The organism is Actinoplanes sp. NPDC051859, from assembly GCF_044452725.1.
Classification (GTDB): domain Bacteria; phylum Actinomycetota; class Actinomycetes; order Mycobacteriales; family Micromonosporaceae; genus Actinoplanes.
This window is the reverse complement of sequence record NZ_JBITBX010000008.1, coordinates 169,129-226,799: the sequence shown is the minus strand read 5'-3', so window position 1 is coordinate 226,799 and position 57,671 is coordinate 169,129. Positions and strand designations below refer to the sequence as shown.

47 protein-coding genes (2 of these 47 only partly in view) are annotated in these 57,671 nt (G+C 71.6%); 20 read left to right on the top strand and 27 right to left on the bottom strand.

Annotated features, from left to right (window positions below; genetic code table 11):
• The 3 genes in view from ACIA1L_RS21805 to ACIA1L_RS21795 are tightly spaced (at most 45 nt apart) and all read left to right on the top strand, a layout consistent with a single transcriptional unit that may run on beyond the window.
• Positions 1-3,238, top strand: partial view of a hypothetical protein gene (locus ACIA1L_RS21805; protein ID WP_396074688.1) — the 3' portion only. The gene continues 29 nt to the left of window position 1, outside the view; 3,238 of the gene's 3,267 nt are visible here — the last part of the coding sequence; its start codon lies off the left edge, out of view; it ends in the stop codon at positions 3,236-3,238.
• Positions 3,239-3,283: 45 nt separating this feature from the next.
• Complete coding sequence (locus ACIA1L_RS21800; protein WP_396074687.1) at positions 3,284-3,625, top strand: hypothetical protein; 342 nt, start codon at positions 3,284-3,286, stop codon at positions 3,623-3,625.
• Positions 3,622-4,860 carry a caspase domain-containing protein gene (locus tag ACIA1L_RS21795; protein ID WP_396074686.1) on the top strand — a complete coding sequence of 413 codons (1,239 nt, stop codon included), beginning with the start codon at positions 3,622-3,624 and terminating at the stop codon, positions 4,858-4,860. The genes ACIA1L_RS21800 and ACIA1L_RS21795 overlap by 4 nt, the downstream gene beginning before the upstream one ends.
• 7 nt (positions 4,861-4,867) lie before the next feature.
• Here ACIA1L_RS21795 and ACIA1L_RS21790 read toward each other — a convergent pair whose 3' ends face one another.
• The 6 genes from ACIA1L_RS21790 to ACIA1L_RS21765 all read right to left on the bottom strand — a co-directional run bounded on the left by ACIA1L_RS21790 (position 4,868) and on the right by ACIA1L_RS21765 (position 10,703).
• Complete coding sequence (locus ACIA1L_RS21790) at positions 4,868-5,275, bottom strand: DUF6188 family protein (protein WP_396074685.1); 408 nt, start codon at positions 5,273-5,275, stop codon at positions 4,868-4,870.
• 117 nt (positions 5,276-5,392) lie between these two features.
• A complete protein-coding gene (locus ACIA1L_RS21785; RefSeq protein WP_396074684.1) occupies positions 5,393-7,183 on the bottom strand; it encodes a GMC family oxidoreductase N-terminal domain-containing protein in 1,791 nt (596 codons plus the stop codon).
• Positions 7,176-8,597: a hypothetical protein gene (locus ACIA1L_RS21780; protein WP_396074683.1), complete on the bottom strand. Its 1,422-nt coding sequence runs from the start codon at positions 8,595-8,597 to the stop codon at positions 7,176-7,178. The genes ACIA1L_RS21785 and ACIA1L_RS21780 overlap by 8 nt, the downstream gene beginning before the upstream one ends.
• Complete coding sequence (locus ACIA1L_RS21775; protein ID WP_396074682.1) at positions 8,536-9,300, bottom strand: FadR/GntR family transcriptional regulator; 765 nt, start codon at positions 9,298-9,300, stop codon at positions 8,536-8,538. Before ACIA1L_RS21775 ends, ACIA1L_RS21780 begins: the two co-directional genes overlap by 62 nt.
• Before the next feature lie 42 nt (positions 9,301-9,342).
• Positions 9,343-10,182, bottom strand: coding sequence for a DUF4253 domain-containing protein (locus tag ACIA1L_RS21770; RefSeq protein WP_396074681.1), 840 nt, complete (start codon positions 10,180-10,182; stop codon positions 9,343-9,345).
• 50 nt (positions 10,183-10,232) lie between these two features.
• Complete coding sequence (locus ACIA1L_RS21765; protein WP_396074680.1) at positions 10,233-10,703, bottom strand: SRPBCC family protein; 471 nt, start codon at positions 10,701-10,703, stop codon at positions 10,233-10,235.
• Between the two features lie 63 nt (positions 10,704-10,766).
• On the opposite strand from ACIA1L_RS21765, the gene ACIA1L_RS21760 reads away from it, so the two are divergent.
• Entirely contained in the window at positions 10,767-11,630 is an 864-nt protein-coding gene (locus tag ACIA1L_RS21760) for an alpha/beta fold hydrolase (protein WP_396074679.1), read from the top strand.
• Here ACIA1L_RS21760 and ACIA1L_RS21755 read toward each other — a convergent pair.
• Together ACIA1L_RS21755 and ACIA1L_RS21750 are read right to left on the bottom strand one after the other, a co-directional pair.
• Entirely contained in the window at positions 11,616-13,178 is a 1,563-nt protein-coding gene (locus tag ACIA1L_RS21755; protein WP_396074678.1) for a diguanylate cyclase, read from the bottom strand. The two genes, ACIA1L_RS21760 and ACIA1L_RS21755, sit on opposite strands and share 15 nt — an antisense overlap.
• An 88-nt stretch (positions 13,179-13,266) precedes the next feature.
• The gene (locus tag ACIA1L_RS21750) at positions 13,267-13,584 is read right to left on the bottom strand and encodes a hypothetical protein (protein ID WP_396074677.1); all 318 of its coding nucleotides are present in this window, start codon (positions 13,582-13,584) and stop codon (positions 13,267-13,269) included.
• Positions 13,585-13,737: 153 nt separating this feature from the next.
• Here ACIA1L_RS21750 and ACIA1L_RS21745 point away from each other — a divergent pair, with 153 nt between their 5' ends.
• A complete protein-coding gene (locus ACIA1L_RS21745) occupies positions 13,738-16,077 on the top strand; it encodes a putative bifunctional diguanylate cyclase/phosphodiesterase (protein ID WP_396074676.1) in 2,340 nt (779 codons plus the stop codon).
• Here the strand turns inward: ACIA1L_RS21745 and ACIA1L_RS21740 are convergent.
• Genes ACIA1L_RS21740 through ACIA1L_RS21730 form a run of 3 tightly spaced genes read right to left on the bottom strand, consistent with a single transcriptional unit; the run spans position 16,067 to position 19,935 of the window.
• On the bottom strand, positions 16,067-17,158 hold the full coding sequence (locus tag ACIA1L_RS21740; RefSeq protein WP_396074675.1) for a nucleotide disphospho-sugar-binding domain-containing protein: 1,092 nt from the start codon (positions 17,156-17,158) through the stop codon (positions 16,067-16,069). The genes ACIA1L_RS21745 and ACIA1L_RS21740 overlap by 11 nt on opposite strands.
• 30 nt (positions 17,159-17,188) lie before the next feature.
• Positions 17,189-17,533, bottom strand: coding sequence for an STAS domain-containing protein (locus ACIA1L_RS21735; protein ID WP_396074674.1), 345 nt, complete (start codon positions 17,531-17,533; stop codon positions 17,189-17,191).
• Between the two features lie 38 nt (positions 17,534-17,571).
• On the bottom strand, positions 17,572-19,935 hold the full coding sequence (locus ACIA1L_RS21730; protein ID WP_396074673.1) for a PAS domain S-box protein: 2,364 nt from the start codon (positions 19,933-19,935) through the stop codon (positions 17,572-17,574).
• A 121-nt stretch (positions 19,936-20,056) separates the two neighbouring features.
• Between ACIA1L_RS21730 and ACIA1L_RS21725 the strand changes: the two genes are divergently transcribed.
• Entirely contained in the window at positions 20,057-20,839 is a 783-nt protein-coding gene (locus ACIA1L_RS21725) for an SAM-dependent methyltransferase (RefSeq protein WP_396074672.1), read from the top strand.
• 42 nt (positions 20,840-20,881) lie between these two features.
• Here the strand turns inward: ACIA1L_RS21725 and ACIA1L_RS21720 are convergent, their stop codons facing one another.
• The 3 genes from ACIA1L_RS21720 to ACIA1L_RS21710 are packed head-to-tail and all read right to left on the bottom strand — an operon-like array spanning position 20,882 to position 25,367.
• Entirely contained in the window at positions 20,882-22,600 is a 1,719-nt protein-coding gene (locus ACIA1L_RS21720; RefSeq protein ID WP_396074671.1) for an acyl-CoA dehydrogenase family protein, read from the bottom strand.
• A gap of 19 nt (positions 22,601-22,619) precedes the next feature.
• Positions 22,620-23,168, bottom strand: coding sequence for a PadR family transcriptional regulator (locus ACIA1L_RS21715; RefSeq protein WP_396074670.1), 549 nt, complete (start codon positions 23,166-23,168; stop codon positions 22,620-22,622).
• A 42-nt stretch (positions 23,169-23,210) separates the two neighbouring features.
• Complete coding sequence (locus ACIA1L_RS21710; protein WP_396074669.1) at positions 23,211-25,367, bottom strand: LamG domain-containing protein; 2,157 nt, start codon at positions 25,365-25,367, stop codon at positions 23,211-23,213.
• A 100-nt stretch (positions 25,368-25,467) separates the two neighbouring features.
• Between ACIA1L_RS21710 and ACIA1L_RS21705 the strand changes: the two genes are divergently transcribed.
• From ACIA1L_RS21705 to ACIA1L_RS21680, 6 genes are all read left to right on the top strand, one after another.
• Positions 25,468-26,067, top strand: a complete 600-nt coding sequence (locus ACIA1L_RS21705) for a hypothetical protein (protein ID WP_396074668.1) — start codon at positions 25,468-25,470, stop codon at positions 26,065-26,067.
• Between the two features lie 8 nt (positions 26,068-26,075).
• Complete coding sequence (locus ACIA1L_RS21700; RefSeq protein WP_396074666.1) at positions 26,076-26,750, top strand: signal peptidase I; 675 nt, start codon at positions 26,076-26,078, stop codon at positions 26,748-26,750.
• Complete coding sequence (locus tag ACIA1L_RS21695) at positions 26,728-27,270, top strand: hypothetical protein (protein ID WP_396074665.1); 543 nt, start codon at positions 26,728-26,730, stop codon at positions 27,268-27,270. The genes ACIA1L_RS21700 and ACIA1L_RS21695 overlap by 23 nt, the downstream gene beginning before the upstream one ends.
• Positions 27,267-28,232, top strand: coding sequence for a hypothetical protein (locus tag ACIA1L_RS21690; protein ID WP_396074664.1), 966 nt, complete (start codon positions 27,267-27,269; stop codon positions 28,230-28,232). The genes ACIA1L_RS21695 and ACIA1L_RS21690 overlap by 4 nt, the downstream gene beginning before the upstream one ends.
• Positions 28,229-29,794, top strand: a complete 1,566-nt coding sequence (locus ACIA1L_RS21685) for a GGDEF domain-containing protein (protein ID WP_396074663.1) — start codon at positions 28,229-28,231, stop codon at positions 29,792-29,794. Before ACIA1L_RS21690 ends, ACIA1L_RS21685 begins: the two co-directional genes overlap by 4 nt.
• Before the next feature lie 138 nt (positions 29,795-29,932).
• Positions 29,933-32,077: a LamG domain-containing protein gene (locus ACIA1L_RS21680; RefSeq protein WP_396074662.1), complete on the top strand. Its 2,145-nt coding sequence runs from the start codon at positions 29,933-29,935 to the stop codon at positions 32,075-32,077.
• Positions 32,078-32,241: 164 nt separating this feature from the next.
• On the opposite strand, the gene ACIA1L_RS21675 is transcribed toward ACIA1L_RS21680, so the two are convergent.
• Both ACIA1L_RS21675 and ACIA1L_RS21670 read right to left on the bottom strand, forming a co-directional pair.
• Positions 32,242-33,315, bottom strand: a complete 1,074-nt coding sequence (locus ACIA1L_RS21675; RefSeq protein WP_396074661.1) for an EAL domain-containing protein — start codon at positions 33,313-33,315, stop codon at positions 32,242-32,244.
• A 39-nt stretch (positions 33,316-33,354) separates the two neighbouring features.
• Positions 33,355-33,534, bottom strand: coding sequence for a DUF1059 domain-containing protein (locus ACIA1L_RS21670; RefSeq protein ID WP_396074660.1), 180 nt, complete (start codon positions 33,532-33,534; stop codon positions 33,355-33,357).
• 115 nt (positions 33,535-33,649) lie between these two features.
• Between ACIA1L_RS21670 and ACIA1L_RS21665 the strand changes: the two genes are divergently transcribed.
• Positions 33,650-34,774: an AI-2E family transporter gene (locus ACIA1L_RS21665; protein WP_396074659.1), complete on the top strand. Its 1,125-nt coding sequence runs from the start codon at positions 33,650-33,652 to the stop codon at positions 34,772-34,774.
• Positions 34,771-35,778, top strand: coding sequence for a serine hydrolase domain-containing protein (locus tag ACIA1L_RS21660; RefSeq protein WP_396074658.1), 1,008 nt, complete (start codon positions 34,771-34,773; stop codon positions 35,776-35,778). Before ACIA1L_RS21665 ends, ACIA1L_RS21660 begins: the two co-directional genes overlap by 4 nt.
• On the opposite strand, the gene ACIA1L_RS21655 is transcribed toward ACIA1L_RS21660, so the two are convergent.
• The 5 genes from ACIA1L_RS21655 to ACIA1L_RS21635 are packed head-to-tail and all read right to left on the bottom strand — an operon-like array spanning position 35,775 to position 41,217.
• On the bottom strand, positions 35,775-36,386 hold the full coding sequence (locus ACIA1L_RS21655; protein WP_396074657.1) for a hypothetical protein: 612 nt from the start codon (positions 36,384-36,386) through the stop codon (positions 35,775-35,777). The two genes, ACIA1L_RS21660 and ACIA1L_RS21655, sit on opposite strands and share 4 nt — an antisense overlap.
• 23 nt (positions 36,387-36,409) lie before the next feature.
• Positions 36,410-38,509, bottom strand: a complete 2,100-nt coding sequence (locus ACIA1L_RS21650; protein WP_396074656.1) for an ATP-binding protein — start codon at positions 38,507-38,509, stop codon at positions 36,410-36,412.
• A complete protein-coding gene (locus ACIA1L_RS21645; RefSeq protein ID WP_396074655.1) occupies positions 38,506-38,880 on the bottom strand; it encodes a response regulator transcription factor in 375 nt (124 codons plus the stop codon). The genes ACIA1L_RS21650 and ACIA1L_RS21645 overlap by 4 nt, the downstream gene beginning before the upstream one ends.
• A 58-nt stretch (positions 38,881-38,938) precedes the next feature.
• The gene (locus ACIA1L_RS21640; RefSeq protein ID WP_396074654.1) at positions 38,939-40,348 is read right to left on the bottom strand and encodes a YdiU family protein; all 1,410 of its coding nucleotides are present in this window, start codon (positions 40,346-40,348) and stop codon (positions 38,939-38,941) included.
• Positions 40,345-41,217, bottom strand: coding sequence for an alpha/beta fold hydrolase (locus ACIA1L_RS21635; protein ID WP_396074653.1), 873 nt, complete (start codon positions 41,215-41,217; stop codon positions 40,345-40,347). The genes ACIA1L_RS21640 and ACIA1L_RS21635 overlap by 4 nt, the downstream gene beginning before the upstream one ends.
• 31 nt (positions 41,218-41,248) lie before the next feature.
• On the opposite strand from ACIA1L_RS21635, the gene ACIA1L_RS21630 reads away from it, so the two are divergent.
• Positions 41,249-41,971, top strand: coding sequence for a TetR/AcrR family transcriptional regulator C-terminal domain-containing protein (locus ACIA1L_RS21630; RefSeq protein ID WP_396074652.1), 723 nt, complete (start codon positions 41,249-41,251; stop codon positions 41,969-41,971).
• A gap of 10 nt (positions 41,972-41,981) precedes the next feature.
• Here ACIA1L_RS21630 and ACIA1L_RS21625 read toward each other — a convergent pair whose 3' ends face one another.
• The 3 genes from ACIA1L_RS21625 to ACIA1L_RS21615 form a co-directional block, all read right to left on the bottom strand.
• Positions 41,982-42,545: a GGDEF domain-containing protein gene (locus ACIA1L_RS21625; RefSeq protein WP_396074796.1), complete on the bottom strand. Its 564-nt coding sequence runs from the start codon at positions 42,543-42,545 to the stop codon at positions 41,982-41,984.
• Between the two features lie 522 nt (positions 42,546-43,067).
• Positions 43,068-43,763, bottom strand: coding sequence for a PP2C family protein-serine/threonine phosphatase (locus tag ACIA1L_RS21620; protein ID WP_396074651.1), 696 nt, complete (start codon positions 43,761-43,763; stop codon positions 43,068-43,070).
• The gene (locus ACIA1L_RS21615; protein WP_396074795.1) at positions 43,760-44,341 is read right to left on the bottom strand and encodes a UTRA domain-containing protein; all 582 of its coding nucleotides are present in this window, start codon (positions 44,339-44,341) and stop codon (positions 43,760-43,762) included. The genes ACIA1L_RS21620 and ACIA1L_RS21615 overlap by 4 nt, the downstream gene beginning before the upstream one ends.
• 277 nt (positions 44,342-44,618) lie before the next feature.
• Between ACIA1L_RS21615 and rph the strand changes: the two genes are divergently transcribed.
• From rph to ACIA1L_RS21600, 3 genes are all read left to right on the top strand, one after another.
• Positions 44,619-47,207, top strand: coding sequence for a rifamycin-inactivating phosphotransferase (rph, locus tag ACIA1L_RS21610; protein ID WP_396074650.1), 2,589 nt, complete (start codon positions 44,619-44,621; stop codon positions 47,205-47,207).
• 54 nt (positions 47,208-47,261) lie between these two features.
• Positions 47,262-48,752 (top strand): NAD(P)/FAD-dependent oxidoreductase, encoded by a 1,491-nt coding sequence (locus ACIA1L_RS21605; RefSeq protein ID WP_396074649.1) that lies wholly within the window; start codon positions 47,262-47,264, stop codon positions 48,750-48,752.
• A gap of 97 nt (positions 48,753-48,849) precedes the next feature.
• Complete coding sequence (locus ACIA1L_RS21600) at positions 48,850-49,692, top strand: maleylpyruvate isomerase N-terminal domain-containing protein (protein ID WP_396074648.1); 843 nt, start codon at positions 48,850-48,852, stop codon at positions 49,690-49,692.
• A gap of 136 nt (positions 49,693-49,828) precedes the next feature.
• Here the strand turns inward: ACIA1L_RS21600 and ACIA1L_RS21595 are convergent, their stop codons facing one another.
• On the bottom strand, positions 49,829-50,452 hold the full coding sequence (locus ACIA1L_RS21595) for a DM13 domain-containing protein (RefSeq protein ID WP_396074647.1): 624 nt from the start codon (positions 50,450-50,452) through the stop codon (positions 49,829-49,831).
• A gap of 66 nt (positions 50,453-50,518) precedes the next feature.
• Positions 50,519-51,982 carry a diguanylate cyclase domain-containing protein gene (locus ACIA1L_RS21590; protein WP_396074646.1) on the bottom strand — a complete coding sequence of 488 codons (1,464 nt, stop codon included), beginning with the start codon at positions 51,980-51,982 and terminating at the stop codon, positions 50,519-50,521.
• A gap of 166 nt (positions 51,983-52,148) precedes the next feature.
• On the opposite strand from ACIA1L_RS21590, the gene ACIA1L_RS21585 reads away from it, so the two are divergent.
• Positions 52,149-53,264, top strand: coding sequence for a hypothetical protein (locus ACIA1L_RS21585; RefSeq protein WP_396074645.1), 1,116 nt, complete (start codon positions 52,149-52,151; stop codon positions 53,262-53,264).
• A 19-nt stretch (positions 53,265-53,283) separates the two neighbouring features.
• Here the strand turns inward: ACIA1L_RS21585 and ACIA1L_RS21580 are convergent, their stop codons facing one another.
• Positions 53,284-56,145, bottom strand: a complete 2,862-nt coding sequence (locus ACIA1L_RS21580) for a helix-turn-helix transcriptional regulator (protein WP_396074644.1) — start codon at positions 56,143-56,145, stop codon at positions 53,284-53,286.
• Between the two features lie 200 nt (positions 56,146-56,345).
• Here ACIA1L_RS21580 and ACIA1L_RS21575 point away from each other — a divergent pair, with 200 nt between their 5' ends.
• Positions 56,346-57,671 carry the 5' portion of an RICIN domain-containing protein gene (locus tag ACIA1L_RS21575; RefSeq protein WP_396074643.1) on the top strand. Its footprint extends 339 nt past the window's final position, so only the first 1,326 of its 1,665 coding nucleotides appear in the window; the start codon lies at positions 56,346-56,348; its stop codon lies beyond the right edge, outside the window.

Genomic DNA, 57,671 nt, shown 5'->3' with positions numbered 1-57,671 from the left:
CCTGCTGAATGCGCTGGAACCGCTGCCGTACCCGGGGCGGATGCGCCACCTCGCCAAATGGGCCCGGACCGCCCCTGACCGCGCACAGGTGTGTGCCGATCTTCGTGAGCAAGGCCCCTATGAGCGCCATCTAGCCCTTGCCGCCGCGACGGTCGTCCGGGACGCCGAAGGGATCGCCGCGGCGAGGGGCGACGAGCTGCCGTTGATCCGGGCAGCGGCCCTGCGGGCGAACATCACGGTCGACGGGCACGGCGACTGGCCGGCAACGGAACGGCGCCTGCTCTACAAGACGCTGCGGGCCCGGCGGATGCCGGAGCTCGCAGACGGACTGATCGCCGAGGTGCGGGAACGGTTCGGTGACGAGGAGGCCGGGGCGCTGCTCCCCGCCTGCAGCGCCGCCACCGTACGCGCGCTGCTGCCGGACCTTCAGCATGTGGTGCCGCTGGCCCGGCTGGTGCGATGGCATCAGGAGCCGCTGCTGGAGCGGGTACGCGATCAGTTGACCGCCGCCCCCGCCGAGCGCCGGGACCGGATCTGGGTCAGGTCCGCCGACGCGGTGCTGCAATGCGATCCGGAGCAGGTGCTGGATCTGCTCGAACGGTTCGCGCCCGAGGCGTCGCTGCCCGGCTCGCTGCGGGCGTACGGAAGGCTTGATCCGAGCCGGGTCGCCCGGCTGCTTGTCGCACCCGGCCGTGCGGCGTGGTTGCAGCGGATCGTGGTGCCGCGGGCGGTGTTGCGCCGTCTGCGGGCGCTGCCGATCGAAGAGTTGGTGCCGTTGGCGCGGCGCTTCCGGGAGCGCCCTCGGGCGCTTGCGGCGCTGCTCGACGCGGTCGCTCCGGCGCGGCGCGGAGAACTGTACGACGCGGCGGGGGTGGCGGCGCAGGTTCCGGCGGCACGGGTCATGGAGGTGTTGCCGGCCGCGGTGCGGATCCGGGAGGCGCGGCGGGTGCTGGCATCGGCCAGGGTCCAGGAGCGGGAAGCCGAGGTGCGGGTCTGGAGCGCGCACCTCGACTGGGCGGAAGCTTCCGCGGCGCTGGAGGGTGCGCTGCGGTCGGGGGATGCGGGGGAGCGGGCCCACGGATTCACGCTGCTGGTCGCCGCGGCCCGGCGGTCCCGGGATCCGGAGACGGTGGCCGCGATGATGGGCCGGCTCGACCGGCTGGGCAATGAGCAGGACCCTGTGCGGTCCGCGGCCCTCATTGCCCTGGCCCGGGTGGCGCGCCTGCTGACCGGCGACACGGCGGCACAGCTCACCAAGCTGACCACCGACGCGGTCGAGGCCCGGGACTGTTCCGCCGCCACCACGAATGCGTTGAGCTCGCTCGCTGCCGACGTCCTGCAGCATCACGTGGACGAGCCGCGGCTGCGGGAGTGGGCGTTGCTGACGATCGACCGGGTGAGCTCGGACGCGTTGGTGCCGGTGCTGCGCCGGTTCGACCTGGTGCTGCGGCGCGGGCAGGAGATGATGGTTTTCGACCGGCTGCGCGGCTGGGTCGAGGCGGCGATCGCGCGCGGGCGGTACGGGCCTCTGTTCGCGCTGACGCATGCGCTGGGCAAGCGGGCCTGGGGGCTGCCGGCGTTGCAGGAGTTGCTGCGCCGCGCGTTCGGGCCGGACACGCTGGCGTCGGTGGCGAGTACGGCGATCGGGCTGTGGCTTGCGGACCCGCGGACCCGGGCGGACCGCGTCGAAACGGTACTCGACACCGAGCCGACCGCGGTGACTATCCACCGGGTGTGGGAGACGATTTGTGGCGTGCGGACCGACCTGCTCGACCGGGCACTGGACCAGCCGCGCGGCCGGTCGTGGACCGGGCGGCTGAAGGGTGGCGGCCGATTCCTGGAGAGCGGCAAGCGGTGGGTGCCGGGCTGGGCGGTGCATACCGAGCGCTGGCTGCCCCGTCAGCAGCGGCGGTTCGTGGAGCTGCAGGAGCTGGTGATCGCCGATCCGCAGCAGACGGTGTGGCAGCGGGCGGCGGCGATCCGGGCCGCGGCTGTCATTCCGGGCCTCGGTGGGGAGCTGGTGCGGCGCTACCTCGGCGCATCCGAGGTGACGATCGCCGAGGCGGCTCTCGGTGCGCTGGTGTGGACCGATCGGCCGGATGCGGCGCTGCCGGTGCTGCTCCGGGAGGCGGGCACCGACCGCGCCCGGGTTGCCCTGTACTCCGCCGGACGGGCTGCCCGCTACACACCGCCGTCCGGCTTGGTGGCCCCGCTGGGTGCCGTGCTGACCGGCGCTATCGGCAGGGTGAAGGTCACGAGCCGCAAGGAGGCGGCGCGACTGCTGGCCTACTACGGGCCGCCGGAGTCGATGGAGATGCTGCTCCGGGCGTACACGGATCCGGAAGCTCACCGCGATGTGCGGGCGGCGATCGTCTCCGCGGCCCGGCAGCGGTTGGAAGCCGCAGCAAGCTGGACCATTCTGCGGACCGCGGCTGACGGCAGCCGCGAGGAGCGGCGGGCCGTTCTTGCCGCCGACCCGGAAACGATCTCCGAGCGGCACCGGCCACGCTATGGCGAGTTCGTAGTGAGTGCCTGCCAGGTGGCCGACCGGGAGGTGGCGAGGGCGGCTTTCGGCCGGCTGGGTGAGTGGTCGCCGTGGCTGGTCGGGGTGGCCGACTTGGTCGTCGGCCGTCTCGCCGAGCTCGACGAGTCCATGGTGGATGCCGAGGTCGCCGCTTTGCTGCGAGCCGGCAGCGACCAGGCGTTCGGCGCTGCCGTGCGCCTGCTCCTGGCGCACGACGCCGCCGACGATCGTCCGGGTGATCCGATCACCGATCGCCCGGCCCGCCGCCGCATCGCCCTGCTTGCCGCCGGCGCGGCCCTGCTGTCCGCGCACAGACCCGCCGCCGACGACAGGGGCACGCTGATCGAGGCGGCTCGGCACCTCGCCGGTCACGCTTCCTTTGCGGGTACGGGCACAGCATTGCTGGTCGATCTGGGCAGACTGGACAACCTCCCGGAGATCGCCGACCTGTGCGCCGAACGGCCAGTCCTGGCATTGCACACCGCCGGGCTTGTCGGCACCCGCCTGCACGCCCTCGGCGAGGAACCCGATCCGGCGATGGTCGAAGGCCTGGCCGCGCGCGGGGATCTTGCCGGCGGGCTGTTCGCGCTGTCCCTGGTCAGTTTCGGCGCCAGCCTCGGCTGGAAGCCACCGTGGCGGGATCTGCTGCTCGAACTGCGCCGGCACGCGGATCCGGAGGTTCGCGCCGAGGCGTACGCGATCGACATGGCCTGACCGGCCGCCGGCCGGCATCGATCGACGTCGCCTAATGTGGACGGCATGATCCGGGTTCGTTTCGCGGTCGCCGATGGCGTGGCCGGCAATGCTCTCTACAGCTGGCTGCGGGCCGACTCCGCGCTCCTGCGGACGGCCGACGTGGACACCGGCCCGGCGGCGCCAGGGTCGATGGGCGCCCTGGAGGTCGTCGAGGTCGTCGTCGGCCAGCTCGCGGCGCTCGGCAGCCTGGCTGTGTCGGTTGCCGCCTGGCTCGACAGCCGACGGGAACCGCCCGCGGTGACCATCACCCGGGCCGACGGGGCGACCCTGACGATCGGGTCCGGGGTGGAGGTCGACGCGGCGGTCATCGAGGAGTTCCTGAGCGGGGACGGCGGGCCGGAGTGACCGCACGGGCGGTCTTGATCGGGGTCTCGGATTACCGGCGGATGCCCGCCCTGCTGTCGGTCGCGGCGAATCTGGCCGACCTCCGTGGCCTGCTCGTGGATCCCGAGGTCGGCGGCCTCGCCCCGGCGGACTGCGTCGTGGTCGCCGACCCGGAGTCCAGCTCGGACCTACTCGGCCCGGTGCACGAGGCTGCCCGCGAGGCCACCGACCTGCTCATCGTCTACTTCGCCGGGCACGGTCTGCTGGACGACGCCGGCGAGCTGTACCTGGCCCTGCCGGACGGCGCCCGCGACCGCCTGCCCTTCGCGGTGCGCTTCGGCGACCTGCGCCGCGAGGTGGTGAGCACTGCCCGCAAGGCTCGCGCCAAGGTGGTGGTGCTCGACTGCTGCTACAGCGGCCGCGCCATGACCGGCTTCATGGGTGGCAGCGGCCGGATCGCCGACCAGGCCGAGGTCGAGGGCGCCTTCCTGATGACGGCGACCGCGGAGACCGTCGCGGCCCTCGCGCCCCGCGACGCGCGGCACACGGCCTTCACCGGTGCGCTGATCGAGACCCTGCGCGACGGCGTGCCGGGCGGCCCGGCGCTGCTCGACCTGGACACCGTGTTCGACGCGGTCGAGCAGCGGTTACGGGCCCGGGCCCGCCCCATTCCCCAGCGGCGCAGCCGCAACGCCGGGCACCGCGTCACCATCGCCCGCAACCGGGCGGCGGACCAACCGGCTCCGGATCCGGTGCCACCCCGACGCGACTGGTGGCCGCTCACCCTGGCCGGGCTCGCGGTCCTGACCGCCGTCGTGGCGCTGATCATGCTGCCGCGGGACGACAAGAAGGCCCCAGTCGGGCTCGCACCTTCGTCGTCGCGTCCCGCGGTGACGGTTGCACCCTCCAGCCTTCCCGCCGCCCCGTCCGTGGCACCCCGAGACATCGAGGAGCTGACCGTCAACCTGTACGGGCGAGGCAAGACCCGGGGCGGCCTGTTCGAGATCCGGGTGACCGAGGTCGGTCAGACCATCCGGTACTTCGTGATCACCCCCGAGCAGACCTGCCGCGTCGACAGTGCCGACGTCGGCGACTCGATGGTCATGACGCGCCGCTCCGGCCAGTGGGCCTGGATCACCGTCGTGGACCTCGGCGACTCGATCGGCACCGGCGCCGACTTCACGATCCCGGTGGACTTCCGCGTCGAACAGGGCAAAGGCCCCGCCCCGACCGGCGACACCAACTGCCGCCCCTGATGCGACCCTAGCGCCGCCGACGCGGGGTGGCGGCTCGCCAGAATGCCAGTTCGCCGGGGGCGAGGCAGGCCACGAGTACGCCGTCCGGGTCGGCGACCGCCCACGACTCCGCGGCGGGGTCGACGTCCACGGACAGCTCGGATCCGCTGGCGAAGCGCAGGTGGAGTTCGCCGCCGTCACGGGTCCAGGCCGTCCGGACCACGTCGCCCAGCAGTGCCGCGAGGGCGTCCGGCGGGTCTTCGCCCGGCTGGACATCGACCCGGGTGCCCGGACCGCTGACGTGGACCGGAGTTTCGACCACGACCTGGCGGCCGCCGGAGAGACCCAGCACGATGGTGTGGTCGAGCCGGACGTATTCCACCCGCAGCCCGATCAACGCATCGAGCGGTGCCTCGGCGACCAGGACTGACACCATGGGGGACCTCGATCGGCTCGTCGGTTGACTGACGGGAGGACCGTAGGTCGCCGTGCCATAAGAGAGCCTTAACAGCGGCGTAGGAATGCGTGATCCAGCGCCGCTGTCGTCCGCTCGCTACCCCGACGCGGCGGCGGTGCGGGCGACGGCGAGGGCGACGGCCATGATGCTGAGCTGGGGGTTGACCCGGGGGCAGCTGGGCAGGACCGAGGCGTCAGCCACCCAGACTCCCCGGACGCCGCGCAGCCGCCCGGCCGCGTCGACGGGAGCCCGCTGCGGGTCGGCCCCCATCCGGGCACTGCCGGTGGGATGGAACGCGGCCAGGTGCAGATCCCGCGAATCGGCGGTGCTCACGGCGTCGCGCAGCTCGTCCATGGTTTTCGCGTACGGGCGGCGCGGCAGGCCGGTCAGAACTTCCTCGGCGCCGGCCGCGAACAGGAGCCGCCCGATGGACAGCAGGGCGGAGCGGAGCCGGTCGGCGTCGTCCGGGGCCAGCCGGTAACGGACGAAACGCGCGCCGACCCGGCCGGACGGCTGGTCGGCGATCATCGCGCCGACCGTGGCGAGATGGTCGGCGCCCGCGATTTCGTCGCGCAGCGCTCGACCGATGCCGGGCAGGACGAACGACATGAGCCCGGGCGGCCCGGAGGTCGCTTCGATCAGCACACCTTCGTCGTGCCACTGCTCGACGCCCACGCTCTGCAGGACGGCGGGCAGGGTGGTGACCGGGTCGGCAAAGCGCCCCGCCATGCTGACAGCGGGGTGGACGGCGAGTCCCCGGCCGAGTCCGGGGTGGCCGCCCAGCCGCGAGCGGGCCAGCAGGCGGGGGGTTTCGATCGCACCCGCGGCCAGCACGATCAGCGGCGCGGCGATCAGGTGGCGGCCGAACCGTACGCCGACAGCCCTGCCCCGGGCGGTGACGATCCGATCGGCCCGGGCTCCCGTCACCACGACCGCGCCGGCCGAGCACGCCTGCGGCAGGGCGTTCAGGTGTACGCCGTTCTTGGCGTTGCGGGGGCATCCCACAACGCACTGGCAGGACCCCGTGCAGCCCGGCGCGTTGCGGCGCAGCGGCGCGGCCCGCCACCCGAGTGCCTCCGCGCCGGCCAGCGCGAGCAGTCCGTTGCGTCCGAGGACGTTCACCGGTGGGGGAGCCACCCGCAGAGTGCGTTCGACCTCGTCCAGCAGCGGACCGAACTCCAGCGGATCGGCCAGCGCTATGCCGTGTACGTCCCGCCACTGCCGCAGGACCCGCTCCGGGGTGCGGTAGCAGGTGCCCGAGTTGACCAGCGTGGTGCCACCCACTCCACGGCCCTGCGGCAGCAGCACCGGCGGCGAGCCGAGGGCCACCGTGGCACCGCCGTCGCGGTACAGGTCCACGAAGCGTTCCGCGGGCGGCCGGTGCCGGAACTCCGCCGCGGTGAACCGGCGGCCTTCTTCGAGCACCACGACCGTCAGCCCGGCCCGGGCCAGCTCCCGTGCGGCCAGCGCGCCGCCCGCACCGGAGCCCACCACCACCGCGTCGGCCCGCGTACGGCCCGGCCAGTCGGCAGCGGCGACGCAGGTCAGGTGGGGCTCGGGTGCGGCGCCGCCGTCGTTCGGGGCCGGCGCGTCCGCCGCGGCCAGCATCAGCGGCACTTTCAGCGCCTCCATGAGGGCTCGTCCGCGGGGGCGGCCCGTCACGGCGATCAGGAACGCCTCTCGGACGGCCGGGTCGAGCCGGGTCAGCGGGCGGCCGGCGACCACCCGGGCGACCAGATCGAGGCCCACCCCGGCGGCGTCGAGTCCGAGCCGTACCGGCCCCGGGAAAGCGCGGGACAGGTGGGACAACTCGGTTGCGACGCGTCGGCCCTCGTCCGGGCCGGTCCCGAGCACGGCTGCGGCCACGCCGGACAGGCGTTCAGTCACGCTCGCCCACCTCTGCGTGAGCGGTGCCGGTCAGTTCCCAGCGGCGCAGCTCGCGCCAGCCGCCGGGGATTCGGCGCTGCAGTCGGATCACCGCGTCGGACACCTCGCAGTTGTGGCACACCGCGGGGGAGCCGTCCGGGTCGGCGTACGGAACAGCGAGGGTTTGCTCTGGGGGCATGGTCACGGCGATCACGATGCGGTGGTCGCCGCTGCGGCCGACCACCGACCAGCTCGGACGTCCGAGGCGGGCCTGGAAGCTGCGTGCCGCCACGAGGGGGTCTCCGGTCGGCAGCTCGACTCCGCCGATTCGGAGGCGGACGAAGGGCAGCGGTGCCAGCCGGTTCAAGCCGGGGCGGGTGGAGACGGCTGCCACCACCTCGCAGACGTCGCCACCGCCCAGGTCGGCGTGCAGCCAGGCCCAGCGCCGGGCATTGCCGTGGCCGTAGATGTGGGCGGTGGCGCCGGGCGCGTCGCTCAGCGTCAACTCTCGGTCTCCGATGTGGATGGTTCCGGTGAAGCGACCCGTGGGGAGGGGAACGATCTGGGCCGCCGGCAACAGTTCCCGGTGCCAGGCCCAGCGGGGGAAGGTGAAGAGCGGTGCCGCACTGCCGGTCGCGCGTAGGGACCAGCGGAGATCGCCGGCGGTGCCCGTCAGCTCGTCGGCGGTGGCGGTGATTTCGGCTGCGGCGTACCCATCGACCCTCGGAATGACCGGCCACGGAGCGGGACCGAACCGGGCGAGGGTGGGGCTGGCGTCGGGTGGGAAGACGGCTGCCCAGCCGTGGGCCCGGGCCGGGGAGCCGTCGGTGGGAGCTACTACCTCGTGGTGCAGCCAGATGCCGGTGCCGGTCACCGGATCGGTCACGGTGGTGTACCAGACCTCCAGGCGGCCGGGTTGCCCGCGCCACCGCGGCCGCATCAAGGTGGCGGTCACGGCGGCGGCCTCACGGGGTCCGGGCGCCTGCTGTCGCCGGGTGCTGCGGTGCAGGCGCATCCCGAGCAGGAACGGGCGGAGCTGGCTCCGGAGGTCGAAGGTGAGCCGGGCTGCGCCTACTGCGGCCCCGTCTGCATCCACCAGGCGGACTGGCAGGTGCGTCATGCTGTGCAGGGGCCGGCTTGCTGTCACCGACTTGCCGCCGTCGAGCCACAGCTGTCGCCCGTCGAGCGTCGTGAAGCGCAGGCGGTAGCCGATCCAGCCGGCCCGCAGCGGCGCGATGTCCATCGTGCCGTGGGCCGCAGGGTCGTCGGCGAAGCCCGGCACCTGGACCGATCCGGTCGCCTCCGCGCGCAGGTCGGCGAAGGGGTGCACGATGCCCGGTGCGCTCACCTCCAGCGTCAGTCGGATCGGTAGCTCATCCGGCTGGCCGGTCAGCCGGACCGTTCCCGTCATCGTTTCGCGCAGCGTCGTGATCACCGTCGTCTCCCAGCATGAGTCGTTCGGTACACAGGTAGTAGGCGTCGGCCGCCGCATGAGCCGCCGCGATGTCCCCGGCAGCCACCGTCTCCACCAACGGTGTGATGCGGTCGGCCGCCACGGCCGCATCGGCGAAGGGCCCGGCGAACAGGTGGCGGACGTCGGTGTACGCGCGCAGGAGCGAGTTGACGAGCAGCTCGTACACCCGGTTGCCGCAGGCTGTTGCGAGGGCATGGTGCACCTCGGCCTCCGCCTGCTGCGCGGCGTCACCACCAGCACCGGAGGCGATGTCGTCGCGCAGTCGCCGCAGCTGACGGCGCTCGGCGGGAGTGGCGTGCTCGGCGGCGCGGGCCGCGATCAGCGCGCCGATCTCGCGCCGGACGGTGAACATCTCCGTCAGCCAGGTCGGCCCGTCCAGGCTGACCAGGAAGGGCAGCAGGTCGGGGCCGGCAGTGCGTCGATAGTCGCGCACCCGGGTTCCGACGCCGTGTCGGGTCTCCAGCAGGCCCGCCTCGATGAGGCGGACCAACGCGTGTTTGAGCGAGGTGCGGGTCACTCCGTAGCCGGCGGCCAACTCCCGCTCGGGTGGGAGCAGGCTGCCGGGGGCGTACCGCTCGGTGAGGACGTCGGCTCGCAGGCGCGCCACCAGCGCGTCGACGACCGAATCACGGGCAATGGGTGAGTGGATCAGTGGATCAGCCACTGCGACACTGTCGCAGCTCCAGCGACGTCCGTCAATCCCGGATCAGGGTCGGTTGTGGATGTGCCACGCCTTGGCTCGGGGGAGGGCGATCGCCAGCTGCCAGCGGGCCATTTCGAGATGCGACGCCATCCCGAGGATCTGACCGGCCACGGTCCAGGCGTCTTCGCGGGACTGCGGGGGCCGTTCGACGACGAGGTTCAGCATGGTGCCCCAACTAGCCACCAGGTAGGCGCCCCAGCGGTCATGCCACTGCCGCAGCGCCGCGGCCAAGCAGTCGTCTGAGGTCATGTAGAGGTCGGTCCAGAAGGGCGCCATCCATGGCAAGCCGCTGGGCAGCAGCATCAACGTGATGCGGTCCGGTGCGTACCAGGATTCGATGTGGCGAACGTGCGAGTCGTCCGTCTCCATCAGGTGGAGCAGTCGCGGGTCGGACAGCACCCGCTGGTAGGCCCACGTTTCCACCACGTCGGCCGTCGTGGGCAGACCTAACCGGCGCACCGCCTCTGCTGTCAGGTCGACGCGGTTACCCCGGGTGCGGACGGCCACGTACCCCGCATCGAGCAGATTCGCGTCATCGCGCGTGAACTCGGGCCAGGGATCGACGGTGCGGGTCGACTGGTCGAGGTCGGCCAACTCTGATTCGGTGGGCGCATCGGGATCCGGCTGCGCTTGCAGGCGCAGCCAACCGGGCTCGAACTCATCGGTGACCAGGACCGGCCATCGGCCCGTCACCGGCACTTTCGCCCGCGCCGCCTGCCAGGCCGCCAGCGGGTCATCTGGTGGAATGCTCTGCACCAGAACGGTTCCCTGCGGGCCGTGACCGACCGGCAGGCCAGCCATGGGTGTGTCGGTCAGCGCGGCAGCCACCTCGTCAGGCGTCATCACCATTTCAGTGTGGGCGAAGTGGCGGCTCGATCAGCGCCAAACCGGCTTCACTGGTCGAGGTTGGCGCTCTCGGCCAGGCGTTTGATGTGGTCCGCGCGTCGGGTCAACAGGCGCCTCAGATACGGAGTGAGCAGGGCCTTGGTCGCGAACGCGCCGAGCGGTCCGAAGGGCGCGCGGACCGACATGCGATCGATCATGCGGGTACGGCCGTCGCCGACGTCCTCGAAGTGGTGCTCATGGCGCATGGTGTGGAAGGGGCCGCGCGTCTGTTCGTCGACGAAGCTCTGCGGGCGTTCGTAACCGGTGATGCGACTGGTCATCTGCCAGGGCAAGCCGAAATGGCGGGCGCGGAAGGTCACCTCGTCGCCGAGGGTGAGGTGACGGCGGCCGCTGGCGATGGTGGCGGTCTCCCGGCTCCCGGCCAGAGAGTCGGCGTGCACGTCGACATCGAGCTCCAGGTCGAAAACAGTGGTCGGCGCAGCGTGGATGAGCGACACCACTTCGATCACGGCCGGCATTGCTGGAGCGTAAGCCCGACCCGCGAACTAGTCACATCGGCGATCATCCATGAAGATGGCGGGATGGAGCACTTCGCCAACGACGGCTACCGCTTTGACGTCACCGACACTGCGGCGGCGGGCAGCGCCGACGCAGATGAGGTTTGCGTGTTGCTGCACGGTTTCCCCGAGGATCGCCATTGCTGGGCCACGGTGACTCCAGCGTTGGCCGAGGCGGGCTACCGGGTGCTGGCTCCCGATCTGCGGGGCTATTCCGCCGGTGCCAGGCCGGCTTCGCGGCGGGCGTACACGTTGGCTCGGCTTGCGGGTGATGTGTTGGCTTTGGCCGACGCGGCGGGTGTGGAGCGGTTCCACGTGGTCGGCCACGACTGGGGCGCGGCGTTGGCCTGGTACCTGGCGGGGCGGCACGCCGACCGGGTGCTGTCCCTGGGTGCCTTGTCGGTCCCGCATCCCGATGCGTTCCTGCGGGCTCTTCTCAGCACGAGCCAAGCGGCCCGTTCCTGGTACATGCTGGCCTTTCAGGTGCCGGGGCTGCCCGAGCTGGCGCTGTCGCAGCGGGGCGGCCGGGCCATGCGGGCGGCTCTGGTGCGTGCCGGACTGGATGCGGCCAGTGCAGACCGGTACGCCACCCGGGCGGCCGACCGGACCGCTCTACGGGGGCCGCTCAACTGGTATCGGGCGTTGCCTTTCGGCGTGCGCGACCAGGTCGGCCGGATCGACGTGCCGACCCTCTTTCTGTGGAGTGACGGCGACCGCTTCATCTGTCGGTCCGCGGCCGAAGCGTGTGCGCGGCACGTCGACGGCCCGTATCGGTTCGAGGTGCTCGGAGGCGTCTCCCATTGGTTGCCCGAGGAGGCGCCGGAGCAGGTGGCCGCTCTGCTCATCGCGCACTTCGGCGCAGCGGCGCCCCGGCTAGGCGGCGGCTAGGCGGTTGCGGCCGGCGCGTTTGGCGGCGTAGAGGTGGGCGTCGGCGCGGTCGTAGAGGTCGCGGCCCGTTTCGCCCGGGCGCCAGGCGGCCAGGCCCATGCTCATGGTGACCCGCAGGCCCGGGGCGATAGCCGACCAGTCGCGGGACTTGACGACCGTGCGGATGCGTTCGGCGACCAGGCGGCCCTCGGCCTCGCTCGCAGCAAGGAAAAGAGCGAACTCGTCGCCGCCGAAGCGTACGGCGTCTTCGTCGCGGCGGCAGTGGGCGCGCAGGACAGCGGCGATCTCGGTGAGGACGAGGTCGCCGACGCGGTGGGAGTACGTGTCGTTGATGGCTTTGAAGCGGTCCACGTCGACGAGCAGCAGGGTGCTGCCCACACCGTCGGTGGCGGCCATGCGCCGGTCGAACTGGCGGCGGTTGCCCAGGCCGGTCAGCGCGTCGGATGCGGCGTCGCGGTCGGCGCTGCTGCGGGCAGCTTCCAGCTCGACCCGGCGGTACGCCTGTTGCAGCAGGGTGCGCCGGTCGAGGCGGAGTTGCCACAGCATGCCGATGTGGTCGTGCAGGGCCGTCAGGACGGTACTGGTGGCTTCGCCGGGACTGGCCAGGGCAGCCGTGACAGCCAGCTCGTACTGGAAGATCAGGCGCTGGGCGGGGCGTACGGACAGTTCGAGGGCGGCCAGGAACTCGCGCCGTGCCTCGGACCGGCGGCCCGCGGACCGCAGCACCAGGCCGTGGGCGAGGTGCAGAAGCCGGGCTTCGTGGTCTTGGCCGTCGCGGCGCATCGGCAGCAGCAGTTCGTCGACGGTTGCCTGGGCTTCGGCCAGCCGGCCGGTTTTGGCGTGCCCCACGGCGAGCAGGGCCGCGGCCAGCGGCGAGTCGGCGCCGCGGACGTGCCAGCGGTCCAGCAGGGCGACGCTTTTGGTGACCAGGACCGTGGCTTCCTCGGCGCGGTGCACCTGTTCGAGGCGCAACGCCCATTCGAGGAGCAATTCGGCGTACTGGACCTCGGCGGCGGCGCGGTAGAGGGCGTTGGGGAAGATCTCGAGGGTGGCCATGCCGCGCAGGAGGGCGGTTTCGGCGAACTCGTAGAGGTCGGCGTACTTGGCCGCCTCGCACACCGAACCCATGCCGGAGAGGTAGCGCAGGCTGCGGCGGGGTGCAAGGTCCAGCAGAGCCATGGCCTTGGCGAGATGGTGCAGACCGTCGTCCATCCGCCCGGCGCGGATCAGCATCTGGGCGGTGTCCGCGACGATCTTGGCGTCGGTGCTGCGGCGCCCGGGGACCGAACCCAACTCGGCGACGAGCTCTTCGCCGATGCGCAGGGCTTCGTCGACGCGGCCGAGGGAGCTGAGGGCGTACATGTGGCCGAGTCGGCAGGCGCGGCGGGATTGCTCGTCGCCGAGGATGCGCAGGATCGCTTCGGCACGGTCGGCGGCGGCAACCGCCTCGGTGTGGTGGCCGCGCGTTTCCAGGTCGTAGATGCGCAGGGCCATCCCCTCGTGTGGCCCGAACGGGGTCACCACTGCGGGTAGCAGATCTGACGCCATGACCCTCCCTCCCCTGCCGGCCGCTCGCCATGAGCCTTCGAAGCCTCATTCGGCCGCCAGGGGAGGGTACGTAAGCGTTACCAGCGGGTCAGGACCGGAGTCGGGCGTCCGCCAGCCGCTGTTGGGTGTCGCGGTCCTCGATATCGCCGGTGGGGATGAGGTCGGGCAGGTCGTCCTCGACGAAGCGCAGCCGGCGGTTCAGCCAGCCGCGGACCGCCCAACCCGTCATGATCAGGCCGCTGAGCAGGATAATCAGGGCGAGGCCGCGGCCCGGCCCGGTGCCGACGAGCGGGCCGAGGCTGTCGGCGAGTGCGCCGTCGGGTGCGAGCAGCGGGGCGCACCAGCGGTCGGCGGCCGGGCCGATCACCGCGTAGCCCAGCGGCATGGTCAGCATCATCACAGTCATGAAGATGCTGAGCACCCGGCCTTGCAGGTCGAAACCGACCTTGGCCTGGATCAGTGGTCTGCTCCGAAAGGGGACCCGAGTTGCTACCGAACCGCACCCGGGCCCGAAGAGGATGGAGCACTCAGGACCACGCCCTGACCAGAAGGCGGCCGAATGACAGCTCAGCAGCGTGCCCGGGATGGGTTCCCGGCTGCTCTGTCCGGCCCCCGGGTCTGGTGGTGGTTTCTGCTCGGCGGCCTCCCGGCTCTGCTGACGGGGATGTGGTTGCCGCCGACCGGGCAACAGGTCGTCTACGTGCTCCTCGGCGCCGCCTCCGTCGCCGCTGTCGTCGCCGGGATCCGAACCCACCGGCCGGTCCGGCGGCTGCCCTGGTGGCTCCTCGCGGCGGGCCTGGCCTGCGGCCTGGTCAGCGACGTGGCCTGGGGCATCGCCTTCCTCATCGACGTGCCACCGAGCGGCGTCACCCTCATCGACGCGGTCTACTACGGCATGTACGCGCTGCTCGCCGGCTCCCTCGCGGCCATGGCCGCCCGCGGCCGAGGCTCCGCGCTGGCCGGCATGGCCGAGGCCGGCATCGTCGGGTGCACCGCCGCAGTCCTCGCCTGGGTGTTCCTCGTCGACCCGATCATGGACGGGTGGAACCGGGCCGAGGCCGGCTACGGCGCGCTGGCGTACCCGATGCTCGACCTGGTCCTGCTCACCATGGCCGTCCGGCTGGCCGTGACCGCCGGCGCGCTGAGCCGCGCCCACGTGCTGGTGCTGCTCGCCACCGGGTCGATGATGCTCGCCGACGTCGGCTACTTCATCTGGTACGCCTCCGGCGGCTCCTGGTCCGGCTCCCCGCTCAGCATCGCCTGCTGGATGCTGTTCAACCTGCTCTGCGGCGCGGCCGCCCTGCACCCGTCCATGTCCACCGGCAACGGGGCCACCGCGATCGGCCGCTACTGGCGCTCGCCACGCCGCATGACCGCCCTGTACGCCGTGGTGGTGCTGATCGGGCCGGCGGTGACCGCGTACGCGTTCTGGATCGACCACGGCCGTGGCACGTTCGACATCGCCGACGTGGTCCTACCGCTCGGCGCCACCGCCGCCACCGCCGTGCTTCTCGTCGTCCGACTCTCGCACACCAGCTCGCTGGTCAACCGGCGAGCCGCAGACCTGCAGACCGCGCTCGACGACCAGGCGGCGATGCAGGAACGGATGACCCACCTGGCCCTGCACGACGCGCTGACCGGGCTGCCGAACCGGCTGCACCTCGACCAGATGATCCAGGAAGCGGTCGAGCACGGCCGGCCCGGCTGCCTGCTCATCGTCGACCTCGACGGCTTCCAGCACGTCAACGACAGCTTCGGCCACCCCATCGGTGACGCCCTGCTCTACGAGGTGGCCGGCCGGCTGCGCGAGGAGATCGCCAGGACCGGCGCGCTGGCGCGGCTCGGTGGCGACGAGTTCGCCCTGCTGCTGCAGGACGACGACGCGCTCATCGCCGAGTCGCAGGCGCAGACCGTCCTCGCGATCCTGCGCCGCCCGGTCGAGGTACGCGGCCACCGGCTGCACGTCACGGCCAGCATCGGGCTGCGCCACCTCGCCGACGCCGCCGACAGCACCGAGGTGCTCAGCGACGCCGACCTCGCGCTCTATGCGGCCAAGGCGGCGGGCAAGGACCGCGTCGTCACGTACGACGTGCGCCTGCGCGAACAGCAGCTCCAGCGCATCGCCGTGGTGGACCGGCTGCGGACGGCGATCGGCACCGACGCGATCGTGGTGCACTACCAGCCGATCGTGTCGCTGAGCACCGGCCAGTTCACCGCGGTCGAGGCCCTGGTCCGCTGGGTGCCGCCCGGCCAGGCGTCGATCGGCCCGGACCACTTCATCCCGGCTGCCGAGGACAGCGGCCTGATCGTGCAGCTCGGCGAGCAGGTCCTGCGTCAGGCCTGCCGCGACGCCGCCGCCTGGTACCACGAGTACGGCACCAACCTGACCGTCAACGTGTCACCGCGGCAGCTCGCCGAACCGGACTTCGCCGCCCGGGTCCGCCGCGCGCTGAGCGACGCCGGACTGCCCGCCTCCGCGCTGATCCTGGAGATCACCGAGGGTGTCCTCGTCGCCGCCGGGGCGCAGGCCGAGCAGTGCATTGCGCACCTCAGCGACCTGCGCCGGGCCGGGGTGCAGGTGGCCGTGGACGACTTCGGCACCGGCTACTCGTCGTTGGCGTACCTGCGGGATCTGCCGATCGACATCCTGAAGATCGACCGGTCGTTCATGCCGGACGCCGCCACCGGCGACCCGGACCAGCAGGTGGCGCTGGTGCGGACCATCGTGGACCTGGCCCACACCTTGCAGCTCACCGCGGTCGCCGAGGGCGTCGAAACCGACGAGCAGACGGCGGTGCTGCGGACCCTCGGGTGCGACAAGGGCCAGGGCTTCCACTACGGACGGCCGGTGTCCGCCGACCGTACCGCCGCGGTGCTCGCGGGCGCGCTTACCCGCTGACCAGCTTCTCCAAGGCCGGGACCAGCTCGGTCGGGGCCGGCATGGCGGCAATCTCCGCGGCAACCTCCCGGGCCGCGACTCGCAGCGAGTCGTCGGTCAGCAGCCGGTGCAGGTCCGCCGCCCGAATCGCCTTCGCCTCCACGGACAGTCCTGCACCACGCCTCGCCAGCAGCTCGGCATTGTGTCGCCGGTCGCCCGCACCCGGCGTGGTGAGTTGGGGTACGCCCACACTCAACCCGCCCAGCACACTGCCCGCCCCCGAATGGTGGACGAACGCGGCGGCGTACGGCAGCACTTCGTTCAGCGGCACCCGGCCAACGGTCCGGACGTTCGGCGGGAGTTGCCGCGCTTTCGCCGGGCGGACCAGCACGAACTCGGCGTCCACGTCGGCGGCCGCGGCCAGCACGGCGGGGCCGGGATCGCCGTCGTTCGGCCCGTCGAGAGTGCTGCGGCTGACCAACACCCGCGGGCGGTCGCCGACCGACAGCAGCCAGTCCGGAACCTGCCCACCACCCGAGTACGGCACCGGTCGCATGGCGAGCGCACCAGGAGGGGCGGCGCGCAGACTTCTCGGCGTGACGGCGATCGTCAAGCCCGGATCCGGGATCGGTTCCCGAGCCAGCGCCGAGCTGGTCGTCACCGCTCGGAAAAGGTCGGTGGCCGGCCACAGGGTGTTCTCTTGCAGGACTGTCGCAACGCCGAGCCGCCCGGCCACGAGCGCGCCGGCCTCACTCAGCGACTCGTAGACGATCAGGTCTGGCCGCTCCCGTTCGGCCAGCGCCAGGAGCGGCTCCACGAGGGCCAGATTGGCGCGCCCGAACAGCTCGCCGACCATGCCGGTCCCGGCGGTGCCGCGCATCTCGGCCCGGGCCAGACCCGGCCTGCGCAGCGCCACCCGGATCGCGCTGCGCGGCAGGCTGAACCGGCCGCCGATGTCGGCGGTACGCAGGCCGAGGACATCCGGTGGAAAGCCGCCACTGGTCAGCACCACGTCGTGCCCGGCATCCCGGCAGGCCGCGGCAAGCGGGATCATCGGCAAGAGGTGGCCTTGCAGCGGTGCGGCCACGAACAAGACACGCATGAGCCGGTTTGTAGCACGGCCCGCCGCGGGCTAGGGCGCGCGGGTGGCAGCGTCCGGGTCCTGCTGCTCGCCGGTCAGCAGCTCGTGCAGGTTGGTCACCTCGAGAACCATCCGGACCATCGGACCCGGGTCGCGCAGCCGCAGCGTGATCCCGCGGCCGGCGGCCGCCCGATGCGCGGCGATCAGCATGCCGAGGCCCGGCGAGTCCAGGAAGGTCACCGCGCTCATGTCGACGTCGAGCCGCGTGCAGTCCTGGCGGTCGACGACCTGGTGCAGGACCTGGCGCAGCGCCGCCGCGTTGTCCACGTCCACGTCGCCCTCCGGCGCCACCACGATGGTGTCGCCGTCCCGCTCGATCGTGCAGTCGAAAGGCATGCTCGCAGTCCTCCCCGGGTTTTGCGTGCCCCGGGCCGCTACCCGCTTCCACTCGACGGCAAACCTGAATCGTCAGAGGATTGCTCGCGCGGGGGACGGCGGAGCTGCTCGTGCAGGGCCTGCATCAGCTCCGTCCCGGTGAACGGCTTCTCCAGCAGGTGCACGTTGGCGGCGAGGGTGCCGTGTGTGGTCAGGACCGGCTGGGCGTACCCGGACATGAACACCACGCGGGTGCCGGGCCGGGCCGCCAGAACCGCCTCGGCGATGTCCTTGCCCAGCATGCCCGGCATGATCACGTCGGTGAGCAGGACATCGATCGGGCGCGGCTCGGCACAGATCCGCAACGCCTCCTGACCCCCGGACGCCGTCAACACGGTGTATCCGCCGCGCCGCAGGATGCGCTCGGTCACCTCACGCAGCGCGGTCTCGTCCTCCACGACCAGCACCGTCACCCCGTTGCCGTTCAGATCGGCTGGCGGCGGCGCCGCCCGCTTCTCCTGGACGGTCGCGTCGGTGACCGGCAGCAGCACGGTGATGGTGGTGCCGTAGCCCGGCTCCGAGTAGATCTGCACGGTGCCGCCGGCCTGGGTGATGATGCCGTACACGGTGGCTAGCCCGAGGCCGGTGCCCTGCCCGCTGGGCTTGGTGGTGAAGAACGGGTCGAACGCCTTGGCGATCACCTCGCGGGGCATGCCGGTGCCGGTGTCGGACACCCGGATCCGGACGTAACAGCCAGGGTCGAGCCCTGCGAGGACAGCCGGATGGTCCTGGTCGAGGTCGGCGACGGCGGTGTCCACCGTGAGGTGCCCGCCGCCGGGCATCGCGTCGCGGGCATTCACGGCCAGGTTGACCAGCACCTGTTCCAACTGGCCGGGGTCGGCCATGACGGGCGGCAGCGGTGCCGTCTTCGCGGTCAGCGTGATGTGCTCGCCGATCGAGCGGCGCAGCATCTCCGTCACCTCGGTGACGACCGTGCTGACGTCCAGCGGGCGCGGCCGGATCACCTCCCGGCGGGCGAAGGCCAGCAGTTGGTGAGTGAGGTCGCTGCCACGGCGGGCGGCGCGGGCGATCTGCTCGGCGTCGGCTGCCAAGGGCGTGCCGGCGGCGTCCTCCACGATGAACGACGCATAGTTGAGGATCACGGCCAGCAGATTGTTGAAGTCGTGCGCGACGCCGCCGGCCAACTGCCCGAGGCTTTCCAGCCGCTCCGCGCGTTGCAGCCGAGCCTCGGTGCGACGCTGCTCGGCCTCCTCGCGCAGGGCGCGCTGCTCGGCCTCCACGGCGAGCCGTTCGGTGATGTCCCGGACCGCGGCGACCACGATCACCTCATCGCCGGTGTCCAAGGCGCTGCACGAGATCTCCACCGGCAGCGTGGTGCCGTCGCTGCGTTCCGCCGTACGGGTGGCCCACCGGGGTGCCCGTCCGCCGTCCCCGATCGCCTCCGTGTCCAACGGCGTCGAGTCGCCACCGATGTGCAGCATGGCGGCGGCCGGCGGCAACCCGTCCGGCAACAGCCGACGCACGGCCATCGACGTCAGATCGTGGCGCGGATGGCCGAACAGCCGCTCGGCCTCGGCGTTGACCAGCACCACGTGCCCGGTGACGTCGACACCCAGCAGGGCATCGGGGGCCGCGTCCAGCACGGCCTGCACCCGCGCCTCGGCATGCTCCCGCTCACTGATGTCGCGCGCGATGGCGGTCGTCCCGACGATCGTGCCGTTGCCGTCGCGCAGCGGGGACACCAGCACGGAAACGGTGATCTCCGAGCCGTTGGCGTGCAGTCGGGCGGTGCGGTAGCGATCCATCCGGCCACCGATGCGCACCAGCGCCAAAACTTCCGCCTCGTCGCCGCGCCGGTCCTCGGGAATGATCTGCGCGACCGGCTGACCGATCATCGTGGCGGCGGGATATCCGTAGAGCAGTTCGGCGCCCGGATTCCAGCTCAGCACCACGCCGTCCAGGTCGGTGGTGACAATCGCATCGTGTGACGACTGCACAATCGAAGCGAGCAGGGTACGGGCCTGCGCGGCCTCCCGGTGCGCGGTGTCGTCGCGCAGGACCGAGGTGACGAGCATGTCGCCGCCCGGTGCGGCAACCGCCGCCAGCGACACCTCGACCGGGAACTCACTGCCGTCCTGACGCTTGCCGCGCAACGGGAGCCGCCGCAACGGCGGGTGTGCGCTGGCGAGATAGCCCTCGCGCTGCGCCGGATGCCGCGGGCGGACGTCGTCGGGCACCAGCGCGTCGATGGACAGGCCGAGCAGGTCGCCCGCCGCATAGCCGAACATCTCGTGCGCCCGCCGGTTCGCCAGCACGATCGAGCCGTCCTCGCCGCTGACGATGACCGCATCGGGCGCCTCGTCCACGAGCTGGCCGGTCAGCGGTCCGAGCGTACGCACCATTCCTCGATCCCTGCGCCGCCCGCGTTGCCGTGCGGCCGTCTGCGGGGCGGGTCTTCTTCAACGTAGAGTCGGTGCTACCCCCGGTGCGCACAGTTCGCCGAAACTGCCGGAAGGGGCACCGATGCCCAGCGACGCGTACCCACTGACCGCGATCGACCCGAACCAGCCCAGCGCAGCCCGGATCAACGACGCCATCCTCGGCGGCAGGCACCACTTCGCCGCCGACCGGGCGGTCGTGCAACGCGCTGTCGAGCTCGTCCCGGTGCTTCCCGCGGTGATGCGGGCCAACCGGGATTTCCTGCTGAGCGCCGTACGCTTCGCGGTGTCGCGGGGAATCCGGCAGTTTCTCGACCTGGGCTGCGGTATTCCGGCCGACCGGACCGTGCACGAGCTGGTGCAGGACCTCGTGCCCCAGGGCCGGGTCTGTTACGTCGACCTGGATTCCGCAGCCGTCCTGCACGCCCGCGCGGCGGTGGGGGACGACCCGGCCACTGTCGTCCTGCCCGGCGACCTGCAGCAGCCCGACGCTTTTCTCCTCGACCCGCAGCTGCGCGCGGTGCTCGATTTCACCGAGCCGGTCTGCATCCTCCTGGCTGCGGTGCTGCACTTCGTGCCGGACAGCCCGGAGCTGACCGCGGCGATGCGGCGCTACCACCAGGTGGCGGCGCCGGGCAGTCTGCTCGCCGTCACCCACGCGACCGGCGGTGAACGGCCGGACGAGGTGGAACGGGTCACCGACCTCTACAACCGCACCGGCACCCCCATGGTGCTGCGCGACGAGGCCGAGCTGGCCGTGCTGATCGACGGCTGGGAACCCCTGGTGCCGGGCGCGGACGGCGGTCCTGCCTGGATCGGTGAGTTGGCCGACGCCATGTTGCTGGCAGTGGTCGCCACCAAGCGGTGAGCGGCGGACCCGACGTGCGGATCCGCCGCTTCGGCGACGCGGTTACGGGCGCATCTCGTACGCGCCGACCAGCGCCACGACCTGCTCCCAGACGGCCGCCGTGCGCTGGTCGTCGATCACCGGGCGGCGGACGTGCGCGAGTGCCCACGCGGCCTGTTCCTCGGTGGTGGCCGCCTTGCCGTGCAGCTCGGTGGCGTACGCGGAGAAGTCCTGGATGAGCACCGCGAAGATCTCGTCGAGCAGTTGCCGGTCCAGCTCGGTGGCCGCGGCCTGTTCCAGGATGAGGTGGCCGTAGACGACCAGGGCGAACAGCTGGCCCAGCGACAGCAGGAAGTCCAGGTCACGCTGCTGGTTCTCGTCCGGCGCGTGGGTCAGCAGCAGCTTGCACAGACCGTCGGCCTGCTCCCGGAACCGGGCCACGTTGGGCAGGTCGGCGTGCGCGTCGTACGCCTGCCGCCAGTCGTGGAACCGGATCGCGCCGAGGCCGCGGGCCGGTCCCTGGCGGAACAGGAACTCGTCGTCGGCCGGGTCGTGCCGGGTGGGCACCGGGGCGTACTCGGTCGGCTGGAACAGGTAGTTCGGCATGAACTTGAGGATCAGGGCCAGGTTGACGTGCACCGTGCCCTCGAGCTTGGGGAGGCCACGGATGTCCTTGGCGGCCTTCTCGAAGTAGGTGTCGGTCTCGAAGCCCTTGGCCGCTATGACGTCCCACATGAGGTCGATGACCTTCTCGCCCTCGGTGGTGACCTTCATCTTCGTCATCGGGTTGAACAGCAGATAGCGGCGGTCGTCCGGGCCGGCCGACCGGAAGTAGTCGACGGCGCGGTCGCTGAAGAGCTTCATCGCCACGAGCCGGGTGTACGCGTCGGTCAGCTCCCGGCGGACGTGCGGGAACGCGGTGACCGGCTTGCCGTAGAGCACCCGGCGGTGGGCGTGGGTGACGGCCTCGTACATGGCGTGCTCGCAGATGCCGATCGCGGCCGTGCACAGGTTGAACTTGCCGACGTTGACGGTGTTGAGCGCGGCGTCGAAGGCGGCCTTGCCGGTGTGCAGGACGTCCTGCTCGCGGACGGGGTAGTCCTCGAGGCGGAACTCGCTGACGTACATCTGCGCGTTGACGACGTTCTTGACCAGGTGGTAGTTCGGGTGGCGGCTGTCGGCGGCGAAGAAGACGTAGCCGTCCGGGCCTTCGACGTCGGCGCGGCGGCCGAACACCGACACGAGGCCGGCCACGTTGCCGTTGCCGATGTAGTACTTCGGGCCGCTCGCGGTGAAGCCACCCGCGCCGTCCGGGGTGAGGATCATGTCGGTGGCGTAGATGTCGGCGCCGTGGCCGCGCTCGGACAGGCCGAACGCCATGACGTGCCCGTCGGCGAGCAACTGGGCGGTGTGCGCGCGGACGGCCTGGTTCTCGCTCTGCCACACGGGGCCGAGGCCGAGGACGGTGACCTGCCAGGTGTACCAGTAGCCGAGGCCGTAGAAGCCGAGGATCTCGCTGAGTGCCGCGTTGCGGGCCGTGTCCCACCGCTTCGCCTCGGTGTCGCCGTCGGCCGCCGGGGTGAGGAAGGTCGCGAACAGGCCTTCCTTGGCGGCGAAGTCGAGGAAGTCGGCGTACCAGGCGCGGTTGACGTAGTCGTCGATCAGCGCCTTCTTGCCGCGGTTCTCGAAGAACTCGACGGTGGCCTTCAGTAGCCGGCGCGACTCGGCGTCGAGGTGCGCCGGGTCGTACGTGTGCGGGTTGAGCAGCAGTGGTCCGGCCATGTCGGCCCCTTTCGTGCAGTCAGCGGCCGAGGCCGCGCAGGGTGTCCAGAACGTCGTCGAGCCAGGCGAGGACCATCCGCTCGTAGGCGATGCCGCCGCGCAGCACGACGTGCTGGAGGCGGTGTCGGTCGTCCTCGCCCGGGGGGTCGGGGAAGTCGCGGGCCTCGCCGGTCAGGTAGCCGGCGAGGATCTCGTGGTGGCTGGCCCGGTACCGCTCGACCTCGGCGACCAGCGCGGTGCGCCCGGCGGCGTCGGCGAAGGCGGCACCGCGGATCTTGACGGCCAGCTCGTGTCGGACGGCCTCCGGTTGCACGGGTGCCCGGAGCCAGTCGGCGAGCACGTCGCGGCCGGGGCCGACCACGGAGTAGGAGCGTTTGTCGGGTCGACCGCCCGCGACCTGGTCGGCGGTGATCCAGCCGTCGGTCTCCATCCGCTTCAGGACGCGGTAGATCTGCTGGTGGGTGGCGGTCCAGAACCGGCCGATGGACCGCTCGAAGCGCCGGGCCAGCTCGTATCCGGATCCGGGCTGCTCCAGCAGGGAGACCAGGATCGCGTGCTCCAATGCCACCCCGGCATCATCCTATGCAACTCGTTGCATAGCAAGCGGCGGTCAATGATTGGCGTAGTAGTGCCACGAGATCTGCTGGGCACTGAGCTGCGTGGCGAACACGGCAACCTCGTCCAGGCCGCCGGCGAACCGGGCGGCCGCCGGCTCCCGCGGCCAGCCCGACGCCGATGGCCCCGCCCAGTGCCAATAGCCGGAGACGTTGCGCGCCGTCGTCACCGCACTGTTCGCGGCCACCTCCCGCCCGTCGACATAGAGCCGCATACCGGCTGGTCCCAACGTTGCGGCAACGTGGTGCCACTCGCCGTCGTCATACGTACGGGGCGACGTGATGACCGTCCTCGCCCCGGCAGCCGTGCCGAAGTTCAGCGCCCCGGTGGCGTCCAGATACAGCAGCCGGTCCGGCGTACCCGTCATGGTGGTGCCGTCCGCGAAGGCCAGGAGCGGGCCCCCACCCGCCCCGGCGGACACGAACCAGCACTCGATCGTGAAGGTCGTGGGATTGACGTACGCGACCGGGTTGAATCCGCCACCGGCGCCGCCGTCGAACCCCACCGACGTGCTGGCCTTCTCGCCGCCCTGCCCGCCCTGTAACGCCCCGGCCTGCCCGGCACTCATCGGGACGGCCGCGCCGGGCACCGACCCCGCGGCCAGCCCGGCGACCTCACCCGCCGACAACACCCGGGAGTACGCGACCACGTCATCCAGCCGCCCGTCCCAACCCGCCGTCCACGCCCCGCCGCTCCATTCCCGGCCCACACCGAACGGGCCGGTGGCGTTCCAGGCTCCGGTCACCGCGCTCTGGTCTTCTTGCACGCCGTCGACGTACAGCGTGGCGGTCTGGGTGCCGTCGTCGTAGCTGAGGGCGAGATGGGCCCAGGTGGCGGGTGGGGTGGACACGCCGGAATTCAGCACCTCCGCGGGCGGGTTACTCGGATTGTCCGAGAGCAGCGCCCGCCACGTGCCCCCGGAGTAGGCCAGCACGAAAGCGCTGTGCGTCGCCCCCGCCTGCGCGAGGACCGTCCGCCCTGCGGCACCGCGGTACGCCCAGGCTGCCACGGTGTAGTCCCGGTCGGTACGGATGGGCGGATACGTGCTGGTCAGATAGCCGGTGGCGGGGTCGCCGGGAAAGGCTGCAGCGCCCGTACTGGCCGGGCCGCGGGTGCCGCTGCTCCACGTCACTCCCGGTCCGGCAGCACCCGGGTTGGCGTTGCCGGAGCTGTCCACGGCTGCACCGCCGTCCGGGTCGTCGAGCGACCACGACAACTCGGGGCCGGTGCTGGAGCCGTCGTACAACGCGGTAACGTCGGCCCCGTCCAGCTCTCGGCGGAACGCCCGGACGTCGTCGATCCGGCCCGCGAACGGCGCCTGCCAGGTGCCCTGGAGTTGACGGCCCAGCGTCGTGACAAGGGAGCGGATCCGCGCGGTGTGTGCGCCGGTGGTCCGGGCGGCGCCGTCCACGTACAGCGACATCAGGTTGGTGCCGTTGTAGGTGCCGACCAGATGGGTCCAGGTGTGCAGGGTGGGGGCCAGCGCGCTGGTGACCCGGTCGATGGTGGGAGTGGCGACGTTGTTGCGGGCCATGGCGAACGCCCACCGGTCGGCAGCCTTCGAATACTCCAACGCGAAGCCGGGGGAGTAGTCCCCGTTCTGGCTGATCACCGTGCGGTCCGTCGACGTGTCGCTGAGGTACGCCCACACCGAGATCGAGAACGCCTCGTGTGTGTCGACCGCGGGCCGCTTGCCGGTGACGTGGCTGTCGGCTTGCGCGGTGAGCGCCACGGCCCCGTTGGTGCGCCCGGGCGCCCAGCTCGCTCCGGCGCCGAGCGTGGCGACGTTGGCGGCCCCGGCCGCGTCCCGGCCGGTGGTGCCCGCCAGGTCGTCCAGCTTCCACCACGTCGACAGCCCTTCGGTGGCTCCGGCATAGGTCCCGGCGCGGCCGTGCGGGCTGGCGTCGGCAGCAACGGACGAACCAGCCGCCGAGGGGGCGTCATCGAAGCGGTGGTAGAACTCCGGGCCGTCGCCGAGGACGCTCGCGGGATAGCCGGGGAAGGTCCCGGCCGCCGTGAAACCGGTGCTTCGCTGCGTGCTGTCCGAGAACTGGGCCTGCACGCCGGGCAGGAACAACGCGGGCAAGGTGAGCGCGAGCAGAGCGGCCGCGCCGAGGCACAACCGGCGGCGCGCCGTGCTGACCAACCCCACCAGCGCAGTGTTTCACGTTCCCTCAGCTCCGTCGGGGAGTCGCCGACTCTTGCGAACAGCACACCGATCGTCCGGACCGCACAGCCCAGGGGAGGCAGCCGTGGGACGCCATGTGAGGCGGCTGTCCGCGCGCTGGAAGCTGCTCGCCGCCGGTGCCCTGGCCGGGTCTGCGCTCGGCGGCGCGGCACTGCTCCCCTCGACCTCTGCCGGCTTCTCCGGCAGCACCGACCACCCCGCCGCGAGCTGGACGGCCGGCACGGTGGCGTTGTCCCACAGCAGCACGGCCGGCAGCACCCTCAGCCTCGCCGGCGTCAAACCCGGCAGCCGCACCTCCGCGTGTATCGACGTCACCTACACCGGCAACGTCGCCTCCATCACGAAGCTCTACGCCACCGGATATGTCAGCACCGACGCGGTGGCCGGGCCGGGCCAACTCGCCGGGATCGTGCAAATGTCGATCTACCAGGCGAACAGTGGCACCTGTTCCACCGGCGTCACCGCCTGGACCACGATCTTCGGCGGCACTCTGGCAACACTGGGCACCACCGCCACCTCGTACCCGTCCGGCCTGGGCACCTGGAACCCGGCGAACCGCGGTGCTGTGCAGGCGTACCTGATCACCGTTCTGATCCGCGGCGACAACGCCGCACAGGGCGACGCTGCCGCGGCAACCCTGACCTGGGAAGCGCGCAACGCATGATCCCAGCCGTGCGTGCCGCCCCGGCGATCACCGCGCGCGTGCTGCTCGGGATCGCCGCGGCCCTGTTGTTGACCGCCCTCGCGCCAGCGCTGGTCGGCTGGCGCGCCGACGTGGTGCTCTCCGGCTCGATGGCGCCCGGCCTGCAGCCCGGCGACGTCGTGGTGTCCAGCCCCACCTCCGCCGCCGACGTGCCGATCGGTGCGGTGGCGCTGGTCGAGAACCCGGCCCGACCCGGCACCACGCTGGTCCACCGGGTCGTCGCCCGATCCGCCGACGGTGCGCTCACCACCCGCGGTGACGCCAATCCCGTCGCGGACGCCATGCCGGTGCCGCCGACCGCCGTCCGTGCCCTGCCCCGCCTCTCCGTGCCGTACGTCGGCCTGCCCGCCCTCTGGTGGCGGACCGGCAACCTGCGCGCCCTGGCTCTCACCCTGCTCGCCGGCACGGTGCTGGGTGCGCTGGCTGCTCGGGGACGAAGCCCGCAACTGTCTCACCTCGGCGACCCGACAGCCGATGGGAAGGCAACCGCGTCTGACCCAGGAGGACCCGATGCCGCTCGCGCCACGCCGTGCGGCCATCGTCGGGGCCGTCGCCACGGCCGGTACCGCGGTGCTCGCCGCGACTGGCCTGGTGTGGCACGCGTCGTACGCCGCCCTCCAAGTGCGCACCTCCAACGTCGGTAATTCCTGGGCGTCCGGCTCGGTCACCGTGGCAGCCGACCATTCCGGCTCGGCCGTGTTCGCCTTGCCGGTCGTGAAGCCCGCCACCGCCGCGACCACGCTCGCCCCGCCCGCGACCGGAGCCTTCAACGCCGGCAGCGCGCAGTCCGGCGGCTCGACCTGCCTCAAAGTCACGTACACCGGCTCACTCCCGGCTGACCTGCGCCTCTACGCGACCGTGTCGGGCGACTTGGCCGAGCACCTCCTGCTCAGCGTCGACACCGGCACCAGCGCCGCCGCTGGCACCGACGCGACCTGCACCGGCTTCACCAGCACCGGGTACCTGCTCGGCTCGGCGACCAACACCGATGTGACAGTCGCCGACATGCCGACCGGCTATACCGCCGGGCTGGCCTGGAACGGCGTCGCGTCCGGCAGCAGCCGCTGGTACCGGTTGTCCTGGCTCCTCCCGTCCGGCGTTCCGGACAGCGTGCAGGGCGAGCGGGTCGAGGCTCGCTTCGTGTGGGAAGCCCAGAACACGTGACGCGTGCCCTCCGGCTCCGCTGGAGCATCGCGGTCGTCGCCACGGCGCTCGCCGGCTGTCTCGCGCTGCTATTGCCCACCGGCACGCCGACCCCGCAGACCGTCGCCCGAATCGCCGCGGTCGACCTGGTCGACGACGCCTCCGGCGCCCTGTTCAGCGCCGACGACCTCGTGCCCGAAAGCGTGGTCACCCGCTGTCTCAAGGTCGGCTATTCCGGCGCGGCCGGTGCCGGCGCGGTCCGCCTCGCGGCGGAGGACCTCTCGGGCACGCTCGTGCCGTACCTCCGGGTCACCGTCCGGTCCGGCACCGGCGGCGGGTACGCCGACTGCACCGGATTCGCCGGCACCCAGGTGTACGCCGGACCGCTGAGCGGCCTGTCCGTTGACTCCGGTGTGGACAGTGGCTGGACCGCCTCCGGCACGGCCGAAGAACGCACCTTCGCAATCACCGTACGGGTGGACGGCGGCAACGCCGCGCAGGCCAAGTCCGCCGGCGGCACCTTCGCCTGGTTCCTCGAGCCCCCCGCCGACCCCACCTCGCCGACATCGCCGGCGCCGACCTCGCGCAGTGCCGACCCGACCAGCCCGCCATCGACCTCTGGTTCGCCCGCGCCGACCACACCCGCCGCGTCCGTCCCGCCCTCATCTGTGCCGCCGACGTCCTCGCCAGCGCCGTCCGCGCCGTCGCCCTCCGGCCCGGCGCCCACAGTGGCGGCACCGGCTGAACCCCCGACCTCCGGGGACGACTCCGACCCGCTGGACCGGGCGCTGGACGCCGCCGGCCGGCTCGCTGCCGAGGTCGCCCGGTACGCCGCGATCCCGCTGCTGTCGGTCCTGATCATGCTGATCTTCCTGGCCGCGCAGGACACCATCGACCGCAACGATCCCAAGCTCGCCCTCGCCCCGCTCACCCGGCAGCGCTACGCGCACTTCGGCGACCCCGACCAGCAGGAGCACCGATGAGGCAACCCGTACGGCTCGCCGAACTCGTCCCCGTGGTCGACCGGTACCGGTGGATGCTGGCCTGCCGAGTCCTGGTCCTGACCCTGCTGACCGGCGAGGCCCTGCTGCGGCGGCCCGGCACCGTGGCGCTGGCGCTCAGCGGCGCGGCCGTGGGCTGGACGCTGTGCACGTACGCGTTGCTGCCCGCCATCCGTCGGTGGCGTGGTGCCGCCCGGTTCGCGTTCTCCGTGAGCCTGCTGGGCGACGGCGCCCTGCTCGGCGCCGCATGGTGGCTGCTGGGCGGGACAACGTTCTCCGTCGAAGTGCTGGTGGCGGCGCACGTCCTGGGAACGACCCTGCTGGCCTCGTTCCGGACTGGTGCGAAGGTCACCCTGTGGCACACCGTGGTGGCGCTGATGCTGATGCAGTGCGCCGCGGCGGGACTGTTGGGCGCACCCCGGCCGGTCGACCTGGGCCGGATCGTCGCCTACGACGCGGTCCTCTGGCTGATCTGCATCCTCACGGCCACCTTCGCCGCGGCCAACGAGCGTGAACTGCGCCGCCGCCGCTACGACAGCGAACTGCTGCGCCAGCTCAGCGTGGCCCTCACGCCCCGGCAACGCCCACAGGAGATCCTCCGGCACCTGGTCGGGTTCGCCCGTGACGAGCTGCGCGCCGACGCCGTGCTGGTTCTCGCGTACCCGCAGACCGGCCCGAGCGACGGCTTCGGCGTGCACTGGACCGCGGACGCCGACAACGTTCTCGCTGCTCTGCCCGCTGAGGCTGCCGACAGCCTGGTCCGGTCGGCCGCCGCCGACTCCGAGCCCCGGCTGCAGCGGGTCCTGGACCCGGCCACCGACCCGGTGGCCGCCGCCCTTTTGCCGGGCGCGCGCAACGTCGTCGTGCTGCCGTTCGCCCTGGACCAGGTTCGTGGTGCGGTCGTCGTCACCCGGCAATCCTGGTCTCGCCGGCGCGGCGGAGCCCGCGTCGAGCGCCGCCTCATCGCCACCCTGCACCAGGCGACCCTGCAGGTCGCGATGGCGCTCGGCCGCGGCCTGCTCGACGAGCAGCTGCGCCGCGCCGCCGAAACCGACGGGCTCACCGGGGTCAGCAACCGGGCCACCTTCGAAGCCGCGATCGCCGCCGCACAGGGCGCGCCGTTCAGCCTCGCCCTGGTCGACCTCGACCACTTCAAGAAGCTCAACGACACCCACGGCCACCAGGCCGGCGACCAAGCCCTGCAGGCCGCGGCCCGGGCACTCAGCGACGCCTGCCAGGCCGGCGACGAAGTCTTCCGGTACGGCGGCGAGGAGTTCGCCGTGCTGTTCGCCGCCGCCGGCCGTCCCGAAGCCGCCGAGCGGGCCGCCCGACTGCGCGCGGCCGTCGCCGCCTCGGCCAGCCCCGTGCCCGTCACGGCCAGCATCGGCGTGGCGACCTGCCCGGTCGACGCCACCGGCCGCGACGACCTCCTCGCCGCCGCCGACGCCGCGCTGTACCGGGCCAAGGAGGCGGGCCGCAACCGGGTGGTCTCCGCAGGCCTTGGAGAACCCGCGGCGCAGGCGTGGCAGGCGGTCACCGGCTGACGGCGGACCTGCGGGTCAGCAGAGCCTGGCTTGAGCAGGAACTGAGCCAGCCGGCCGATATACGAGGCAAGACATCCGAGCAGGGCGAGGGAAGGGGCGCAGGGAGTGGGCGAAGCACGCAGGCGTACCCGAGACCTCTTGCGACTCACCGGGCGCGCGGTGCGCCGGGTCCGGGTGCCGCTCGTGGCAGCCCTGCTCGTCCTGCCGCCGGTCCTGATCGTCCCGGCCCAGGCGGCGTTCACCGCCCAGACCAGCTCGGGCGGCAGCACGTTTGCCGCGTCCGCCACCTTCCCCGGCTACGCCACGGCCGTGAATGGCGACTCCCCGGCGCTCTACCACCGCACGGAAGAGGCGGCGACCAGTTCCTCCAACGGCGTCGTCGCGGACAGCTCGGCCAATGCGCGCCCCGGCACCAACGCGGGTGCCACGAACGGCCCCTCCACCGTGTGGCAGTTCGAAGAAGCCACCGGCACGACCACCGCGGATGGCTCCGGCCTGGTGAACCAGGGCACGCTGTCCGGCGCGTCCTGGCTGCGGCCGGGCCGGCTGGGCGGCTCCGCCGTGACCCTCGACGGCGTCGACGACTACATCGAGTCGGCGGGTCCCGCCGTGACCACCACGGGCAGCTACACCGCGATGGCCTGGGTCTACCTCACCGACAGCTCCGTCAACCGCTACGTCCTGGCCCAGGAAGGCGTCAACCAGAGCGTCTTCGGCGTCCACGCCTTCGTCACCGGCACAGGAGCCTGCGGCTGCTGGTCCGTCCGCTACGTCGACGAGTCCGGCAACGGCACCCGAGTCAACTCGTCCGTGCCCGTGGCGCTGCACACCTGGGTCCACCTGACCACCGTCCGGGACGTCGCCGCCGGCAAGGTCTACCTGTACGTCAACGGCCAGACGGCCGTCAACGAGACGGCGTACTCCACCACGGTGAACGCCACCGGGCCGCTCAGCGTCGGCCGGCTCAAGGTCGACGGCGCATGGTCCAACTACTGGAAGGGTGCCGTCGACGACGTCCGCACCTACAACCGGGCAATCAGCAGCAACGACATCAGGTACCTCTACGAGGACGCCGCCGCCGGCCACTGGAACATGAACGACGCCCCTGGCACCTCGGCCGCCTCCGACGTCCTCGGCCGCTCGGCGACCCTGGCCGGCGACGCGACGTTCGCGGCTGGCCGCCTGGGCAACGCGCTCCAGCTCGATGGCACCGGCGACTACGCTCTGACATCCACCATGCCGGCGATCGACACCAAGGGCGATTACACGGTCACGGCGTGGCTCTACCTCACCGACAACACGATCGACCGGCACGCCGTGGCCGCGGAAGGCAACCTGCAGACCGCATTCGCCATCCAGGCCAATGGCTCCACCCACAAGTGGCGGGTCCGGTTCGCCACCGACGACACCTCCTCCGCCACCGGCTCGTACATCAACGGGATCTCGACCGTGCAGACCGGCACGTGGACACATGTGGCCTTCGTGCGCAGCGGCACCACCGGCAACCTCTACGTCAACACGGCGCTCGAGGGCACCGGCACGGCAGCCGCCTGGGCGGCGTCGGACCAGATCGCCAAGCAGCTCAGCGTCGGCCGCCAACTCAACAACGGCAACCCGCAGGGCTACTGGAAGGGCGGCATCGACGACGTCCGGCTCTACTCGAAGGCGCTCACGGCAACCCAGATCACCCGGCTCTACCGGGACAAGGACATTCAGTACGGCGCGGCCCTGACCGGCGGCATACCGGGCGCTCTCCGCGGGCAGGCCGCCGGCTCCGCCGTGGCCTTCGCCGGCTGGGTCAACTCCTACAGCAACACGCAGTTCCCCAGCGTCGGCGACTGCACCGTCGAAGTCTGGTTCCGCACCGGCACGAACGGCGGCGGTCAGCTCGTGGGATACAGCTCCAGCCAGACCTCGACGACGGCCCCCAACGCCGACCGCATGCTCTATGTCGACTCCGGCGGGCGGCTCAGCTTCGGGGTCGGCAGCAGCGCCCTCCGCAGCCCCGCTGCCTACCAGGACGGCGTCTGGCACCACGCTGCCGCCAGCGTGGGACCGGCCGGCATGAAGCTCTACGTGGACGGAGTCCGCGTCGCCTCCGACGCTGCGGTCACCACCGGACCGACCTTCGCCGGCTACTGGCGCTGGGGCGGCGCCCAGCTCGCCGGCCGCCCCAACCGCCCGGCCACCGACTACTACATCGGGACCATCGACGAGGTCGCCGTCTTCCCCAACCAGCTCACCGACCAGCAGATCTCCTGGCACTACGCCGCGGGGCGCTGACACCATCAGCATCGTGCAGGACTGGGGGCCGGTCGCCGCGCCCGCCGCCGACGCGCTCGCCCGGCAGCTCTCGGCTCTCGACGAAAGGCCGTGGACGGACAGGCGGCCGGAGTGGACCGTCCAGAAGTCGCGGAGACTGCCGAAGCCGCACCCCAACGGCGAGCTCAGGTGGCGGTGCCGAGGGCGTGGATCAGGCGGGGGATGCGGACGATGCCCACGTAACGGCCGGCGTTGTCCGTACACAACAGGGGCTGGGACCAGTCCGCGCGGGTGATGGCCCGCAGCGCGGCGTCCTCGACCGGGCTGTCGACGTTGATCCGCAGCGCGGCCGTGAGCACGGGGAACGGTGCCGTCCGTTCGTCTAGTGCGGCGATCGGACGGCGCTGCTCGTCGCAGAGCACCACCAGGTCGATCCCAGGGTCGTCGAAGGCGGCACAGGCCAGAGTGACGTCCGTGACGACGGGCGGGTGTTCGAGGTGGCGGCGCAGGGTGCGCCCCGCGGACGCCGGGGGCCGGTTCAGCAGATCCCGCTCGGCCTCGCCGGTGATCGGCGCCCACGGCGGGGCCGGGCGGCCCAGGTGATAGCCCTGCGCCAGGGGCACCCCCAGGTCGGACAGCGCGACCAGCTCGCCGGGGCGTTCGATGCCCTCTGCGAGCAGCCAGGCGTCGATCCGGCCGGCGAAGGAGCCGAGCATCTCCACCAGGGCCCGCTTGGCCTCGTCCCGGTCGATGTCCTGGACCAGTGCGCGGTCCAGTTTGATCATCGAGGGGCGCAGGCTGAGCAGCCGGGTCAGTCCGGCGTACCCGGAACCGGCGTCGTCGACGGCGAGCAGTGCGCCCGCCGCCCGCAGCCGGTTGAGGTCGGGCTCGAGGGCCCGCCAGTCGTCGATCTCGACGTGCTCGGTGAGCTCCACAACGACCCCGCGCAGGTCACCGTGCTCCGCCCACACCTGACGGACCGCCTCGTGGTCGAGGACCTCCGGCCCGATGTTGACGGTCAGGAAGCAGTTCGGCGGGAGGATGTGCTGCCGGGGCAGGGCACTGCGCAGGGCGGCAGCCTGGAGCTCCGCACTGCAACCGTGCTTCCGCGCGGCGGCGAACCACAGTTCGGGTCCGCTCACGGGAAAGCCGGAGAACCGGGTCAGCGCCTCATAGCCGACCACGACGCCGCGGGCGACGTCGATGATCGGCTGGTAGACGGTGTGCAACCCGTGGCCGCCGAGGATCGCGCGCAACATGCGCGGCCACTCGGCACCACCGTCTCCGGCCGGCACGGCTCAGCCCTGGACGGGGCGGATCGCGGCGCGGACGGCCCCGACCAACTCGGCGGGTACGGCGGACAGGCCGTGGTCCTGGGCGGCGTGCTGGGCCACCGCGGCCAGCACCTCGTCGTCGCTGCCGCAGACGAACCGGGCGTCGCAGCCGGGAACCACATCACCGCAGGCGAAGGACTTCATGGGGACCTCTTCTCGACAGTCGGGGACCCTGAGGTTCGGCGGGCTGCGGTGCACTATGAGCGTGGACCGCAGACGCTAACCGACATGAAACCCAGCCGGGGCCTAGCATGATCACATGCCTCCCGCGCTGAGTTCCGCGAAGACCCGGGCCGCCCTGCGCACATCGGCCCGCGTTTCGTGGCAGATGCTGCTCGTCCTGCTGATGACGGCCGTCGTGCTGTGGCTGCTGGGTCAGATGTGGTCGATCCTGTGGCCGCTCGTGGTCGCCCTGCTGCTGACCACCCTGACCTGGCCGCCGGTCCGCTTTCTCCGCAAGCACGGCTGGCCGCCCGCGCTGGCCGCCTCGCTGATCACGGTGCTGTTCCTGGCGATCAGCGTCGGCATCGTCGTGCTGATCGCGGTGCCGGTAGCGTCGCAGTCGGGCGAGCTGGCGACCGGCGTGGTCGACGGCATCCAGAAGCTCCGCGAGTGGGCGTCCGGCCCGCCGCTGAAGATCGGCGACGACCAGGTGACCTCCGCGCTGGACTCGGCGGTGGCCAAGCTCCAGGGCAGCGCCGGCAGCATCGTCTCGGCGACCGTGACCGGGGTCAACACCATCGTCAACGGCCTGGTCACCACGGTCCTCGCGCTGTTCCTGATGTTCTTCTTCCTCAAGGACGGCCCGCGGTTCCTGCCCTGGCTCACCCGGCAGCTGCCCGGCCGGCTCTCCGTCGACGTGCCGGTCGTGGCCTCGCGCAGCTGGGACACCCTCGGTGCGTTCGTCCGCTCGCAGGCGTTCGTCGGCCTGCTGGACGCCGTCTTCATCGGACTCGGCCTGTGGATCGTCGGTGTGCCGCTGGTCCTGCCGCTCGCCGTGCTGACCTTCGTCACGGCGTTCGTGCCGATCGTCGGCGCGCTGTTCGCCGGCTTCGTCGCCGTCATCATCGCGCTGGTGTCCAACGGCTGGACCGACGCCCTGATCGTGCTCGGCATCATCATCGTGGTGCAGCAGCTGGAAGGAAACGTCTTCCAGCCGATGGTGCAGAGTCGCGGCCTCGGCCTGCACGCCGGCGTGGTGCTGTTGGCGGTGACCCTGGGCGGCAGCCTCGCCGGTATCGTCGGCAGCCTGCTCGCCGTGCCGGTCGCCGCGATGATCTCGGTGTTCTGGAACTACCTGCGAGAGCAGCTCAGCGATCCTCCCGCACCCGCCGTCGACGACCCCGCCGCACCGCCGGATCCCGAGCCCGCCCCGGCGTCATGAGCCTTGTCGACGCGGTCGAGGCGGTCGCCCGTGAGCACGACTTCTCCGGCGTGGTGTCGGTGGACCGGGGCGGCGAGGTGGAGTTCGCCCAGGCGTACGGGTTCGCGCACCGGGCGTACCGGATTCCGAACACGGTCGACACCCGGTTCGCGATCGCCAGTGGCGCGAAGGGCCTGACCGCCCTGGCGGTGGTGAGCCTGATCGAGCAGGGCACTCTCGAGCTGTCCACCACCGCGCGGTCGGTGCTCGGCGCTGATCTGCCGCTCATCGACGCCCGGGTGACCGTGGAACAGCTGCTCGCCCACCGGTCTGGAATCGGCGACTACCTCGACGAGGACGACGAGAGCCTGGACATCGACGACTATCTGCTGCCGGTGCCGATGCAGAACCTCGCGGAACCCGAGCAGTACCTCGCGGTGCTGGACGGCTTTGCGACCAAGTTCCCGCCGGGAGAACGCTTCTCCTATTGCAACAGCGCGTACGTGGTCCTGGCCCTGATCGCCGAGCGGGCGGCCCAGCAGCCCTACCACGATCTCGTCCGGGATCGGGTATGTGTGCCCGCCGGCATGCACGACACGGAATTCCTCAGGTCCGACGAGTTGCCGGACCGGACCGCCGTCGGCTACGTGCCGGCCGGCACTGGGTGGCGCAGCAACGTCTTCCACCTGCCCGTACGGGGTGTGGGTGACGGCGGGGCGTACACCACCGTGGCCGATATGAGCGCGTTCTGGCGCTCGCTGTTCGCTGGCGAGATCGTCCCGCCGAGGTGGGTGGCCGAGCTGGTCCGGCCCCGGGACGACGTGCCGGGGGAGCCACTGCGCTGTGGGCTGGGCTTCTTCCTGCACGAGTGCCGGGATCAGGTGCTGTTGATCGGCCAGGACGCCGGTGTGTCGTTCATGAGCGTGCACGACCCGGCGCCCGGCCTGACCTACACCGTCATCTCGAACACGTCCGCCGGCGCCTGGCCGGTGCTCCGGCCGCTCCGGGAGCGCTTTTCCAGCTAGGCCAGGTCCAGCACGTACGATTCGCCGTCGCGGTGGAAGCCGAGGCGGTCGTAGTAGGGCGACACCATGCCGGGCGGGGTGACCACGGTCCTGCAGCCGCGGCGGGTGAAGAGGTCGCTGCGGCGGTAGACGAACTCGCCGGGGGTGAAGTCGCGGTAGCGCTGGGTCACGTAGTCGAGCTCGACGAGCGCCCGGTCACCGGCGACGCGGAAGAGGACCACGCCGACGATCTCGTCCGCGTTGAGGACCAGGAAGGCGCAGCGGTCGTCGCCCTCCGCCGCGCGGAAGCCCGGGTTGAAGGTCGCGATGTCGTCGTGGTGCAGCGCCAGGATGTGGGTCAGCACCTCGTCGCCGGGCCGGACTTCAGCCACCCGGTACGCCCGCTCGTCGTGCCGGCTGCGCATCATCGTGACCAGATACCAGACGTTGATGACGGACAGCACCGCGTTGAGCCCGACCATCGGCCACACCTCGAGGGCGGCGTTGAAGCCGATCAGCACGAGGCAGCCGATCAGGTTGAGCGCGCGCAGCCGCAGCAGCCTGCTCTGCAGGAGGGACCACACGAGCAGTGCGGATCCGGTCCAACCGATTACATCCAGCCATGTCACCTGGTCAGCCTAGATGATCAAGATCAGGGCCGGGCGGGAGTGGGTGCATGCCGGTGCACGGGCACGGCCACGGGCCCCGGCAGTGTGAATACGAAGCACGTCCCGTTGCCCTCGGGGCCGGGCTCGGCGCTGATCGTCCCGCCGTGCCGTTCCACGATGCGGCGGCAGATGCCGAGCCCCAGTCCGGTCCCGGCATAATCGGCGGTGCGGTGGGCACGGTGGAAGTTGTCGAACACCCGGGCGTGCTGCCCGGCGGGAATGCCGATCCCGTTGTCGCAGACCCGGACCTCGACGTAGTCGTCGTCGGCGTCCGCCGCGGAGATGGTCAGATCGGGCGTGACGCCGGGCGCGACGTACTTGATGGCGTTGCTGATCAGGTTGTCGAGGACCTGGCGGATCAGCACCGGGTCGGCGTGCACGTCGGGCAGGTCGCCGACGTGGAAACGCGGCGCCGGTCCGCCTGCGCTCTGTGCCTGGTCGGCGCGGGCGGTGGCGATCTCGGCGACGAGCGCGCTCAGCGAGACGTCGGCCGGGGCCAGCGCGGCGTCCCGGGCGGTCGTGTACGCCAGCAGGTCGTTGATCAGGTTTCGCATCCGCACTCCCGCACGCCGAATCCGCTGGACGCCGTCCGTGGCGTCCTCGATGCTCGGGTGCTCGGGCGCTTCGCGCAGGGTGACCAGCACCGCGTCGGACCAGCCTTCGACGGTGGCGAGCGGATTGAGCAGGTCGTGGGCGACGACTCCGGCAAAAGTGGCTAGTTCGTCGCGGTGGCGGCGTTCGGCGGTCACGTCACTGAAGATGGTCAGCGCGCAGGGCTGCCCGTCGATGAGGTGCGGCAGCCGGGTCGCCGTCAGGTGCACGACGCGCCCGTCGGGTACCTGGGCGTTGCGCACCACGAGGTCGAGGCTGTGCGGTACGCCGGTCGACAGCGCGCGATGGTAGGGCAGCTCGTCGTTGGTCATCGGGGTGCCGTCGGGGTGGAACAAGCCGTAATAGGCGGTGTCAGCCAGCTGCCCGTTGGTGCTCACCATGCCGCCGAGCAGTCGGGCGCTGGCCGGGTTGCGCAGGATCAGGCGACCTGTGGCGTCGACCACGGCGAGGCCTTCGGCCATGCCGTCGACGATCGAGCCGAGCGTGGCGGCCTGATCGGCGGCGGCGCGTTCGGAGGCCCGCAGGTCGCCCAGCAGCCGGGAGCGTTCGTCGCGGCCGAGCGCCAGGGCGAGACCGACGACGGCGACCATGCCGACGAAAGCCTGCGCGATCAGGGCGCGTCCCGCGTTGTTGTCGACGTTGGCGAACGGGCCGTCGCCGTTGAGGGTGTAGAGCACGGCGACGGAGCCGAAGAACAGGTCGTGCAGCACCACGAATCCGGTGCGCAGCCGCAGCGCGGCCCACACCGTCATGCCGAGCAGCGGGAAAGCGAGCGGCAGGCCGTGACTGACCCCGAACGCGATGTAGTAGAGCAGCGTGGAGATCGCGAGGACGGCGACATACTCCAGCACCTGCAGGCGGGTCAGCGCGGCGATCCTGGCCCGGATCCGCGAGCCCGGTGCCACCGTCGGCGCGGCCCGCATCCGATAAAGCAGGTGGCCCAGTCGCAGGCCGGCCGCGCCGATCAGCATGATGCTCACCGTGTTGCGAGTCAGCCACACGGCGGTGGCGGGCCACGAATACACGCCGTTGACGATCCAGGAGGCGGTGGGACCGATCATCGCTCCGGCGGCGGTGGCGAGGAAAGACGCGCACAGCAGCCGCCACAGTTCGGCGACCCGGGCCATGGCCTCGGTCCCGCCGCCGCCCCACAGGTGCGGCAGCCAGCGGCGGAAGAGGTAGGCGAACAGCCACGCCTGGACCAGGTTGGCGAGGCCGAACAGGGCCGCGAGCGCGAAGGACGCCCCGGTCGCCATGTTCACCGCCTGGGCCACGACCGCCAGGGCGACCACGTCGCACGCCCGCCACCGACTGGAGTACTGGACGAGGAACCACACCGCGGACACCCCCGCGGCGGGCCACACCAGACTCAGATTGCTGTCATCCATGATCGTCTGCCGACCCAGCCAGGTAGCCAGCAGATACAGCAGCGCGAACCCCGCGGTCCGCCCCAGTGAAGCCGCCGCGGTCATGGTGTCGCCCCGGGCCGGGTCAACAGAGCTTCCACGGCCTCGCGCAGGGCCGACTCCGTGCAGGGCTTAGCCACGTACCCGGCGTCATATTCGGCGACCCGGGTGCGGACGTCGCCGCTCCACATCACGGTGAGGAAGAGCGCGGGCAACCCCCGGTGCTGCACGCGCAGCCGGTCAAGCAGCGCGAAGCCGTCTACGTCGGGCATGTCGACGTCCAGCACCGCGGCGTCGGGCGGGCCGTGCAGCGCCACCTCCGCGAGGGCTGTCGCCGCGTCATGCGCGCACAGCACCTCGTGACCGGCGCGCACCAGATGCCGGGCGATCAGGGCACAGATGTCCGGTTCGTTGTCGACCACGAGCAGCCGCGCCATCCACCGAACCCCCTCACCCTGTCCTATCGGCAGCGGGCGCGGCGGCGCTGAGCGGCCGTCAGGTGCCGCAGAAGGTTTGATACGTCCCGAAGTCGGCGGGCGCGGGGGCGGCGTACCGCTCGAGGCCGGGCCGTTCGTCGTACGGGCGCGCCAGCACCGCCATCAGCTCCGTGAACGGTCCCAGGTCACCGTCCTCGGCAGCGGCGAGGGCCTCCTCGACGAGGTGGTTACGCGGAATGTAGGCCGGGTTGACCCGATCCATCGCGGCGACGTCCGGCCCTTGCGCACGCCAGCGGGCCACCCAGTCGTCCAGCTCCCGGTCACCGTGGGCGGCCGCGCGGGGCAGCGTACGGAAAAACGAGGTGAAGTCGATCTTCCGCTCCCGGAGCAGCGGCAACAGGTCGTTCACCAGCTCCCCGGCGGCCGACGCGGGCAGGCCGAGTTTCGCGGCCATCCCGGTGGACCAGTGCCCGTGGTACTGCTCGCGGAACTCGCCCAGGGAAGCCACCGCAAGTGCCACCGCCTCGTCCTCGTCGTCGTGCAGCAGCGGCAGCATCGCCTCGGCCAGCCGGGCCAGGTTCCACTCGGCGATGGCCGGCTGGTTGCCGTACGCATACCGGCCCCCATGATCGATCGAGCTGTAGACCGTGCCGGGGTCGTAGGCCTCCAGGAACGCACACGGGCCGTAGTCGATGGTTTCGCCGGAGATCGTCATGTTGTCGGTGTTCATGACGCCGTGCACGAAGCCCACCAGCATCCACCGGGCGACCAGAGCCGCCTGCGCCGCGACCACGGCCGCGAACAGCGCGGGATAGCTGGTGGCCGCCGGATGGTGCCGCGCGAGGGCGTGGTCGGCGAGGCGGCGCAGCAGGTCGGTATCGCCGGTGGCCCGGACGTATTGGAAGCTGCCGACGCGCAGATGGCTCGCCGCGATCCGGGCGAGCACGGCGCCTGGCCGGCCGGTCTCGCGTTGCACGGTGCGGCCGGTGCCGGTCACGGCGAGCGAGCGGGTGGTGGGGATGCCGAGGGCGTGCATGGCTTCGCTGACGACGTACTCGCGCAGCATCGGACCGACAACGGCCCGGCCGTCACCGCCGCGCGCGAACGGCGTCCGGCCGGAGCCCTTGAGGTGCAGGTCGCGCAGCGTGCCGTCGGCGGCGGAAAGCTCGCCGAGCAGCAGCGCGCGGCCGTCACCGAGCCGGGGGCTGTAGCCGCCGAACTGGTGCCCGGCGTAGCCCTGCGCGACCGGCGTCGCGCCCGCAGGCGTGCCGGTGCCGGTCAGCAGCCGCAGCCCGTCGGGACCGCGTAACCACTGCGGGTCCAGCCCCACCTCGGCCGCCAGGGCCTCGTTGAGCACCAGCAACCGGGCGTCGGGAACCTCCTCGCCCTGCCAGGGCACGGCCAGTTCCGGCAGCTGCCGGGCGAAGCTGGTGCCGAGCGTCACGGCCGGCGTCGATGCAATGCTCACCCCTGGAAGGGTACGGACCCTCGCTCCGCGCGCACGTGCTGGCGCAGCCAGGGCAGCAGGATCGGCAGCACCGTCGGCGCTTGCATGGCCCTCATGTGGTCGGCGCCGGGGACGAGTTCCACCGACCAACCGCCAGCGACCAGCTCAGCCCGGTGCCGCGCGATCGGCTCGGCGATCGGGACGTGGGCGTCGTCCCACTTCGGGCCGTAGGAGATGTTGTCGTCCGCTCCCGCGAAGACGAGCCGGGGCAGGTGCAGCTCGACCTGCTCGTCGAAGCCGACCAGCGACTCGTAGAGCGTCACGTACTGCTGGGTCTGCTCAGGCGTGCGGGTGAACTCGACCGAGTCCCAGTCGCCCGGCGTCGGTGCGGTGTCCGGGACCTGGGCCGTGCCGTCGCGGTGGGCGAGCGCCATCCGGTGGGCGATCCGGGTGACGGCGAGCATTTCCGCGTACGGGCCGCCGAGCGGTGGGAAGCCGCCCATGACCAGTCCGGTGAGCCGGTCGGTGCGCAGTGCGAGCTGAAGGCCGGACAAGGCGAGCCAGGAGTAACCGTAGTAGGCGAACCGCTCGGCGCCGGCGGCGTCGGCGATCGCGAGGAGGTCGCCCGCGACGGCTGCGGCCGTGAGCGTGTCCGGCTTCGGATGCTGGGTGAGGTGGTCCTCGTAGTCGGCGGCGACCACCCGGAAACCGGCCTCCGTGAGACTCGTGGCGAGGGTGTGGCCGAGGTTCGGGTCGGCGCCCCAGGCGCGCATCTGGTCGGCGGCTTCTCCTTCGGCCACCGCCGTGCTCACGGGCAGCAGCACCGTCGGGCCGGTGCCCAGGATCGTCACGTCGATGGGGGAGCCGTCATGCAGCAGGGCAGTCGTCATGAAAACACTATACGATGTAAGCGATATGGAGATGAACGCTGACGCCCACGTCCGCCGGCTCTGGCGTAAGCGCGGCACCACCGTGCCCGCACCCCGCCGCGGTCCCCGCCCCGGACTCGACCTAGACGACATCCTGGCTGCCGGAATCGCGCTCGCCGACGCGGACGGCTTGGCCGCCGTGACCACCCGCGCGGTCGCGGCTGTCCTCGGCAAAACCGCCATGGCGCTGTACCCGTACGTCGGCACCAAGGACAACCTGCTGGCCCTGATGCGTGACCAGGCCTCGACCATGCCCGCCTGGGAGGACCCCGGCACGACCCTCGCCGACGCGCTGACCGCGTGGGCTGACGCGCTCTACGGCGTCTATCTGGCCCACCCGTGGCTCACCGAACGGTCCTGGTCCCAGGCGTCCCAAGGTCCGAACGAACAGGACTGGCTGGAGCGACTGCTCGCGATCCTCGACGAGTGGCACATCGCTCTGTCGGCTCGCCCACCCGCGGTCACCATGCTGTTCGCCACGGTCCGCGCCACCGCCGAAACCGATGCGGCCTACCGGCGGATGAGCGACGGCCGCGCCGACGAATGGCTGCAGATCGCCCAGGCGACCCAGGCCCACATCCCCGACTTCGCCGCACGCTATCCGCTCACCACGGGCCTGCCGCCCCGCACGCCGGACTGGCGGGACGCCCCACGCGCCGGGCTCGCCGCCGCCGTGCGCCTCCTCGCCGAGGCGCTGCCGGTGAGCGGCCCCTGAACACCGTGCCTCAGGCACTCGCCCGCTGCCGGGGTGCCTCCGCCCGGTCCCGGCCCCGCGCCTTCGCCTCGTAGAGGGCGGCGTCGGCAGCCGCCGACAGTGAGGACACGTCACTCGCATGGTCGGGCACGGTGGCGTACCCGATGCTCAACGTCGGCGCGCCCCCGGGAGTGTCCGCCGCCGCGGCGAGCGTGCGACGGATCCGCTCCGCCACCCGCGCCGCTGCTGCACTGTCCCCACGGACGATCACCGCGAACTCGTCCCCGCCCAGGCGGGCGACGACGTCATCCTGGCGGGCCGCCGTACGCATGGCATCCGCGACGGTCCGCAACACCTCGTCGCCGGCCGCATGCCCCCACGTGTCGTTGACCTGCTTGAACCGATCCAGATCGATCGCCAACATTGACAACGGCGACTTCCCGGCGACCGCCTGCGCCACCTCATCGCGCAACGCCAGCTCGAACGCCCGCCGGTTCGACAACCCGGTCAGCGGATCGGCCAACGCCTGCCGCTGCAACTCGGTCAACAGCCGGCCCACCCGAGCCCGCAGCCGCAGGATGATCACACTCGCCATCACCAGCGCGGTGATCAACCCGGCCGCGTCCACGGTCGCCGACGAAGCGGGCTTCAAGGTGAACACCACGACACACTCGGCCGCCGACACGATCACCAGCACCGCGATCACCAACGGGCGCTTCAGTAACGTCGCGGCGTACAACACCGGCCACAGGAAGAACAACTGAGCGCCCGCACTCGCATCCGACGTCAGCAGATGCAACCCGGCCGCGAACACCACGCCCAGGAACGGCGCCGCGTTCCACACGGTCACGGGAATCCGGCTCGCCCACCGCCAGCACCCGGTGGCGATGACTGCCATGAGCACGGCCACACCGGCCGCACCGAGCTGCGTCGCGCGCGTGGCGCCCGCAGCCCCCGGAATCAAGACGGTGATGCCCACGAACACGGCCGCCGCATACAGGAACAACGAGAACGCCCGCGCGGCACCATGCCGATCGGTGGACAGTGAGGCCGACGACGCGGCGCTGGCGCGTTCCACCCCGTCCTCATCGGCCGAAACATCTCGAAGTGAAGCGGATCACCGCACCTGCGCCACCACGACGGTCACGTTGTCCGGCCCGCCGTGCCCCAGCGCGGCACCCACCAGCCGATCAGCCACCTCAGCCGGAGTCGACCGCCCACCGAGCAGCTCGGCGATCGTCCGGTCCGGCACGGGGGTGCTCAGTCCGTCCGAACAGAGCAGCAACCGGTCGTCAGACCGCAAGGCGAGGGGAATGAGGTCCGGCGAGCGCCCGTCGCGACGGCCGTCCAGAAACCGGGCCTGCCGCTCCGGCAGCGCGGGCACCGACGCGGCGTCGCTCAGCAGGTTGCCGTACACATGATCTTCCGTGATCAACCGGAGCACCCCGTCGCGCAGGAGGTAGGCCCGCAAATCCCCGACATTGACCACCGCCGCGGCCGAACCCGCCCAACCGAGCCCGACGAGCGTGGTCCCCATCCCCGCACACTCAGGCTGGCGGCCAGCGACTGCGAAAATCGCCTCGTTCGCCGCGGCCACCGCCCGGCCGAGATGGTGCAGCAGAGCACCCGGTGCGACCGACCGATCAAACTCCCGCACCGCGTCGACGGCCGTGCGGCTGGCGACATCGCCGGCCGGGTGTCCGCCCAACCCGTCGGCCACCACGATCAGGTGCCGCCCCACGAGGTGGGCGTCCTCGTTGCGCTGACGGACCGACCCGACATGGGTACGCGCCTCGACAGCCAGATTGATCACGACTCGCTCCCGTCCTCGGGCCACGGCTGCATTGCATCGTCCGCGCGCTGCAGCACGTGCACCGTCTCCACCCGATCGCTGGCTACGACGTACTCGGTCACCTCGACGGGTTTGCCATCAGTCCCGGACAGGCCCTGCCGCACGATTTCCAGCACCGGCAAGCTTGCGGGGATCTCGAGCAGGTCAGCCTCCGCCTGCGTCGGCATGCGGGCGCGGTGAAACTCCGTCCAGGAGATCGGCCAATGCCCGGCCTGCTCAATGCGGTAGAGCCACTCACCAGCTGCCGGCTCGGTGGCGACGCCGGTGATCACGTCAGCCACCCGGGGCGCGATCCAGCTCGTGGCGATCTGGAAGGGGGCTTCAGACGCAGGCCCGGTGACCCGTACGCGACGCGGCACCTCGGTGCCTGCCTCGACGCCGAGCATCCGTGCGAGCCGAGGATCGGCCAAGGGGGCCGAGTCACTGGTCGCCGTGCCATGGCCGACCCACTTCTCGGAGCCGGTCGCCGACGGGAAGGAGTATCCGAGTGCTTGCGCGTTGCGCTTGACCAGGTTTCCGCGCGGACGCCGGGGCCGCATCGCGCCCGGCTCCCACTCGCCAGCTTCGATGCGCTGCCGGAGCTTGGACGCTATGTCCTGATTGCGCGGATGACTGGGCATGCCCACTTCGCTTTCGTTGGATTGTCCAGGTCAATCCCTGACTCCGGCTGGCCCGGTGCGTCGACGATTGTCCCAAGAATGGACGGCCAAATCACCGCCCGCTTCCCCTGGGCGTGGTCGAGGTGGCGGCAGGATATCGGTGGTTCAATCGGGCAGGTTCGTGTGACGGGGCACGGCGGTCTCGGAGGGTGTCGTAGTGGGCGAGCAGTACGTGGTGGACCTTCGCGAGGTCGATGAGACGCGGATCGCGCAGGTGGGCGGGAAAGCGGCCCATTTAGGTGCGCTGCTGCGGATCGAGGGGATTCCGGTGCCGCCCGGGTTCTGCGTGACGACGGCTGCCTTCCGGCGCATCATGGCGGACCTGCCGGCGGTCGACGTCCTGCTGGACCGGCTGGCAGGGCTCGACCCGGAAGACCGAGTTGCCATCGGTACGCGCAGCGCGGAGCTCCGACACGCCATCGAGGAGGTGGCGATCCCGGACGAGCTGGTAGCGGAGATCAGCCGTGCACTGGCGCTACTCGGGGAACAGACCGGCTGTGCGGTGCGGTCCAGTGCCACCGCGGAGGACCTGCCGACGGCGTCGTTCGCGGGGCAGCAGGACACGTACCTGAACGTTATCGGGACGGCGGCGGTGCTTCAGCACGTCAGCCGATGCTGGGCCTCGCTGTTCACCGAGCGGGCGGTCACCTACCGGCTGCGTAACGGCATCGAGCACCGTACGGTGCGGATGGCCGTGATTGTGCAGCAGTTGGTCGTGCCGGATGCGGCTGGGATCTTGTTCACGGCCGACCCGGTGACGGGGAACCGCACCGTTGCCACGGTGGACGCTGGATTCGGCCTCGGGGAGGCACTGGTGTCCGGGCTAGTGAACCCGGACGTCATTCAGGTGCGCGACGGCGAGATCGTTGCCCGGCGAATTGCGGCGAAGGAGCTGGCCGTGCAGGCGGTGGCCGCGGGCGGCACGCAGGAGGTGACGATCGAACCGGCGCGGCAGCAGATGCCGGCGTTGACGGATGCGCAAGCCGTACGGCTCGTCGAGCTGGGGCGGCGGATCGAGGCCCGGTTCGGCTGTCCCCAGGACATCGAATGGTGCCGTACGGGCGACGACTTCGCGATCGTGCAGAGCCGGCCGATCACGACGCTGTTCCCCATTCCCGCCGGCGAGGGAAAGCGGGTCTACCTGTCCGTCGGGCATCAGCAGATGATGACGGATCCGATGCGGCCGCTCGGCATCTCGATGTGGCAGCTCACCGCGATGGCGCCGATGCTCGAGGCGGGCGGGCGGTTGTTTGTGGACTCCACCCGGTTGCTGGCCTCGCCGGGGAGCCGGGCCGGTTTCCTGGAGCTGGTGGGACGGTCGGATCCGTTGATCCGGGACGCGCTGGAGACGATCGTGGCTCGCGGGTTTGTGCTGGAGGTCGCGGACGGTGGCCCGGTCCGGCCGCCGGTCGGTGGCGGTGCGACCCCGATCGAGACCGATCCGGCCATCGTCACGGCATTGATCGAGCGGAGCCAGGCGTCGCTGACCGCGCTGCGTCGGGACATTGCCGCGAAGAGCGGGCCGGAGCTGTTCGACTTCCTGCTGGAAGCCTTCCAGGAGCACAAGCGGGTGCTCAGTGATCCGGTGAGCATTCAAGCCATCATGGCGGGCATGGAAGCCACCTGGTGGCTCAACGACCGTCTGGGGGAGTGGCTGGGCGAGAAGAACGCGGCCGACACGCTCACGCTGTCCGCTCCCGGCAACATCACCGCGGAGATGGGCCTCGAGCTGTTGAACGTCGCGGACGTCATCCGCCCGCATCCCGAGGTGGTGGCATTCCTGGGCGGTGGCGTCGACGACGGCTTCCTGGACCAGCTGCCCACGCTGGCCGGCGGTGCGCAGGCGCGTGCCGCCATCGAGGCCTACCTCGACCGGTACGGCATGCGCTGCGTCGGCGAAATCGACATTACGCGGCCGCGGTGGCGGGAACGACCCGGCATGCTCGTGCCTGTGCTGCTCGACCACGTCCGGAACTTTGCGCCGGGCGCCGCCGAGCGCCGTTTCGAGCAGGGCCGGCAGACCGCGCAGAACAAGGCGCGGGAGGTGCTTGACCGGCTGCGCGCGCTGCCCGACGGGGACGAGAAGGCCAACGAGACCGAGCGGATGATCGACCGGGTCCGGACCTTCACCGGCTACCGGGAATATCCCAAGTACGGCATCATCAGCCGTTACTTCGTCTACAAGCAGGCGCTACTCGGTGAAGCAGAGCGCCTCGTCCGGGACGGTGTGCTCGCCGCGGGTGACGACGTCTTCTATCTCACCTTTGCCGAGCTTCATGACGTCGTGCGTTCCGGCCACGCAGACCGCGAGCTGATCCGGCGGCGCAGGGACGAGTTCCGGTCCTACCATGCGCTCGCGTCGCCCCGGGTGCTCACCTCGGACGGCGAAGTCGTGACCGGGACGTACCGGCGTGACGACCTGCCCGCCGGTGCCCTGGCCGGCATTCCGGTCTCCGGCGGGACCGTGGAAGGGCGTGCCCGCGTCGTCCGGGATCTGGCCGAGGCCGAGTTCGCGCCGGGCGACATTCTCGTCACGGCCCACACCGATCCAAGCTGGACACCACTGTTCGTCTCCATCGCAGGCCTGGTCACGGAGGTCGGCGGCCAGATGACCCACGGCGCGGTGATCGCCCGCGAGTACGGCCTGCCCGCGGTCGTCAGCGTGGTGGACGCGACCCGCCTGATCCGCGACGGGCAGCGGATCAGGGTGCACGGCAGCGACGGGTACGTCGAGATCCTGGCCTGAACCGCCACCGCGCGGCACATCGGAGTCGATCGATGATGATGGGATGCTGCTGTCATGCCCTCACCTCGCCACGCTGTCGTCATCGGTGGCAGTCTCGCCGGACTCTGCGCCGCCCGCGTCCTCGCTGACCACGTCGACCGCGTCACCGTCGTGGACCGTGACGACTTTCCGGCCGGACCCACCGTACGCAAAGGGCTGCCGCAGGCCCACCACCTGCACGTGCTGATCCCGGCCGGGCAACTGGCGCTCGACCGGCTGTTTCCTGGATTGATGGCCGGGCTGCACGAGCGGGGCGCGGTGCCGGTCGCCGCGCCCACCGAGGTGCTGTATCTGAGCCCGACCGGGTGGCGGGACCGGTTCCCGGCCACACATCGGCTCGTCGGCGCCAGCCGTGAGTTGATCGACTGGTCGCTGCGCCGGTGGCTGGCCGAGGACGGACGGGTGCAGTTCCGCACCGGCCACGAAGTGGCCGGCCTGCTGCCCGCCACCGGAACGCAGGCGGTCGATGGTGGGTTGCCGCCGGTCGCTGGGGCGCAGGCGGTCGATGGTGGGTTGCCGCCGGTCGCTGGGGCGCGGGAGGTCGGTGGCGGGCTGCCGTCTCTCGCCGGGGCGCGGGCCGTCGGTGGTGTGCTGGTGCGGGAACGGTCCGCCGGGTCCCGCCTCGAGGAACTGGCCGCTGACCTGGTGGTTGATGCGAGCGGCCGGGCCTCGCGGGCGGCGGACTGGCTGGAGAAGCTCGGTTATGGCCGGCCGCGGGAGAGCCGGGTCGAGTCCGGCCTCGCCTACGCCAGCCGCCGCTACACCCTGCCCGAGGGCGCCACCGGCGGCTGGAAGTGCATCCTGTTGATGCCCAAGGCGCCGGACATCCGCCGGGCCGGCGTGCTGCTGCCGATCGAGAACGGCAAGTGGATGGTCACGCTGGGCGGGCTCGGCGGAGACGTGCCGCCCACCGACGAGCCGGGGTTCCTGGAGTTCGCCCGGACCCTGCGCAGCCCGGTGCTCTACGAGGCGATCAAGAACGGCACCCCGGACTCCCCGATCCACGGCTACCGGCGGACCGCGAACCACCGCCGGCACTACGAGAGCATGCCGCACTGGCCGGACGGCTTCCTCGTCGTCGGCGACGCCGCCTGCACCTTCAACCCCGTGTACGGCCAAGGCATGACGGTCGCCGCCCAGGCCGCCGTACAACTCGATGAGCACCTGCGCGCCCACCCGGGCACCTTCGGCCGCGCCGCCCAGGCCGCCGTGGCGCAGTGCAGTGTGGCGCCCTGGCAGATCGCCACCGGGGCGGACCTGCGCTTCCCGTCCACGGTCGGGCCCCGGCCGGGCTGGTCGGCCCGGCTGAGTAACTGGTATCTCGACCGCACGGCCGACGTCGGCAACCATGACGAGTACGTCGCCCGGGTATTCGCCGACGTGCTCTACCTGCTCGCCCCACCGACCGCGTTGTTCCGCCCCGGCGTCGCCGCGCGGGTGCTGCGCGGCCGGCGCGGACCTGCCCTGCCCGATGCACCGGCCCCGGTCGGTACAGCGGATAAGTAGCGCGCACTACCGTCGCGCTGGCGGGCGCCGGATCCGCGCGGCTGCCGCCCACGCGGGAGGGGTGCGTATTCGCGACCTGTCGGGCAGACTGCCGAAGATGATCGTCGATCCCGACCCGACCGCCCTCCGAGCCGCACTGGACCGGGAAAGTCGCCACCTGATCGACCGGGTGCGGGCCAGCGTGCACCTGGACGCGCCGGCGCCAGGGCTCGATTGGACGGCGGGCCAGTTGGTCGCGCACCTGTGCGTGGTCTACCGGGTCTTCGCGCTGGCGGTGCGCGGCGCCGATTACGGTGCGGACATCACCGCCAACCTGGGCACCGGCACCGCAGTGCCGGACGTCGTAGCCGCGACGAACGCCTTGGCACTGGAGGCAGTGTCCTTCACTGGGCCGCGTGCGGCAGCTGACGGGCTCCGCGAGTGCGCCGATGAGTTACTCGCCGCGTTGGACACCAGACCGGACTTCGCCGCTGAGCGGATCACCCCGTGGTACGGGAACGGCATGACCCGGACCGTGGGGACGCTTGCCGCACTGTGCGTCAGCGAAAGCGTGGTGCACGGGTACGACCTGGCGCGCGCTCTGCGGATCCGGCCGTGGCTGCACGAGCGGTCCGCCGCAGCGGCTGCGCCGACCGTGATGAGCGAGATGCTGCCGTTGCTCGTCGACCCGACCGGCGCCGGCGGCTTCACCGGCAGCTTCGAGGTGCGCGTTCGGCGCGCTCCGCGCTTCGTGATCGGGGTGGCCGCCGGGCGGGCGTGGGTGGCCCCGGCTGACGGCCGCCCGGTCGATTGCGTCCTGGCGCTGTCGGGCTGTGACGCCTTGTTGGTGGGCTTCCGTCGACGCCGCCTGGGACGGGCGATCGCCACCGGCGGCGCACTCAGCTTCGGCCGCCGGCCCTGGTACGGCCTCCGCTTCCCCACGCTGTTCCGGCTCCCGTAGCGCGTCGGCTGACAAGTCACGCGAGCGCGTCGGCTGGCAGGTCACGCGAGCGCGTCGGCTGGCAGGTCAGCGAGCGCTGGCAGGTCGCGCGAGCGCGCGGCGCCGGTCCGCCTGCTGTAGCGCGCCGGTTGGCGCCCTAGACGAGCGCGGCGGCGCCGAAGGAGACGGAGAATCGGGCGCACCAGATCGTGATGCTGCGGTAGTCGGCGGGGTCGGCGCCCTCGGGCAGGCGGTAGACCTGGTCGCCGCGGTTTCCCTTGAGGCGGCCGAGTTCGAGGTGGCGGCCGTCGTCGAAGACCTTCCAGGCGGACACCCCGGTCTTGACCTCCTGGTCAGTGAGCCAGACGCGGAGGTCCGGGCCGTCGGACGTGATGAGGCCGGCCAGTTCCAGCTGGTGTCCACCATCGACGGTCCGGATGAGGCGGGCCATCCCGGTGGTCTCGTGTTCGTGGGTCACGAAGGTGCCCTGTCGGACCAGCACCGGGCCGGTGGCGGGCGCCGTCGACGCCTTGGCGGCGCCGGCGCTGGGCATGCCGCCCTGGGCGGGTGTCATTCCCATGCTGGGCTTCATGCCTTTGCCGGATGCGGCAGGGGAGGCGGGTGCAGGTGCGGCCGGCGCGGCTGCGGAAAGCTGGTCCATCACCGTGCTCGAGGTGAACAGCCGCCAGGGCTGGAACCAGTGCAGGCCCGCCGCGCCGCCCGCGGCGAAGAGGACGATAGCCAGCCAGGTGACCGGCTTGGTGAGGAGTCGCTTGATCATGCGGTCAAGTCAAGCGGGCAGAGCCGGCAACCGGTAGGGGTGTGGTGCTTACCAAGTTCTTACGGATCAGGCGTACGCCCCGGCGGCCACCCACCGGCCGCGACCGGAACGCTTGGCTTGGTACATAGCCGAGTCCGCGACGCGCAGCAGGGTCGCCGGGAGCCAGTCGGTGCCGGACTCCGGTGGCATCCCGCCCGCGATGCCGATGCTGACGCCGACGCTGTGCACCGCACCGTCGTGCTCGACCGGCAGGGCGACGTCGCGCAGGAGGCGCTCGGCCACCGCGACGGCGGCATCGTTGCCCAGCCCGTGCAGGACCACGGCAAACTCGTCGCCGCCGAGCCGGGCCACCGCGTCGCAGTCGCGGACGGCAGCGCGCAGGCGATGCGACACCGCGCACAGAATGGCGTCGCCCGCGGCGTGCCCGGCCTGGTCGTTGACCGCCTTGAAGCCGTCGAGGTCCAGGTAGAGCAGGGTGCTGCCGGGTGGTGACGCCTCGAGCCGCTCGCTGAGAGCGGCCCGGTTGAGCAGGCCGGTCAGCGGGTCGTGGGTGGCCTGGAAGCTGAGCTGACGCTGGATCCGCTCGAGCGAGCGCAGGGCCGCGGTGAACCGGATCAGGACGAGCATCGTCGTCACGATCGTCGCGGCGAACAGCACACTGCGTTCCAGCGGCGCGTAGTTGGCGCGCAGGAACAGAATCGCGGGTGCGGTCAGCAGCCCGACGCCGAGGAACCAGGGCCGCGCCGGGTGCACGGTCGGTGCCCGGTACGCCGCAGCGGTCAACTCACCGCTGTTCGGGTGGAGAGCGGCGCCCACCAGAACGGCGTTGCTGAGCAGGATCACCCCGGTGCCGACCATGATGGCGAGGTCATCCGACGGAATAAACGACAGGCCCAGGTCGGACGCGATCCGCAGGACCGCCGACCCGACGAGCAGACCGGTGGCGCCACTGCGGGTGCCGGGGGAGAAAACCAGTAGCAGAACCCCGCCGAGGATGACGACATCCCCGAGCGGCCCCATCACCGTCAGGTACGCATTCAGCGGGTCTTGCGCCGCATCCGCCAGGTACGGCGAGACGAAGACCACCCACACGATGATCGTCGCGGCGGTGACCAACGTCAGCATGTCCAGGACAGCGGGTCGCAGCCACCGCCCGGCCCGCCGGCGCGCCATGGTGGTCAGGGCCATGCCGTAGGCGAGGTAGCCGGCCGTCCACAGCACCGCCTGCAGGACACCGTTCTCGGGTTCGTCCTGCAGCGCGGCCAGGGGGTAGACCGCATCTCCGGCCAGCCAGAGGAACTGGCCGGCGGCGACCCACAGCCACGGAGTCCGGTCGCGGGTCCGCTGCTGTTTGACGGCCAGGACCGTGGCTAGCACACAGAGCGGCAGGTAGCAGCTGAAGTACCACGGGTCGCCCCAGGGCGTCGCCGCCGTGGCCGCAGACACCGACGCCGCAACCACGGCGGCGATCAGGTAGAGGCTCAGCGGCCGGCGCGTCATGACCTTGCCATCGGCCGCCGCCGAGTGCATCGTTGGTCCCGCGGGCAGCTGCCACCCGCCGGCAACCGAGAAACCGCCGTCCGGCACCGGCTCCGCGGGGTGCCGCCCCCGCAATGGGGAGAACTGAGTATGTCCGTCGATGCGTGAGGACGGAAAACTGCGGGGGTCCCGTCACCCGGCGCCGAGGAGTTTCGTCATGTCCGCCCGTTCCGCGTCCCGCTGGCTGCGGCGCCTTGCCGGTGCCGCTACCGCAGTCACGGCTGTTGTCGCGTCGGCGCTGCTGCCGACCGCTGCCTACGCCGCCGGTCCGTACGGTGCTGCGTTCGTCACTCTCGACAGCACGGACGCCTCGATGTGTCTTGTGCCGGCCGAACGGCAGTACCATTCGGTGCGCTGGGAGCCGGTGAATGAGGTCTGCGCCGAGGACACCGGGCTGTACGGCGTTTACCTGCCGGAACTGGGCGCCCGCGCGGGCACGGTGCAGGTCACCGCGTACGGTACCGACTCGGCGTACTGCAAGGTGCAGAGCTGGGGGCCGGTCGGGACCGCGCAGAAGGTGCTGGTGAAGTGCCTGGATCGGACCGGTGCGCCGATCGACAGCCAGTTCACCCTCAGCTATTTCAACAAGACGGGTATGGGTGGCACTCCGATGGCGTACGTGTTCGCCAGTCAGCCCACGGCCGCCTCTTACACGCCACCCGCGAACTACAGCTACAACTCCACCGGCGGAATCAACAAGATCACGAAGGCGGCGGCGCCTGCCGGGGTCTACACCGTCGACGCACCGAGCCTTGGCGCTGCGGGTGGGCACGTGCAGGTGACAGCGTACGGCACTGGCACCGAATGGTGCACGGCGTGGAACTGGGCGCCGGCGGGAACCGCTCAGCGGATCCACGTTCGCTGTTACAACGCTGGGGGACAGCCGGCTGACACCAAGTTCACCCTGAGCTATGTCAAGAACGGCAACTTCTTCGGGTCCAGCGTCTGCTGCAACTCGGACGGTCACCCGACGTCGTACCTGTATGCGAATCAGCCCACGGCGGCGTCCTACGAGCCGTCTGCCGGTTACCGGTTCCTGTCCGGCACGAGTCGCATCGACCGGCTTTCCGCGGGCCGGTACAAGGTCAACTATGGCTGGGCGGCGCAGGGCGGTGCGGTGAATGTGACCTCGATCGGCGGCAACAACGCCCGCTGCAAGGTCGAGGCGTACGTCTCCGATGAGATCGCCAATGTGGTCTGCCACAACCCGGCCGGCGCGACGGTGGATGCGCCGTTCCTGCTGCACCACGTCGGCCCGTTCGTGGTCGGCTGACGGCGATGTGGTCTGCGGGTCAGGACCCGGCGTCCGGCAGTAAGCCGAGTGTCCTGGCCCGCAGCACGGTCGCCAGCCGGTCTGACGTGCCGAGTTTGCGATAGAGAGCGGCGAGGTGTTTGTGCACCGTACCGGTGCTGATGCCGAGGCGGCGGCCGATGGCGGCCGCGGTCAGCGACTCGGCGAGCAGGGCCAGCACGTCCAATTCCCGGGGGGTGAGTCGGCGGACCGAGGGGTCCGCCGACTCTGCCGGGTCCGGTTCGTCGAGCGGGATGCCGGTGATCCGGCCCAGCCAGTGCGGCGTGGCGGCACACCGCCGGAAATCGGCGCGGGCCGCCGCGATCTCTTTGCCCGCGCGGGCGGGACTGGTCGCGTCGCGGTAGGCCGCACCGAGGTAGAGCCGGGAGCGGGCGGCGCCGAGCCGGTCCCCGGCGTGGGCGAACAGCGCTGTCGCCCGGGTCGCGTGCCCGGCGGCGGCGCGGGGGTCGGTGGGCAGGACGGCATGCACCTGGGTCAAAGCGATCATCCCGGCGTGCCGGGGCAACACGTTCCCGGCGGCGAGGAGGTTGGCCGCGGCAGCGGCCAGTTCCCCGGTCAGCCGCCGGTCGCCGGTCGCCGCGGCTGCGGCTGCCAGGACGTCGTACCAGCGGGGTCGCCAGAGCGGGCGGACGTTGGGCAGGCCGGGACCGTGTCCGGCGCCCAGCATGAGCTCGAGGCAGCCTTCCGAATCTCCGGCGGCGTAGCGCGCCCAGCCGAGCATTCCTTCCGCCGAGGCGGACTGCCAGTCGCGTTCGCCGGTGGCGAGCGACTCGGCTTCCGTGCCCGCCGCCAGCGCCTGGTCGAGGTCGTTGGTCCAGACCAGCGCCCAGCAGCGATAGCCCTGCACGCGGGCGCGGCCGTCGCGACCGCCGGTCAGGGTGACCGATTCCAGCGCGTCGTCCAGCAACGGCAGGGCTTCGCTGAGGTCGCCGGTGCAGCAGTGCACCACACCCTCGATGGTCTGCAACGAGCCGATCAGGTGGCTCTGACCGGTGGCGCGGGCGACCCGCAGGGCGCGGCGCAGGTGCCGCCGGGCGGGGGCGTACCGCTCGAGGTAGAGCTCACCCCACCCGAGGAACAGGGCGGCGTCGAGCCGCTCCGCGAGCTCGTGGTCGGGCATGGCGTCGACCATGTCGCGGGCCTCGTCCAGCCGGGTGGCGGACTGCTCGTCCCCCCTGCCGGAGGCCTGACTGACCGCGACGCCGACGCCGAGCGCGGCGGCGAGCAACGCCCGGTTTCCGGTGCTGCGGGCGGTGCCGATGGCCTCGGTGACCGTGGCGTCGCCGGCAGTACCGGTCATCAGGGTGGTCAGCGCCAGCGCGACCCGCAACGTGCCGGCCGCCAGGCCCACCGGCGCGGGCGAGCCGTCCAGTTCGCGCAGCACGAGGGCGTGTGCCTCCTCGTGCTCGCCGAGCAGGTGGAGCAGCGCGCAGAGGAAGCTGATCACCCGGGACCGGGGCTCGCTGCCGGGCGGGAGCAGGCCCAGGATCTCGCTGAGCAGGGCCCGACCCTCGTCGAGGCGCCCGGTGATGCCGAGAGCTTCGGCGCGCAGGTGCAGGAGCTCGATGTGGGTGGCGGTGGTTGCGGCCTGCCGGGGGAGGAGAGCGTGCGCGGCGCGGAGCCAGTGCGCGGCTGTCGCCGGGGTGATCCGCAGCGCTTCCTCTGCCGCCGTACGCAGCAGGGCGACCGCTTCCAGGTCGCCGACGACGGCTGAGGCTTCCACGTGCACGGCCTGCTCGGCGAGGGGCGCGTCTCGCCGACGCAGTTCCGCAGCGGCCCGAGCGTGGGCCGCAACCCGCCAACCCGGCCCGGCGTGGTGGTACGCGGCATTGCGCAGCAACGGGTGCCGGAACCGTACCGCACCGCCGAATCCCGCCGGGCGCACCAGATCCCGCGCCGTGAGGTCGTCGAGCGCGTCGAGCACGGTGCCCAACGGCAACTCCGCCACGGCGGACAGCAAGCCGGGATCGGTGTCGTCTCCGGTCACGGCCGCCGCGTGCAGGGTTTGCCGGCGGTCTGGATCGAGCGTGGCGAACTCGCCGGCCAGTGCGGAGGCGACATTGGGCGGCGGTTCGGTGCCGTCGATCGCGGCGCCCCGGGCGAGCAGTTCGAGGTGGAACGGGTTGCCGGCGCTGGCGTCGTACAGCTGGCGACGGCGTCGGGGGCTGGCCTCGGTGGGTAGCAGCGGCGCGGCCTCGGCGAAGGACAGCGGACCGACCGAGGCGATCGTGGCGAGCCCGCTGCGGACCGCCTCGGTCAGGGCGTGGCTGAGCCGGGCCGGCACCTGCCGCGGCCGGTACGCCAGGGCGAGCAGCACCCCGCCCCGCGGCGGGTGGCGCAGCAGGTGGTCGAGGAGCTCGATCGACCCGGGGTCGCTCCAGTGCAGATCGTCGAGGATCAGCACCAGCCCACGATCGGCGGCGATGACCTCCAACAGGGAGCGCACCGCCCGGTGCACCCGGTAGCGCTCGGAGGCCAGCAGCACCGGTTCGTCGAGCGGGGCCGGCTCGCTGGACAGCCGGGGAAAGATGGTCCGCAAGAGTTGCAGGTCGGCGGCGCGTGGGCCGGGGACGAGGGCCGTGGCCGCCCGGGTGTCGACGTGGTCGGCTAGCGCGTTGCGGATCGTGCCGAACGGCACCTCGCGTTCGAATTCGGCGGCTTGGCCGGCCAGGACGGGGCAACCCTGCCGTCGGGCCTCGGCGGCCAGCTCGGCGAGCAGCCGGGTCTTGCCGATGCCGGGATCTCCGCAGACCCCTACCACCACGGGCCCGGCGGCGCGTCGGTCCAGTGCGTCGCGCAGCACGGCCAGCTCCGCGGTCCGGCCGGCCAGTGTCTCGCGCACGAGTCCGTCCCCCCTCGCGGGGCGCATGCCGCCCTCCGCGCGCTGGATCTTATCCATCGACGGACGACGGTCGTCAACGTGGAGACGGGAGGCCGACACAGAACACATCTGCGTCGGCGAGCAACCTTTCGCGGCCCGGCGGCCACTTGATGCTCGGTACGTGGATCCCGGCCTGCGCCGGACGGCTGGAAGGAAGCTTGGTGCCGCATTCTCGTCAGCGTTGGACCCTGTCACTGGCCCTGGTGAGCGGTGTTGCCGCCGCTGCTGGCCTGGTGGCCGCCGCATTGCCCTCCGACGCGGGTACGGCGCGGCTGCCGGTTGCCGGCACCGCGTACACCCTGCGGGTGGAGCGGAGTGACCTCTGCCTGGACGTGACCGATGGCAGCCGGGTGCGCGGTGCCCGCCTGCAGCAGTGGGGCTGTGCCGCCGGGGCGAGCTGGCAGCAGTTCCGCGCTGTCGCCGCCGAGGGCGGGCTGCTCGCGCTCGCGAATGTGCAGAGCGGGTTGTGCGTTGCCGTGCCGGATGGCTCGACCACCAGCGGTCGCCAGGTCGTCCAGGACACCTGCGACGGGCAACGGACCAGCCAGCTCTGGACGTTGCAGCGGGCTCGCAAGGGCACGATCCGGGTGATCAACGCCAACAGCGGGCTGTGCCTCAGCGATCTGGGCGCGCAGACCACACCGGGCGCGGCGATCATCCAGGAGACCTGCACCAACAATTCGAACAAGCGGTGGACCTTCACCGCCGTGGACGCGGCGGCGCCGGGCGAGCGTACCGAGACTCCGGTGACCGCGGCCGACCTCGTGGTGGCGCCGACCGGCGACGACGGTGGTCCCGGCACGCTCGCGAAGCCCTTCGCCACGCTGGCCAGGGCGGTTGAGGTGGTGCGGCCGGGCCAGACGATCGCGCTGCGGGGCGGCGTCTACCGGCCAACGGTGACCACCCGGATCACCACCAGCGGAACCGCCACCGCGCGGATCATGCTCAGCAACTATGCCGGGGAACATCCCGTGCTGGACTTCGGGGCGGTGCCGGCCGACCAGTGGGGCATCGACCAGCGGTCGAACCACTGGACCGTGCAGGGCCTGGAGTTGCGCAACGCCCGCAACCATCCGTACGTGTGCACGTCGTGCCAGCGGAACGTGTTCCAGCGGCTGGACTCGCATGACCACCAGTCCAGCGGGTTCACGCTGCGGGGCGAGGGCACGATCGGCAACCGGATCGTGGACAGCGACTTCCACCACAACCACGACGACGCGACCAAGGGCCAGAACGCCGACGGGATCGACGTGAAGTTCGGCTCCGGCGCAGGCAACGTCATCGAGGGGGTTCGGCTGTTCGCCAACGCTGACGACGGCATCGACCTGTGGGCGTTTACCAGCCCGGTCACCATCGCGCGCAGCTGGGCGTACGGCAATGGGGTGAACCGGTGGAACGTGGCGGGCTGGGAGGGCAACGGCAACGGGTTCAAGCTGGGTGGCGGCCGTCCGGTCCCGCCGGTGGCGCATGTCGTCACGGACAGCCAG

Excerpts from the sequence above, each read along its gene's own strand:
- ACIA1L_RS21800 (WP_396074687.1), top strand. The coding sequence starts at position 3,284 with ATGATCCGGGTTCGTTTCGCGGTCGCCGATGGCGTGGCCGGCAATGCT.
- ACIA1L_RS21790 (WP_396074685.1), bottom strand. The coding sequence starts at position 5,275 with ATGGTGTCAGTCCTGGTCGCCGAGGCACCGCTCGATGCGTTGATCGGG.
- ACIA1L_RS21770 (WP_396074681.1), bottom strand. The coding sequence starts at position 10,182 with ATGACGCCTGACGAGGTGGCTGCCGCGCTGACCGACACACCCATGGCT.
- ACIA1L_RS21765 (WP_396074680.1), bottom strand. The coding sequence starts at position 10,703 with ATGCCGGCCGTGATCGAAGTGGTGTCGCTCATCCACGCTGCGCCGACC.
- ACIA1L_RS21760 (WP_396074679.1), top strand. The coding sequence starts at position 10,767 with ATGGAGCACTTCGCCAACGACGGCTACCGCTTTGACGTCACCGACACT.
- ACIA1L_RS21755 (WP_396074678.1), bottom strand. The coding sequence starts at position 13,178 with ATGGCGTCAGATCTGCTACCCGCAGTGGTGACCCCGTTCGGGCCACAC.
- ACIA1L_RS21750 (WP_396074677.1), bottom strand. The coding sequence starts at position 13,584 with ATGACTGTGATGATGCTGACCATGCCGCTGGGCTACGCGGTGATCGGC.
- ACIA1L_RS21745 (WP_396074676.1), top strand. The coding sequence starts at position 13,738 with ATGACAGCTCAGCAGCGTGCCCGGGATGGGTTCCCGGCTGCTCTGTCC.
- ACIA1L_RS21740 (WP_396074675.1), bottom strand. The coding sequence starts at position 17,158 with ATGCGTGTCTTGTTCGTGGCCGCACCGCTGCAAGGCCACCTCTTGCCG.
- ACIA1L_RS21735 (WP_396074674.1), bottom strand. The coding sequence starts at position 17,533 with ATGCCTTTCGACTGCACGATCGAGCGGGACGGCGACACCATCGTGGTG.
- ACIA1L_RS21730 (WP_396074673.1), bottom strand. The coding sequence starts at position 19,935 with ATGGTGCGTACGCTCGGACCGCTGACCGGCCAGCTCGTGGACGAGGCG.
- ACIA1L_RS21725 (WP_396074672.1), top strand. The coding sequence starts at position 20,057 with ATGCCCAGCGACGCGTACCCACTGACCGCGATCGACCCGAACCAGCCC.
- ACIA1L_RS21720 (WP_396074671.1), bottom strand. The coding sequence starts at position 22,600 with ATGGCCGGACCACTGCTGCTCAACCCGCACACGTACGACCCGGCGCAC.
- ACIA1L_RS21685 (WP_396074663.1), top strand. The coding sequence starts at position 28,229 with ATGAGGCAACCCGTACGGCTCGCCGAACTCGTCCCCGTGGTCGACCGG.
- ACIA1L_RS21675 (WP_396074661.1), bottom strand. The coding sequence starts at position 33,315 with ATGTTGCGCGCGATCCTCGGCGGCCACGGGTTGCACACCGTCTACCAG.
- ACIA1L_RS21670 (WP_396074660.1), bottom strand. The coding sequence starts at position 33,534 with ATGAAGTCCTTCGCCTGCGGTGATGTGGTTCCCGGCTGCGACGCCCGG.
- ACIA1L_RS21665 (WP_396074659.1), top strand. The coding sequence starts at position 33,650 with ATGCCTCCCGCGCTGAGTTCCGCGAAGACCCGGGCCGCCCTGCGCACA.
- ACIA1L_RS21660 (WP_396074658.1), top strand. The coding sequence starts at position 34,771 with ATGAGCCTTGTCGACGCGGTCGAGGCGGTCGCCCGTGAGCACGACTTC.
- ACIA1L_RS21650 (WP_396074656.1), bottom strand. The coding sequence starts at position 38,509 with ATGACCGCGGCGGCTTCACTGGGGCGGACCGCGGGGTTCGCGCTGCTG.
- ACIA1L_RS21645 (WP_396074655.1), bottom strand. The coding sequence starts at position 38,880 with ATGGCGCGGCTGCTCGTGGTCGACAACGAACCGGACATCTGTGCCCTG.
- ACIA1L_RS21635 (WP_396074653.1), bottom strand. The coding sequence starts at position 41,217 with ATGACGACTGCCCTGCTGCATGACGGCTCCCCCATCGACGTGACGATC.
- ACIA1L_RS21630 (WP_396074652.1), top strand. The coding sequence starts at position 41,249 with ATGAACGCTGACGCCCACGTCCGCCGGCTCTGGCGTAAGCGCGGCACC.
- ACIA1L_RS21625 (WP_396074796.1), bottom strand. The coding sequence starts at position 42,545 with ATGGCGAGTGTGATCATCCTGCGGCTGCGGGCTCGGGTGGGCCGGCTG.
- ACIA1L_RS21615 (WP_396074795.1), bottom strand. The coding sequence starts at position 44,341 with ATGCGGCCCCGGCGTCCGCGCGGAAACCTGGTCAAGCGCAACGCGCAA.
- ACIA1L_RS21605 (WP_396074649.1), top strand. The coding sequence starts at position 47,262 with ATGCCCTCACCTCGCCACGCTGTCGTCATCGGTGGCAGTCTCGCCGGA.
- ACIA1L_RS21600 (WP_396074648.1), top strand. The coding sequence starts at position 48,850 with ATGATCGTCGATCCCGACCCGACCGCCCTCCGAGCCGCACTGGACCGG.
- ACIA1L_RS21595 (WP_396074647.1), bottom strand. The coding sequence starts at position 50,452 with ATGATCAAGCGACTCCTCACCAAGCCGGTCACCTGGCTGGCTATCGTC.
- ACIA1L_RS21590 (WP_396074646.1), bottom strand. The coding sequence starts at position 51,982 with ATGCACTCGGCGGCGGCCGATGGCAAGGTCATGACGCGCCGGCCGCTG.
- ACIA1L_RS21585 (WP_396074645.1), top strand. The coding sequence starts at position 52,149 with ATGTCCGCCCGTTCCGCGTCCCGCTGGCTGCGGCGCCTTGCCGGTGCC.